A 55,076-nucleotide genomic window follows, 5' to 3' on the forward strand; every position below is an offset into this window, starting at 1 on the left:
ATCCAAAACCAGGCAAGCCGCATCCCGTTTGAAATCTGTCGAAAAATATCTTCTGGTCAAATCACACCTCTTCGTTGGGCGTAGATTAACGCCCTTTAGGGGTGTCCAGAATCATTAAGCCAGATCAGAGTTCGACTCAGGACTTTCAGGTCGGCGTACCTCCAACATCCAGCTCGGTCAGTCCCCTCTCCCCCCGGGAGAGGGTTAGGGTGAGGGCAGCTTTTACGGCGGCTACCCCATCAACCCGCGCATCGCCAAAAACAACAGCGAAGGCCCAAGCAAACACCCAAGCGCGGTATAAAACGCCGCTGTCAGACACCCATAAGGCACCAGCTTCGGATCCGTCGCCGCCAACCCGCCGGCCACACCACTGGACGTGCCCATCAGCCCGCCAAAAATCACCGCGCTGCGTGGATTGTTCAGGCCAATCATCGGCGCCACGAACGGCGTCATCACCATCACCAGAATCGCCTTGATCAGCCCCGCCGCAATCGACAGCGCCATGACCTCGGAACTGGCACCAATCGCCGCGCCGGTCACCGGGCCGACAATGTAAGTCACCGCGCCGGCACCAATAGTGGTCAGGCTAACGGCATCGGTATAACCGAACGCCATCGCCACACCAACACCCGCCACGAACGACGTGCCTACGCCGACAAACAGCGCCAGTACCCCGACGAACCCTGCCCGTTTCAGCTCATCGACACTCACGCCAAACGCCGTGGCGACAATCGCGAAATCGCGCAGCATCGCACCGCCGAGCAAACCGATGCCCGACAACAACGGAATATCCACCACGCCTTTCTGCCCACCGGTTAGTGCACCGCCGACATACGACAGCACCAGCCCCAGCAGAATGGCGATTGCCGAGCCGTGCAAACGGCCCTTGGTGAAGGTGTTGGACATCCAGTAGGAGACCCACATGGTCAGCCCGACAATCAGAAACCCGCTGATCAAACCGTAGCCGGTGATGACTTTCATCATTGATTCGTACATGGCGCTTACCCCGCAGTCTTGGCTGGAGCGATCGGGGTCTGCTCCTTGTTGCCCATGCGCGTCAGCACGGGTACCAGGGCAAAAGCGATCACCACGGCAAGCGTCCCGGCGAGGATCGCCATTGGCCCGCCCTTGAGCGCGCCATACACGTTCTGCTGCGCTGCCATCGCCACGACGATCGGAATGTAGATAGCGCTCCAGAACTCGACGCCCTGCTCGGTCTTGCCCTTGAGCCAGCCGCTTTTGTTCAGATAACTGCCCAGGCCAATCAACAGCAGCATCGCAATGCCGACGCCGCCGACGTTGGCCGGCACGCCGATCAGCTTGCCGAGCAGTTCACCGACCCAGATACCCACCAACGTACAAAAGGCGAGAAACGCCACACCGTAAATAATCATTGTTGTAGTCCTCAAAGTGCATCGTCGAATGTTGTTTTTGTTGTTCGAAGCTTGAGTCGGCGGTTTTAGAGTTGGTGGCCACCCTCCTCACGCAACAGCGCCTGCAAGGTGTCGAGACGCGCACTGTCGAAGGCAGTGACCGTGCCCTGTTCGAACACCCGGTGCGCCAGCCCGGTCAGCACCGCACCGGGCGGCAGTTCGATCTGTAAACGCACGCCGCGCTCGTAGGCGCTTTGCACGGTGCCGCGCCAGTCCACCACGCGACACATGTTGAAGGCGAGGTCGTCGCGCAGGGCGTCAGGCTTGATCACCGGACGCGCGCGGCTGCCGCTCAGGTAAGCGATTTTCGGAGTTTTCAGTTCAACTTTGGCGAAGGCCTCGGCGAGGGTCTGCGCCGGTTCGTCCAGCAGCGGACAGTGCGACGGCACACTCACCGCCAGGCGTTTCGCCAGACCGGCGCCACGACTGCGCGCCAGTTCGGCCAAGGCTTGCATGGCCTTGTCGCTACCTGCAATCACCACTTGGTTATCGGCATTGATATTGGCCAGATACACCGGCGAATCTTCACTGTGCACCTGCGCCAGCAGCGTTTCGACTGTGGATAATTGCAGACCGATAACCGCGGTCATGCCGTAGCCTTGAGGATAAGCCTGCTGCATCAACTCACCGCGCAGGCTGACCAGATGCAACGCGTCGCTGAAGCTCAGCGCCCCCGCAACCACCGCTGCCGGGTAGGCGCCGATGGACAAGCCAGCAACGTAATCCGCCATGAGCCCGTCCTGCAACAACTGCCGTGAAGCAGCGACGCCGGCGATCAGCAGGCATAGCTGAACTGCCCTTGTCGTGCGCAACGCTTCGCTGGAGTCGAGTAGCGATACGTCTTCACCGAGCACATCGCTGGCCTCGGTCAACGTTTCCCGAGGCAAGCGCTGAAGCATGCCCGCCTGCTGCGCGCCCTGGCCGGGGAACACCAGCAGACTGCTCACGCTGCCTGCTCCTGCGGGTTCCATGGATCAATCACCAGGCAAGCCTGATGAGCATTTTTCAGCAGCACGCGCGCCGAACCGCTGGCCCATTCACGCAACGCCACCGCACCGAAAGGTGTCTGCAATTGCAGGTCGACCCGGCACACAGCTTGATCAAAAACCGCGACAAGTTTGCGTGCCTGATTACGCGTGATCAGTTGCGGTGTGCGCAGAATCAAATCGAGATCACTGGCCGCGTGCATCGCGGTAAAACCGCTGGCCAATTCAAAGCCGACACTGCCGCTGACACCCCAGACCCAACCGCAATCGTCGAGCATCGGCCGCAGCTGTTGGAGCGCGTGCATGACCGGCAGATCGCGCTCGCAGTCGACGTGACACAGCGCCTCCGGACTGACCCGACAGGCAATCGAATCGACGGCCATAAATGCAGCCCAGCGCTGCTCGCGCAACACACCGCGCACGCCGACCGCGACAAAACCCTCAGCACTCAACGCCCGTCGCACTACCACCGGTTGCCCGGCACTGAGCGACTCGACGACCCACAGCGGCGCATCCGCCGGCAACTGCGCCGGGGTCATGCCCCAGAGCAGATCGTGGGCCAGAGGCGTGCTCACCACTGCGCCCTCAACAGTTCGCGAACCTTGCTGGAGGCCGCACGATTTTTCGCGCCGAGACGATTGCTCAAGTCAGTGCTGGAGATATCGCTGATGGCCTGTTTCAGGCATTCGTTCACCCGTGCCAGATCCTCAGCGGTCGGTTGTTCAATCTGCTCCACCGACAGGGTTTCCCAGAGCAATCCGAGGCTGGCATAGCTGTCGATGTCATAAGCCATCGGCGGCACACTCGCGGCCAGCGCTTCCAGCTCTTCAACACTGCGCAAGGTCACCCGCGCCGCCGATGCCTTGCCCATCGCATGCACCATCACGCCCGGATCGCGCAACGCGATCAAACGATTGGCCTGATAACCATGAGCGAGAAACGCCCCGGACATTGCCTTGCCGACCAGTAATGCAATCACCGGATGCCCGGCCAAACGCGCGCGGGCATAACTGTCCGCCGCACCGGCCAGCGCCTGATGAATGCCGAGGGCTTCTTCGCGACGACCATAAGCCTGGCTCGGCACATCGACGATGGCGATGATCGGGCGTTTCTGCGCTTTGTCACGGTCAGCCGTGATCGCGTCATCCACAGCCTTGGCCAGACCCCAGCCTTCGAGCAAGCCGACTTCGCCGTTGCGCGCACGCGGAAAACGATTGTCCGGATCAGCGACCACGGCGATATAACGCCCAAGTTCACCATCGGCAACCCGCAGCGATGGCGGCAAACCCTCAACGGCTTTCGCCCCGGCGCTCAAGGCGTCGAACCAGTTCAAACCGCGCAGCGAATAACCGCTCATGAGCGCTCTCCTTGATACAGGTCACGAACCACCGACGGTTCGATTTGCGGGTCAGTGTTCAGACTGCTCAGGCGTTGCAGGAACCATTCGGCGCGTTGGCTGCGCGGTTGCTTTGGCAAACCTTGCTGGAGCAATTCACCGACCTGCTGACGAATCTTCGCCACATCATCGGCGACATAACGATCCACCAGACCAGTGTCGAAACGCTGCTCGCCACCGGTCAGGCTCCAAATGAACGGCCGGTCGCGGGAGTCGTATTCCTCGATCCCGGCTTCTTGCTCGATCACTTGCGGGCCGTTCAAACCGAGGCGTGCTTCCTGAGTCACCAGCAAATAGCTGCACAGCGCCGCTGCAATCGACATACCACCAAAACAACCAACGCTACCGGCGACCACGCCAACCACCGGTTGGTACTGCTGCAGATCGACAATCGCTGCGTGAATATCGGCAATCGCCGCCAGCCCGAGATTGGCTTCCTGCAAGCGCACGCCACCGGTTTCCAGCAGCAATACCGCGCGAGTCGGAATACCTTTGCGGTTGTCTTCAGCCGCCAGTTCCAGCGCGCCGGCAATCTTCGCCCCGCCGACTTCGCCAAGGCTGCCGCCCTGAAACGCGCCCTCAATCGCAGCGATGACCACCGGTAAACCGTCGAGGCTGCCCTTGGCGATCACCACGCCGTCATCGGCCTGCGGCACCACGCCCTGGCGTTCGAGCCACGGCGACATCAGCCGTTGAAACGGGTCGAGCAATTCGCGAAAACTGCCGGCATCGAGCAAGGCTTTCGCCCGTTGCCGCGCGCCGAGTTCGACGAAGCTATGTTTATTAAGAAGCGCTGCGCTGTCAGTCATGGCCGATCTCCTCGAAACCTTGTTCCAGACGCAAGCGCACCACCCCCGGCGTCGCGCCGAAATCGTGGATATCGATGGCCATTGCCGGCGGCGTGGTGCCGTCGAACATCCGCGCAAACAGGTGCTGCCAACGCAGCTGCGCACCGTTGACCGAGGTCTGCACATTGATCGTCAGCTTGCCAGCCAGGCCCGGTTCGATCAGCACTTCCAGATCACCCGAGCCGACACAACCGACCAGCGCACGACCGCGTGGCGGCTGCCCAGCGGGGAATTCAAACGATAGGGTTTCCATCAAAACGCTCCCTGAAGGATGCCGTTGCGCTCGATGCGGTCGAGCAGCAGCGTGGCGGCGAGCAAGTCGGCGGCGCCACCGGGCGAGGCATTCAATGCGATGAGTTGTTGATCGAGTTCGTGCAAGCGACGGCGACCGCTGAGGCTGGCGCTGCCACCGGCATCGAGCACCGCTTGCGCGCCGTGTTGCATGGCCTGCAAACCCTCTTCGCCAGCGCGGTAGAGCACGCAGGTGTCGGCCAGATTCGTCATGATCGCGAGCAAGGCATCGAGCCGGGCGTTCTGTTCGCCGTGGCCGTTGGCGCGACTGCGTTTGAGTTGTGGCAGCCCGCGTTGCAGCACCGAAGGGAAGCCGAGCTGTGCTTCTCCGCGAGCGCCACGGGCGCCGTAACGCAGGGCGACTTGGGCGCCGTGGCTCAGTGGTTTGGGTGCGTAGCGGTCATCCAGCAGGGCGAGACGTGCGGCGCGCAGGGTCACGGCGTTAGCGCTGGAGGATTGCGGTTCCAGCGCAGCGGCCGTCACCAACAATCCCAACGCCCAAATGGCGCCGCGATGGGTGTTCACGCCGTTGGTGGTCGTGAGCATCGCTTGCTCGCCTTCACGGCCGATCCGGCCAATCGCTTCGCGTAACGTTGAATCGACTTCGCCGATTGCAACCGCCGCTTCCGCCATTTCCTTGAACGCCGGCCACAACGACAGCGCCGAAGCGTGCATCAGGCCCAGGTGCAAATCGGTGTGCGCGCCATTGCCGCGACGGTCGACCAGCGCCGGTTTCGGCGACAGATCCGCTTCGTCGATCAAGGCGTCCACCGCCAGATCGGCCAATCGATCCGCCAGAGAAAGCGGTTTCGCTTGCAGATTAAATGCGTGCATTACCAGCTCCTGAATTTTGCGGGCGGGTTGTACAGGCCGCCGGACCACTCGACCAGATCGGCCACGCTCTTCGCTGCGAGCAGTTCGCGGGTGGCGTCGGTGCGGCGGATGCCGAGGTCTTCGGGCAAGGCGATCAGGCCTTCGCGGCGCATGCGTTCGGTGTCTTTCGGGTTGTGGCGCAGGCCGATGGCGGTGACGCCGGCGACCGCAGCGATCATCGCCTGGCGCTCTTCCAGCGAGCGCGCCTTGTACAGGTAGGCGATGCCTTCTTCGGTGAGCAGGTGGGTGACGTCGTCGCCGTAGATCATGATCGGCGCCAGCGGCATGCCGCTTTTCTTCGCCACTTCTACCGCGTCGAGGGTTTCGACGAAGGTCGGTTTGCCGCCCTCCTGGAACGTCTCGACCATTTGCACCACGAGTTTTTTGCCGCGTTCGAGCATCGGTTGCTGCGAGTCGTCGTGGCGCATGTCCAGCCACGCCGGGGTGCCGTGACGGCGACCGCGCGGGTCGTGGCCCATGTTCGGCGCGCCACCGAAACCGGCGAGGCGGCCACGGGTGACGGTTGAGGAATGGCCATCGCCATCGACCTGCAACGTCGCGCCGATAAACAGATCCACCGCGTATTGTCCGGCGAGTTGGCAGAACATCCGGTTGGAACGTAGCGAGCCGTCGCGGCCGGTGAAGAACACGTCCGGGCGGGCGGCGATGTAGTTTTCCATGCCGAGTTCGGTGCCGAAGCAATGCACGCTTTCGACCCAGCCGCTCTCGATCGCCGGGATCAACGTCGGGTGCGGGTTGAGCGTCCAGTTGCGGCAGATCTTGCCTTTGAGGCCGAGGGATTCGCCGTAGGTCGGCAGGATCAATTCGATGGCGGCGGTGTTGAAACCAATGCCGTGGTTGAGCGACTGCACGTTGTGTTTTTCGTAGATGCCACGGATCGCCATCATCGCCATCAACACGTGCACAGGCTTGATATGGCGTGGGTCGCGGGTGAACAGCGGTTCGATGTAGAACGGCTTGTCGGCCACCACCACGAAGTCGACCCATGAGGCGGGGATGTCCACGCGCGGCAGTTCGCTGACGTCGTCGACCAATTGGTTGACCTGGACGATGACGATGCCGTCGCTGAACGCGGCGGGTTCGATCAATGCCGGGGTGTCTTCGGTGCTCGGGCCGGTGTAGATGTTGCCGGCGCGGTCGGCCATGAAACCGGCCGAGAGCACGACGTTGGGGATCAGGTCCACCACCAGCCTGGCGTAGAGTTCGATGTAGGTGTGAATCGCGCCGATTTCCAGCAGGCCGTCTTCCAGCAGCTGGCTGATGCGCAGGCTCTGGGTTCCGGCGAAGGAGAAATCAAGCTTGCGGGCGATGCCGCGTTCGAACAGGTCGAGGTGCTCGGAGCGACCGACGCTGGGCATGATCATGTGCAGGTCGTGGAGCTTTTCCGGGTCGGCTTTGGCCAGCGAGCGCGAGAGGAAATCCGCCTGCTTCTGGTTGTTACCCTCCAGCACCACACGGTCGCCGGGGTGGATCAGCGCTTCGAGCGCGGCGACGATCTTGTCGGTGGGCAACACCACACCGTCGGCCAGCCCGCGCACCTTGTCGAGGCGGCGCTGCTTCTCATCGCGCCGCCGCGTCCAGCGCGAGTCGGGGGAAATTGTTGTTGTCATGCTCACTCCACGGGGTTCGCTGTCGTGGAGCTAAGGTAGGCGTGTGGGGTGGGGGCATCAATCAAGCGCGGTGGTGAATCGTTACGCTCAGGGTAATGATCAAGAGCCGCCCTCACCCTAGCCCTCTCCCGGAGGGAGAGGGGACAGATTGCGGGATGCTCAAGGAATACGCCGACCTGGGAATGTTGCACTGAATCCGGAATTTACTAGGTTTACCAGATCCATAATCGACTCGGTTTTTCAGGTCGATGTATGACGCCAGACACCTCGGTCGGCCCCCTCTCCCTCCGGGAGAGGGCTGGGGTGAGGGTCAGCTTTTAAGTCACTCCGTCGGCACCAACCTATCCAACAAACGGTTGACGGCCATCTCCGCCACCATCACCACCTGCGCAATACCTTGCACAGTCTTGCGGTGCGTACCTTCCACCATTGCCGCATGGTTGTTGAGCATGACCGTGGCCGAACCGAGGGTTTCACTGGCATCTGCCAGCAGGGATTCGGTGTCGGCGTTGGGGTTGGCCATGTACAGCGTGTTGGGGGTGTAAGGCGTGGCCATCAGGTCGGCGTTGGTCGGGCCGAGGTAATGGTCGAGGGCGCGCTCGGCGGCTTCGTGGAATTTCTTCGAATCGGGGGATTCGTAGGGGGATGCCGGGTCGGTGACCGGCGGGTTTGGCGTTACTTTGAACATTTACCAGATCCTCATTCGGGCTAGCCACCGCTTCTCTACTAAAAGAAGTGGAGGCAGCTGTGCGCAGGTTAGTAGACCGGGGATCTGGGAAACCGGCGCGCCCGAAGGCGCCCTGCGCACAACCACCATAAAGTGCAGGTATGGAGTACCTGACTGTCTGATGAGCTATACGCCCCAAATATGGCGGGCTACTAAACCCGATCACTGGAAATCAGTGACGGAATCAAGTTACGCAGCATGCCAAAGGCGCACAAGCCGGCGGATTCTGGTGCATGCGTAGGCAGCGGCGCAAGGATTTGTAGGCTAGGGAGCCGTAACACCGGGTGTCTTTAAACAGCAGGGCTGGAAGGTGTTTATTACGCACAAAAATTGAGGATTTTCCTGTCGGATTGAGGTGTAGCGACTGACGCTTTCGCGAGCAAGCTCGCTCCCACAGGAGATCTCCAGAGAACGCAGATTCTGTGTACGACAGAAACCCACTGTGGGAGCGAGCTTGCTCGCGAAGAGGCCAGCCGAAGCAGCGCAAGTTCTGGATCACCCCGCGGATGATCGTTCCCACGCTCTGCGTGGGAATGCCTCAACGGACGCTCTGCGTTCGGCTTTTTGGGACGCGGAGCGTCCCGGGCTGCATTCCCACGCGGAGCGTGGGAACGATCAGTGGGCTAGCCCAGCATCCACCAACAACTTCTCCAGCCCAAGCAAGTCAGGCACCTTCGCCACTTGCTCCCCGACCTGCACCGCCGCCTGCTCCAGCGAGCACAACGGCACATCGACATAACTCAACTGACTGTCGAGCTTGTACGACCGCGGAATCCCCTGCACCAACAGGGCAATGAACTTCAACTCCGGCAACCCGCCCAGCGCATTCAAAATCACGATCCGCGCGCGCTCGCCAATGACGATTTTCTGCCCGCACGCCGATTCAAAACTCAGCAACGGAATCTGCCGCTCGCGCCACTTCACGCGCCCCAGATACCACGGCGGCGTGTCCAGATCGAAGGCACTGGCCTGATAGTCAATCAACTCAGCGACAGCAACGTTAGGCAGGATCAAATTGCGATCCGCCAACGGCAGCAGCAACCCGGTCAGTTGGCTGCTGCGCTGATTATGCCGGCGCTCATGCATGTTTCTTGCTCCATTGGGCAATGCTTTCAAGCAGCACCGACTCTTGATACGGCTTGCCGAGGTAGTCGTTGACGCCAATCGCCATCGCGCGGTCGCGGTGTTTCTGCCCGGTGCGCGAGGTGATCATGATGATTGGCAGGTGTTGCAGACGTTCGTCGTTGCGCACCTGAGTGGCGACTTCGAAGCCGTCCATGCGCGGCATTTCGATGTCGAGCAGCATCAGGTCGGGCATGTGTTCTTCGAGCAGCAGCATGGCGTCGACACCGTCCTTGGCGGTCAGCACGTTCATGCCGTGGCGTTCGAGCAAACGGCTGGTGACCTTGCGCACGGTGACCGAGTCGTCGACCACCATCACCAGCAGCGGTTTGTGCGGTTCGTTGTCGACCTCCGGCACGGTTGGCGTTGGCGCAATGCGTGCCTGCATGGCGCGGATCGGCGCGAGCAGATCGAGAATCAGCACCACTCGACCATCGCCAAGAATCGTCGCGCCGGACACGCCCTGTACCGTCGCGAATTGCGCGCCGAGACTCTTCACCACGATCTCGCGGGTGCCGGCCATGGTATCGACCTGCACCGCGATGCGTCGGTCGTTGTAATGCACCAGCAGCACCGGTAACGGCAGGTTCTGGCCGAGCAGTTTCGGCCGTGGCGCGGTTTTCAGCAGTTCGCCGAGGTAGCACAGTTCATAGGTCTGGCCGCCGTAGTGGTAGCGCGGTGGATCCTGGCGGAAGTGCCCTTCCAGATCATTCGGCAGCACACGGACGATGCCTTCGATGGTGTTCAGCGGAATCGCGTATTGATCCTCGCCGCACTGCACCATCAACGCACGGTTGACCGACACGGTGAACGGCAAGCGAATGCGGAAATGCACGCCCTGCCCCGGCACCGAGTCGATGCTCATGCTACCGCCGAGCTGCCGCACCTCTTCGTGCACCACATCCATACCGACGCCACGCCCGGAAATCTGGGTGATCTTTTCCGCTGTGGAAAACCCCGGCTGAAGGATGAACTGCAACACGTCGCGGTCGCTGATCTCGGCATCCGGCGCGAGCATGCCGCGCTTGATCGCCTTGCGCCGCACCGCTTCCAGTGGCACCCCGGCGCCGTCATCGCGAATGTCGAAAACGATGTCGCCGCCCTCGCGGGACAGGTCCAGGCTTATCGTGCCCTGCGCCGGTTTGCCCGCCGCCAGCCGCACCTCGGCGGACTCCAGACCATGATCGACGGCATTGCGCAGCATGTGTTCCAGCGGCGCAGCCATGCGCTCCAGCACATTGCGATCCATCTCGCCTTCGGCGTTGCCGACGACAAACGCGACGTCTTTGTTCAGCTCTTCAGCGACCTGGCGGACGATGCGTTTCAGGCGCGGCAACATGCGCTCGAACGGCACCATGCGCGTACGCATCAGGCCTTCCTGCAGTTCGGTGTTGATGCGGCCCTGTTGCTGCAACAGGTTCTCGGCGTCGTGATTACGGCGGTCGAGGGTTTCCTTGAGGTCGAGCAAGTCAGAGGCGGATTCGAACAGCGCCCGCGACAGTTGCTGCAACTGCGAATGGCGGTCCATTTCCAGCGGATCGAATTCTTCATAGCCGAGACGTTCGGCATCGACTTGCTGGCGGCTGAGAATCCGCCCCTGAGTTTCAGTGTCGAGGCGGCGCAACTGATCGCGCATCCGTTCGATGGTGGTTTCCATCTCGTTCAGCGCGATCTGCGCGTCGTTGACCTGCTGTTCGATACGGCCACGGAAGATCGAGGTTTCCCCGGCCAGATTGACCAACTCATCGAGCAGTTCGGCGGAGACTTTGACCATGTCCGCGCCAGCGTCGGCAGCTGGCGGCGCAACGTCAGTCTTGACCGGCACAGGTAGCACTGGCGGCGTTTCTACCGTCACCGGATGGCTGAAATTCTGGATCGCATTGATCAGCCGATCAGCCGGCGGACACGGTTGCCCGGCGCGCACGCCATCGAGCATTTGCGCCAAGCGATCATGCCCGCGCTGCACCAGCGCAAACAGCTCCGCCGACGGCTGCAAAGCGCCGCTGGAAAGACTTTCGTAAAGGTATTCCAGCTCATGCGCGAGGTCGCCGATCGGGCCGATCTCGACCATCCGCGCGCCACCCTTGAGGGTGTGCAGATCGCGCAGCAGGGTTTCCACTTCCTGACGATTGCCCGGCTCGGCCTGCCAGCGCAGCAGCGCGGCGCCGGAGTTTTCGATGATGTCGAAACCTTCTTCGAGGAAGATTTCCAGCAACTCGGGATCGTGGCCAGCGCTGTCGTGCCCGGCTGTTGCTGGCGGAGTTTCGGCAACATTCTGGCCTTGGCGGACCTGACGGATAACGTCGATCAGATCCTGTGCCGGGGTCAGTGGCTGATGCTGTTGCAGTTGTTCAAGCAGCAGCGCCAAACGCTCATGACTCTTGAGCAACAAGCGCCCCAAGCTTTCGCTGTAGTTGTAGCGACGATCCACCAAGCCTTCGTAAAAGCTTTCCAGCTCCTGAGCCAGATCGCCAATGGCCTCGACTTCAGCCATCCGCGCGCCGCCCTTGAGGGTGTGCAAATCGCGCTGCAACGAGGACAGCGGCGCGGCATTGTCCGGGTCGCTCAACCAGCGCTGCAAGGCCTGGCCTGAGCTGTCGAGAATGTCGACCGCTTCTTCAAGGAAGATCTCGACAATCTCGTCATCGGGTTCAAGCGCCGTTGCCTTTTGCTGCAACTCGGCGGTGGCGCTGCCCAGTTCACGGATGCTCAGGGTACGGCTGCCATCGCTGCGAATCAGGCCCATGGACGATGGGTCGAGGCTCTGATCGAGCAGATCATGCAACGCCCGGATCCGCGCCGGTTGCGGCGTGACTTCCTGCCCGGCGGCCAGTTCGTCGAGCATGTTGATCAGCGCTTCGTGGGCGTTCTGCGCTTCGCGGAAAAACTGTTCACTGACCGCCAGGCTGCTTTCTTCCACCGCGCCATACAGGTCGAGCAAGGCTTCGCACAACACGTCCACCGGCAGCAGATCCGCCAAATGCGCGCCTTCGCCAAGGGTGGTCAGTTCATCCAGCAAGGCGCTGAGTTCCTGACGCTCGCCGGGGTGTTGTTGCCAGCGCTGCAACAGGCTTTCGGCGTCGAGCAGGATGTCCATGCCCTGAGCGAGGAAGTTGTTGATCAGTTGCGGATCACGCTTGATCCGCAGGCCGGTGTGCGGCGCATCGAGGATCGATTCCAGACGCTCGGCGAGCAGGGTTTCCGAGCGTTTGATCAGCGACTGTGCACCGACAATCGGCGCCAGCGGATCATGCTTGAGTTGACGCAGGCCGACACGGAACAGGCCCTCGGCTTCCAGCAGCAACTCCACTTCGTCGAGGTCCAGCGGCAACTGGTGCGCCTTGAACTCGCGGGCCAGTTGATCGAGCGGTGCAGCGAGTTCGGCAATCGGCAATACGCCGGCCATCGAGGCGCTGCCCTTGAGCGTGTGCAAAGCGCGCTGCAGTTCGTCGCTGGCCTGCAGTGGCACATGCTCGGCGGCCTGATCGAGAAAGCGGTTGAGGCTGGCGAGGTGGGTCTCGGCTTCTTTGCGGAAGATTTCCAGCAACAGCGGATCGAGCGCCGCGACATCGTCGACGTCTTCGGCGGCCAGCGGCTCGTCGCCCTTGGCCAAAGCGTGAGCACGGGCAGCGAGTTGATCGACATCACTGCGCTGACGCTGACTATTGATGGCGAACTCGTTGATCAACTCGGGCAGCAACAGCACGGTGTCGGTCAGCACTTGCTGCACCACCGAGCCCGGTTCGACACTTTGTTCGAGCACGCGGTTGAGCAGGTTTTCCACCGACCATGCCAGCTCACCGAGAATCAGCGCGCGGACCATGCGCCCGCTGCCCTTGAGCGTGTGGAAGGCGCGACGCAGTTCGGTCAGCGCATCGCGGTCCTGCGGATTGGCAATCCAGCGCGGCAGGTATTCGTGGAGGACTTCGAGGACCTCGTCGGTCTCTTCGAGGAACACTTCGCGCAGCTCATCGTCGACCGGTTCTTCATCGGCCGGCGGCGGCATCAGGCTGCCGGGGGTGATCAGCGCTGGCGGGTTGAGCGCTGAAACCGGGCTGGCCAGAACATCGGCCAGCGACTGCACGGTTTCCGGGTCATCAAGCGCTTGCATGTCCTGCATCACCAGCGCTTCGCTGGGGCTGAGCACGTCGTCGAGCACGGGCACATGCGGCTCATTTGGAAAGAACCCCAGACTCGCAAGGGACTTCTGCGCGACATCCAGCAACTGCTCGCTCGGCGCCTGCGGATCGTCGCTCAGACGTTCGAGGTAATACTCGAGGCTGCTGATGACATCGGCCAGATGATCCAGCTCTTCCCAACCCGGCTCGTGCGGATCAAGCAACAGATGTTCGCGGATAAACCCGTTGCACGCCTCGACCAGACTTGCCGCGCGGTTCAACGGAATCATCGCCAGTGCCCCGCGCACCTGAGTCAGCAGCGCCGGCAACGGTTGCAGGTGCTGGCGATCCCAATCGGCGTCGATATAGTCGACGATCATGTCCTTGGCCTGTTGCAGGCAGATGCGCGCTTCCTTGATGACAATCTGATGGATCTGCGTCAGGTCGGTGGTCGGCAGGCGCGTATCTTCCGGGCTTTCCGGCTCGACGGTACCGACCATTCCGGCCAGCGTCGCTTCGACGTAGAGCAGCGCGCCGGCAACGTCCATCAGGATCGCGTCGTTCGGTTCGCGCTGGCCCTGGGCGAGGCTGAGCACCACGGCCAATTGATCAATGATCACTTTGCGCGGCTGGCCGAAACCGAGCACCGCGAGGGTGTCGGCGATCTGCCGCAGGGGTGCGAGCAGGTTTTCCAGATCCGAGGTGTGCTGGCGGTCGCTGCGCACGAACAGGTCGAGGCGCTCCTTGACCCGCACCAGTTCTTCACACAACGCCGCCAGCACCGAGCGCATCGCATCGCGATCGGGGCCGGCCAGGCGCGCGCGTTCTTCGTCGACCATCGCGCTGTCGGGCAACGCGTCGTCCAGGGAGTAGCGATCTTTCATGGTCAGCATCTGCCCGGTGGGATGTTCGGCTTTGGCAATATAGAACAACAGGCTCTTCAGCAGCTCAGCCGGAGGCGGCTGATTGAGGCCGGACATACCTTGCTCGAGCAGACGCTTGAGTTCTTTGTCGGCATCCTTGAACAGGCTGCGCAGCGCCGGGCTGTTGGCGATGACGCCTGTGCGCATGCCCTCGACCAGCGCCGAGGCGACTTGCCACAGCGGACTCAGCGGCGAATCACCGCTCAGCGCTTCGAGGCGAGTGAATACTTTGGCCAGATAACCGAGGTGGGTCTGGTCATCCTGCTCGCGCAGCAAACCGACCAAAGCCATTTGCAGCATCTGGCGCAATTTGCGCAGTACGTTCGGCAGTTCTGCCGGCTCCAGCAGTGCCAACGCTTCTGCGTTTAGCGGCGCCAGTTCGGGCAGTTGCGGGCTGAACAGGCTGGTTTCAGACAACAGGCTTTCGCCACGGGCGCTGCGCAGATCGTTGATCAGCGGCAGCACCACCAACGGCAAATCTCTCCGGGCGCTCTGCACGCGGTCGAGGTAGATCGGCAATTGCCCAAGGGCTTGCAGCAACAGGTGCAGGGCTTCGTCGCGATGGCTGACGCGCTCGTGTCGCAAGGCTTCGACCAGATGTTCCATTTCTTCAGCGAGCAAGGCTGCGCCGTAGAACTCGACCATCTGCAGACTGCCGTGGACCTGATGGATGTGATCCAGGCACTCCTCCAGTCCGGGAAAGGCCTGCGGATCATCGAGCACGGCTTCTATCGCCTGATGCGCCTGTTTCAGCGTTTCGGCAATTTCACCTTTGACCCATTCGAGGGCCACGTAGTCGTGCCGATCACCCATAACCACTCCACTCACGCTTTATCTGTCGCCGCCGGCAAGGTGAAGCCGGACACCGAACGTCGTAGCTGACTGGCCATTTTCGTCAGGTTGCCGATGCTCTCGGCGGTGGCCGTGGAGCCGGACGAGGTCTGCGAGGTGATCTGCTGGATCACGTTCATCGTCAGCGAGATCTGCCCGGCCGAAGTCGTCTGCTGCTGCGCTGCGTTGGAGATGCTTTGAATCAGCGCCGCAAGGGTCTTCGACACGCCTTCGATTTCTTCCAGGGCCACACCGGCATCCTGCGCCAGTCGTGCGCCGCGCACCACTTCGGTGGTGGTCTGCTCCATCGAAATGACCGCTTCGTTGGTGTCGGTCTGAATCGCCCGCACCAGGGTTTCGATCTGCCGTGTGGCGGCGGACGAGCGTTCAGCCAGTCGCTGCACTTCATCGGCGACCACGGCAAACCCGCGCCCGGCATCACCAGCCATCGACGCCTGAATCGCCGCGTTGAGGGCGAGGATGTTGGTCTGGTCGGCAATGTCGTCGATCAGGCTGACGATGTCGCCGATTTCCTGCGACGACTCGCCCAGACGCTTGATGCGTTTGGCGGTGTCCTGAATCTGTTCGCGAATGTTGTCCATGCCGTGGATGGTGTTGTGCACCACCTCGTTGCCCTTGTTGGCGATCTCCACGGACCGCTCGGCTACCGCTGAAGACTCAGCGGCGTTGGCCGAAACCTGGTCGATGGATTCGGCCATGTCGCTGATCGCCGTCGAGGCTTCGGAAATCTGCTGGGCCTGATGTTCCGAGGCCTGGGCCAGGTGCATGGCGGTGGCCTGGGTTTCCTGCACGGCGGCGGCAACCTGGCCGGCGGTGAGGTTGATGGTCGCGACGAGATCACGCAATTGGTCGACGGAATAGTTGATCGAGTCGGCGATGGTGCCGGTGAAGTCTTCGGTCACCGAGGCGGTCACGGTGAGGTCGCCGTCGGCGAGGTCTTCGATTTCATCGAGCAGACGCATGATCGCGTTCTGGTTGCGCTCGTTCTTCTCGGCGGTTTCGCGCAACTGGCGATTTGTTTCACGGACCATCACCAGACCGATAAGGATGATTGAGGCCAGCGCCAGCAAACCGAGGACGTAGCCGCCGATGGTGTCAGTGTTGCGCCCACCGGCAAGGTTCTCGAAACCGGTGGCCAGGTGTGAGGCTTCGTCGAGCAGGGTTTGCGAGAGGCTGAAGATGTTGCTCGCCGATTCGCGGACTTTGAACAGCTCCGGCGAGGTTTCGAGGATTTCATCGACGGAGCCGGAGACAAACTGGAACAGCTCGGAGATTTCGCTCAAACGAGCACGGGCGTCGCGATCTTCGACCTGGCTGATTTTCAGCGTCGGGTTGCCTTGCAGCATGCCGTTGAGCACTTGGCCGAAACGCGTGGCGTCACGGCCAAAGGCGTCGGCGGCTTGCTGCGAGTTTTCGTCGCCGGCGAGCACCGTATTGACCGCGCCGAGGATGCGTTCGGCGAGCAGCGATTGACGCTGGGCCATCGCCACCTGCGCCGCCGGGGCGCCGCGCTGGAGGAGGATTTCGACGACTTTTTCGTATTCGATCTGCAACTGCGGCACGGTTTCGGCCAGCGTTGCGGCGACCTGATGCAGCGACAGCACGGTCTGTTCGCTGGAAAGAATCGCGTCAGTGTTTTTCAGCAGGCGCTCCCAGTCGAGCTGCACGGCGCGCATTTCCGGGCGCACAGTAGCCGGGGCGGGAGGCAGGCCGGTGGCCAGATCACCCTTCTTCAAGTAACCCCAGCGCTGGGCGAAATCGTTGCGCGCGTCGCTGAGCAATTTGAACGCGGCAGCCTTGCCGGCGGCGGCTTCGGTGGCGTTCTTGGCGATGCGTTGCGAGAGCACGCGCAGCTCACCGGCGTGGCCGATGTACTGTTTGTCGTAGTTCGCCTGGGTGTTGAGGTAAGCGAAGTTGGCGAACAGCAGCATGATGAACACGATCAGTGCGATAAACAGCACGATGATCTGCGAGCGACTGCGCGAGCCTTCTGCCGGCTTGCCTGTTTTTGCTTTTGTCATCGGTCCTCGCCCTTAACCCACACCTTTGAGGCCTGCTGCAATCCCTGTGGGAGCGAGCTTGCTCGCGAAAGCGCTGGGTCAGCCAATATTTATCTTGCCTGACACGCCCTCTTCGCGAGCAGGCTCGCTCCCACAGAGGACAGTGTTGAATCTGTTATATCGCGACACTCATGAACACCGGGGATTTGGCCAGCGCAAACAAACTGAACACCCGCCAGTTCTGCTCGCGGCGGAAATAGCCTTTGACGAACTCGGCCTTCGAGCCCTGGCGTTTGCTGATCGACAGCGGTTCAAAACTGTTCTGCTCAAAGTGCTGCAGGCCGATGACTTCATCGACCATCAGCCCGGCAAACACATCGCCATGCTCGACCACCAACACCCGCCGCTGTTTACGCAACGGCGACAGTTCATGGCCGAAGAAACCGCACAGATCCATGATCGGCAGCAGCCGCCCGCGCAGGTTAGCCACGCCTTTGACCCATGGTTTGACCCCGGGCAACTGGGTGAATCGCGGTTCATGCAGCACTTCGCTGACTTCGCCCATCGGCGCCACATACCAATGCTCGCCAAGGCGAAAGCCGATGCCGCTCCAGCGATCCTGGCGCGCCGCTTGCGACGGCAGGTCCGCTGCCAGCAAGCGGCAGCGCTGGTCGATCTGCCAGAGCAGTTCGAACGCGGTCAGCGATTCGCTCATGGTTGCGCGATCAGCCTTTGAGCACGTTGTTCAGGGTCTTGATCAGGGTGTCTTCGTCGACCGGTTTGGTCAGGTAATCCTTGGCGCCCTGACGGGTGCCCCAGACCTTGTCGGTTTCCTGATCCTTGGTGGTGATGATGATCACCGGGATATGTCCGGTTTCCGGGTCTTTGGTCAACTGACGGGTTGCCTGAAAACCATTGAGGCCGGGCATGACGATGTCCATCAATACCGCGTCAGGTTTTTCCTGACGGGCAAGGGCCACGCCGTCGGCGCCGTTTTCGGCCTTCAGCACTTCATGGCCGTGCTTTTCGAGCATGCCGGTGAGTTTGTACATTTCAGTCGGCGAATCATCAACGATCAGGATGCGTGCCATGGTTTTCCCCATTTTTCTTGTCGACGCGCGGCCCGCTGGCCGCGTGTCTCTGTACGTGTCTTACTGCGGCAAAACGGCGGCGAAGCCCGGAACATGGGCCTGAATCGCGTTGAGCAGTTCTTCCTTGCTGAAAGGTTTGGTCAAAAATTGATCAGAGCCGACAATCCGCCCCTTGGCCTTGTCGAACAGCCCGTCGCGCGATGACAGCATGATCACCGGCGTCGCCTTGAACGCGCTGTTGTTCTTGATTAAAGCGCAGGTCTGATAACCATCCAGACGCGGCATCATGATGTCGACAAAAATGATCCCGGGATGGTTGTCGGCGATCTTCGCCAGGGCGTCGAAACCGTCGATCGCCGTGATCACTTCGCAACCGACATTCTTCAACAATGTTTCGGCGGTGCGACGAATCGTTTTCGAGTCGTCGATCACCATGACCTTCAAGGCGCTGGACTGCTGTTCCATAAGAGGGCTCTACCGTCGCCTTTGCGAATCAAATTGTCCGTTTTGCGATGAGTAATGGCTGGAAACCCTTGATGTTCAAGGGCCAGCACCGCTTGGCAGCCTTTTTAGCACAGTCTCCAGATGCAATCTATCGACGGGTTTTTCCTTGACCGAAAACCCGCCCGGCGCCACTCTGGCGGCACTTTTTCAATACCGATCCGGTAGCCAATTTTCGAGGAAAACCCAATGAGCGTTCGCGTCGGGATTGTCATGGACCCTATCGCCAGCATCTCCTATAAAAAGGATAGCTCGCTGGCCATGCTGCTGGCCGCGCAGAAGCGCGGCTGGGAACTGTTCTATATGGAACAGCGCGACCTGTATCAGGGCGAAGGTCAGGCACGGGCGCGCATGAAGCCGCTGAAAGTCTTCGCCAACCCGGAAAAATGGTTCGAACTGGACGCCGAGCAGGACAACCTGCTGAGCGATCTCGACGTGATACTGATGCGCAAGGATCCGCCGTTCGACATGGAGTTCGTTTACTCCACCTACCTGCTCGAACAGGCCGAAACCGCTGGCGTTCTGGTGGTGAACAAGCCGCAGAGCCTGCGCGACTGCAATGAAAAACTGTTCGCCACGCTGTTCCCGCAGTGCACGCCGCCAACCGTGGTCAGCCGTCGCGCTGACGTGCTGCGTGAATTTGCCGCGAAACACGGCGACGTGATCCTCAAGCCGCTGGACGGCATGGGCGGTACTTCGATTTTCCGTCACCGTGCCGGTGATCCAAATCTGTCGGTGATTCTGGAAACCCTGACCGCCCTCGGTGGCCAGCAGATCATGGGCCAGGCTTACCTGCCGGCGATCAAGGACGGCGACAAACGCATTCTGATGATCGACGGCGAGCCAGTGGATTACTGCCTGGCGCGGATTCCGGCGCAGGGCGAAACCCGTGGCAACCTGGCTGCCGGTGGCCGTGGTGAAGCGCGCCCGCTGACTGACAAGGATCGCTGGATCGCTGCTCAAGTCGGTCCGACCCTGCGTGAGAAAGGCCTGCTGTTCGTCGGTCTCGACGTGATCGGCGAAAGCCTCACCGAAATCAACGTCACCAGCCCGACCTGCATCCGTGAAATCGACAATGCCTTCGGCACTGACATTGGCGGCATGCTCATGGATGCGATCGCCAAGAAGCTGCAAGCCGCCGGCAAAAAGCCACAAGCTTGATGCACGTCACATGCAGTCTGTCGCTTGAAGCGTGAAGCCCAAGGCGTGAAACCAACATTGCGTTATCATGCGCAGCCTCTGAAAAACGCGATGTTGGTTTTCTTGTCATGACCCTCCCGTCCGATCTGCCCGCAGAACTCGCCCACCGTGGCGTGCGCCCGGCCGATCGCCTCGGTTTTACCCTGTTTCTCGCGGCGCTGATCCATTTGGCGCTGCTGCTCGGCGTCGGCTTCACGATGGTCGAGCCCAAGCAAATCAGCAAAACCCTGGAAATCACCCTCGCCACCTTCAAGAGCGAAAAGAAGCCGGAGAAGGCTGACTTTCTCGCTCAACAGCATCAGGAAGGCAGCGGCACGCTGGACAAGAAGGCGATTCCGAAGACCACTGAGGTGGCGCCGTTCCAGGACAATCAGGTCAAAAAAGTCACCCCGCCACCGGCCGCCAAACCGCAAGTGCAGGAAGCCGCACCCAAAGCTGCGGTGACCACCGTCGCGCCGAAACCTAAAAAAGCGCCGACCAAGAAAGAAGAAGCCAAAACCGAAGTCAAACCGACAGTCGACGCGCCAGAATTCGACAGCTCACAGCTGTCCAGCGACATCGCCAGCCTCGAAGCCGAACTGGCCAAGGAACAGCAGTTGTACGCCAAACGCCCACGCATCCACCGTTTGAGCGCGGCGTCGACCATGCGCGACAAGGGTGCCTGGTACAAAGACGACTGGCGCAAGAAGGTCGAGCGCATCGGCAACCTCAATTACCCCGAAGAAGCACGGCGCAAGCAGATCTACGGCAATTTGCGCCTGATGGTCTCGATCAACCGCGACGGCTCGCTGTATGAAGTGCTGGTGCTGGAATCGTCCGGCCAGCCGCTGCTGGATCAGGCGGCGCAGCGCATCGTCCGGTTGGCGGCACCGTTTGCGCCGTTTACCGGGGACTTGTCGGACATCGACCGTCTGGAAATCATTCGCACCTGGAAATTTGCCCGGGGCGACAAGCTCTCGAGCAACTGACACACCGCAACCCCTTGTAGGAGTGAGCCTGCTCGCGATAGCGGTGTATCAGTCAACAATTCCGATTCTGGCACACCGCTATCGCGAGCAGGCTCACTCCTACAATGGATCTGTGCTGTTGTCAGCATCTCCAGCTTGTCAGTTTGCCCCCCGAACGCCACACTAGCGCACATGAAAAACGTCAGCCCCAGCTACCTCAAGCATCAATTCCTGATCGCCATGCCACACATGGCCGACCCGAACTTTGCCCACACCTTGACCTACATCGTCGAGCACACGGCCAATGGCGCTATGGGGATTGTGGTCAACCGGCCGCAAGAGCTGAATCTGGCCGACATCCTTGAGCAATTACGTCCGGACATCGACCCGCCAGCACTCTGCCAGCATGTGCCGATCTTCATTGGTGGCCCGGTGCAGACCGATCGCGGTTTCGTGTTGCACCCGGCGGGCAAGACCTTCCAGGCCACCGCACAGCTGGATGGTGATCTGGCCCTGTCGACTTCGCAGGATGTGCTGTTCGCCATCGCTGACGGCGTCGGCCCGGCAAAAAGCCTGATTGCCCTCGGTTACGCCGGTTGGGAAGCCGGGCAGCTGGAAGCGGAACTCGCCGACAACGCCTGGCTGAACTGCCCGTACGACGCCGACATCCTGTTCAACACCAGCAGCGAACTGCGCCTGGAAGCGGCGGCCCGGCACCTGGGGATCAACCTCAGCCTGCTGACCAGCCAGGCAGGTCACGCCTGATGGCCCTGCGCCTGATTCTCGGCTTCGACTACGGCACCAAACAGATCGGCGTCGCGGTCGGCCAGGTGATTACCGGCCAGGCCCGTGAGCTGTGCACCTTGAAGGCACAGAACGGCGTGCCGGACTGGAACCAGGTCGAAGCCCTTATAAAAGAATGGAAACCCGATGCCGTTGTTGTCGGACTGCCGCTGAACATGGACGGCACCCCGAGCGACATGTGCGTACGCGCGGAAAAGTTTGCCCGCCGCCTCAATGGCCGCTTCAACGTGCCCTTCTATACCCACGACGAACGCCTGACCACGTTTGAAGCCAAAGGCGAGCGACTGGCCCGTGGCGGTCAAAAAGGCAGTTACCGCGACAACCCGGTGGACGCCATCGCCGCCGCTCTGCTGTTGCAGGGCTGGCTCGATGAAAACACTGCATTGTTTGAATCCTGACAAGCGCTTCGGCGCTTTTCTTTTGAGTGAAAAACCGAGTCGCGTCCGAGGACCCGACTCGCCCCAACAAGGAGCAACCATGAGCCTGCCAAATCCCGCCGATCTGATCAGCCAGATGGCGACCCGCCTCAAGGCGCACCTTGCCCAGCGTGAAATCACTGAACCGCGTTACATCGGCATCCGCACCGGCGGCATCTGGGTCGCGCAGGCCTTGCTCAAGGAACTGGGCAGCGATGCGCCACTGGGCACGCTGGATGTGTCCTTTTACCGCGACGACTTCAGCCAGAACGGCCTGCACCCGCAAGTGCGCCCGTCCGCCCTGCCCTTTGAGATCGAAGGCCAGCATCTGGTGCTGATCGACGACGTACTGATGAGCGGCCGTACCATCCGTGCCGCCATGAACGAATTGTTCGACTACGGCCGCCCGGCCAGCGTGACCCTGGTCTGCCTGCTGGACCTCGACGCCGGTGAGCTGCCGATCCGCCCGAACGTGGTTGGCGCGACGCTGTCGCTGGCCGCACATGAACGGGTGAAGCTGTCCGACCCCGAGCCGCTGACGCTCGAACTGCAAGACTTCAACCTTTAATCCGCCCTATTGAGAGTCCCCTTCGCGATGACGCCTCTAGATACCAAGCGCCCGCTGCAGCTCAATGATCAGGGCCAGCTGCGCCACTTCCTCTCGCTCGACGGCCTGCGCCGCGAGTTGCTGACGGAAATCCTCGACACTGCCGACTCGTTCCTCGAAGTCGGTGCCCGGGCGGTGAAGAAAGTCCCGTTGCTGCGCGGCAAAACCGTGTGCAACGTGTTCTTCGAAAACTCCACGCGCACCCGCACCACCTTCGAACTGGCGGCCCAGCGGCTGTCGGCAGACGTAATTACCCTGAACGTGTCGACCTCGTCGGCGAGTAAAGGTGAAACCCTACTCGACACCCTGCGCAACCTCGAAGCCATGGCCGCCGATATGTTTGTCGTGCGCCACGGTGATTCCGGCGCCGCGCACTTCATCGCCGAACATGTCTGCCCGCAAGTGGCAATCATCAACGGCGGCGATGGCCGTCACGCCCACCCGACGCAGGGCATGCTCGACATGCTCACCATCCGTCGGCACAAGGGCGGTTTCGAAAACCTCTCGGTGGCCATCGTCGGCGACATCCTGCACTCGCGGGTTGCGCGCTCTAACATGCTCGCGCTGAAAACCCTCGGTTGCCCGGACATCCGCGTGATCGCGCCGAAAACCCTGCTGCCGATCGGCATCGAGCAATACGGCGTGAAGGTTTACACCGACATGACCGAAGGCCTGAAAGACGTCGACGTGGTGATCATGCTGCGCCTGCAGCGTGAACGCATGACCGGCGGCCTGCTGCCGAGCGAAGGCGAGTTCTACCGCCTGTTCGGCCTGACCACCGCGCGTCTGGCCGGGGCCAAACCCGATTGCATCGTCATGCACCCGGGACCGATCAACCGGGGGGTGGAAATCGAGTCCGCAGTGGCCGACGGCCCGCACTCGGTGATCCTCAATCAGGTGACCTACGGCATCGCAATTCGTATGGCTGTCTTGTCCATGGCCATGAGCGGGCAAACCGCGCAGCGTCAATTCGAGCAGGAGAACGCCCAGTGAAGCTCAGCATTCTCGGCGCACGCGTCATCGATCCAAGCAGCGGCCTGGATCAAATCACCGATATTCACGTTGAAGCCTGCAAGATCGTCGCCCTCGGCGCCGCCCCGGCCGGTTTCAGCGCAGTAGAAACCATCGATGCCCAAGGCCTTGTCGCCGCTCCGGGCCTCGTCGATCTGAACGTTGCCCTGCGCGAGCCGGGCTACAGCCGCAAAGGCTCGATTATCAGCGAAACCCGCGCCGCCGCTGCCGGCGGTGTGACCAGCCTGTGCTGCCCGCCAAAAACCAAACCGGTGCTCGACACCTCCGCCGTGGCCGAGCTGATCCTCGATCGTGCCCGCGAGGCCGGCAACACCAAAGTCTTCCCGATTGGCGCCTTGAGCAAAGGTCTGGACGGCGAGCAACTGGCCGAACTGGTGGCGCTGCGCGACGCCGGTTGCGTGGCGTTCGGCAACGGCCTGGAGAGTTTCCGCAACACCCGCACCTTGTGCCGGGCGCTGGAATACGCGGCGACCTTCGACCTGACGGTGATCTTCAACTCGCAGGATCACGACTTGGCTGAAGGTGGCTTGGCTCACGAAGGCGCGGTGGCCAGTTTCCTTGGCCTGCCGGGAATTCCGGAAACCGCTGAAACCGTGGCCTTGGCCCGTGATCTGTTGCTGGTCGAGCAGACCGGCGTGCGTGCGCACTTCAGCCAGTTGACCAGCGCTCGCGGCGTAGCCCTGATCGCTCAGGCGCAGGCCCGTGGCTTGAAGGTGACGGCGGATGTCGCGCTGTATCAACTGATTCTGACTGATGAGGCGCTGATCGACTTCAGCAGCCTGTACCACGTGCAACCGCCGCTGCGCACCCGTGCTGACCGTGATGGCCTGCGTGAAGCGGTGAAGTCCGGTGTGGTCACGGCGATTTCCAGCCATCACCAGCCGCACGAACGCGACGCCAAACTGGCACCGTTCGGCGCGACCGAGCCGGGCATCAGCAGTGTTGAACTGTTGCTGCCGCTGGCGATGACGCTGGTTGAGGATGGGTTGCTGGATCTGCCGACCTTGCTGGCGCGTTTGAGCGCTGGCCCGGCTGAAGCGCTGCGTCTGCCGGCGGGCAAACTGGCAGTGGGTGGTGCGGCGGATATCGTGCTGTTCGATCCACAGGCTTCGACGGTGGCCGGTGAAGGCTGGTTGTCGAAGGGTGAGAACTGCCCGTTCATTGGGCACACTTTGCCAGGTGTGGTTCGCTATACGCTGGTGGATGGGCGGATCAGTCACCAGGCTTGATACCGCGTCGCCCCATTCGCGAGCAGGCTCGCTCCCACATTGGATCTGTGAACGACACAAATCCCCTGTGGGAGCGAGCCTGCTCGCGAAGACTTACTGGAAAGCGCCTCTGCCTTCAGCGTTACGCACCGAGACCTGATCATTCAGCGTCCAGAAGTCATACAGCACCCCCAGAAAGAACAACCCGCCCGTCAGCAGATAGATCAGCCCACTGATCCACTTGCCTTGGTACATCCGGTGCACGCCGAGTGCGCCAAGGAACGTCAGCAGAATCCACGCCACGTTGTACTCGATCGGCCCTGCGGTAAAACGCAGATCCGCCTCGCGATCCATCGCCGGGATCAGAAACAGGTCGATCAGCCAGCCAATACCCAGCAAACCGAAGGTGAAGAACCAGATCGTCCCGGTCACCGGCTTGCCGTAATAGAAGCGGTGAGCACCGGTAAAACCGAAAATCCACAGCAGATAACCGATGATTTTGCTGTGCGTATCTTGCTGCTGAACAAATTGTTGATAGGGGTTCATGAAGACCTCGATTCACACGATAGATAAATATTCTTGAATTCTTTGTGACTTTTTTACAGGTAGCCGACGTACGGCAAATGTTACCGTTGCTACCGTCAAAGCCTTATAGCACCTGACTTCTGTCCGACAATTGCGTCCATTTGCCGCTTATTTGGTTCCGTTGGCCTCCAACTGAATCGACCAACGGACTCGGAATGAAAAAAAACTCTGTTATAAAGTTGCGCGCTATCACTAAAGAGCCACGCCTAATGCGACCATTTTTCAAGACATGGCTAACCATCTGCCTATTAATGCCACTGGCCGCCCACGCCACCAATCGTGAGCAACGTCTTCCCAACGTTAACGGCTTTACCCCTAAATCCCATGCTTCGGCTCCATCGAGCAAAAGCAGCAAAAGCAAAACCACCACGCTGAGCAGCAAGAGCCACAGCAAGCTGGTGCCACCGATGGCGAGCAAGGAAAGCAGCAACGTGCTGAGCCGTGCGGTGAACGTCCTCGGTACCCCTTATCGTTGGGGCGGCAGCAGCCCAAGTAAAGGCTTCGATTGCAGCGGTCTGGTGAAATACGCGTTCAACGACGCTACGTTCGACCTGCCACGCACCTCCAACGCCATGGCCAGCGGTCACGGCGAGAAAGTCGAGCGCAAGGATCTGAAGCCGGGCGACCTGATTTTCTTCAACATCAAGAGCCGTCGGGTCAACCATGTTGCCATCTACCTGGGCAACGATCGCTTCATCCACGCTCCGCGTCGTGGCAAAGCGGTGAGCATCGATACGTTGAACAAGCCGTACTGGCAGCAGCATTACGTGGTTGCCAAGCGTGTGTTGCCGAAAGAGCAAAACCAGATGCGCGTGGTTCAGCGCTAACACCATACCGATCGTTCCCATGCTCCGCGTGGGAATGCCTCAATGGACGCTCCGCGTCCGCTTCGGCAGGGACGCAGAGCGTCCCGGGCTGCATTCCCACGCAGAGCGTGGGAACGATCACTCCCTCAGAAATTATCCGGCGTCCGCGCCTTCTCCCGCGCATGTTCGCGGCTGATCAAGCCCTTGGTCACCAGTTCCTTCAGGCACATGTCCAGTGTCTGCATGCCCAACGACCCACCCGTCTGAATCGCCGAATACATCTGCGCGACCTTGTCCTCGCGGATCAGGTTACGGATCGCCGACGTCCCCAGCATGATCTCGTGCGCCGCCACCCGCCCGCCGCCGATCTTCTTGATCAACGTCTGCGAGACCACCGCCAGCAACGACTCGGACAGCATCGAACGCACCATCGACTTCTCGTCACCGGGGAACACGTCGACCACGCGGTCGATGGTTTTCGCCGCCGAGGTGGTGTGCAGCGTGCCGAATACCAAGTGCCCGGTTTCGGCAGCGGTCAGCGCCAGGCGAATGGTTTCCAGGTCACGCATCTCGCCGACCAGAATCACGTCCGGGTCTTCACGCAGTGCCGAGCGCAACGCAGTGGCGAAACTGCGGGTATCACGGTGGACTTCACGCTGATTGATCAGGCATTTGCGCGATTCGTGAACAAACTCGATCGGATCTTCGATAGTCAGGATGTGGTGATGCCGGTGGGTATTGAGGTAATCGATCATCGCCGCCAGCGTGGTTGATTTGCCGGAACCGGTCGGCCCGGTGACCAACACCAGACCGCGCGGGGCATCGGTGATCTTGCGGAAGACGTCGCCCATGGCCAAGTCTTCCATGCTCAGCACTTTCGATGGAATCGTACGGAATACGGCGCCGGCGCCACGGTTCTGGTTGAAAGCGTTGACGCGGAAACGCGCCACACCCGGCACTTCGAAAGAAAAGTCGGTTTCCAGATGCTTCTCGAAGTCGACCCGCTGGGTGTCGTTCATGATGTCGTAGATCAGTTCGTGCACTTGCTTGTGATCCAGCGCCGGCAGATTGATCCGCCGCACGTCGCCATCGACGCGGATCATCGGCGGCAGACCGGCCGACAGGTGCAGGTCGGAAGCTCCCTGTTTGGCGCTGAAGGCCAGCAGTTCAGTGATATCCATAGCGCTCCTCAATTCCAGTAGAATGCCGCGAACCTTCCGACCGCTGGCGCCTCTTGATGTCCACGATAGCAGACAACATCCAACTGGTTAGTTCGCGCATCCAGGCAGCGGTAACAGCTGCAAACCGCGCTGAAAACAGCGTCCAGCTGCTCGCGGTCAGCAAGACCAAACCCGCCCAGGCCCTGCGCGAAGCATACGCCGCCGGCCTGCGCGACTTTGGCGAGAACTACCTGCAGGAAGCCCTGGGCAAACAGCTCGAACTGGCCGACCTGCCCTTGATCTGGCACTTCATCGGCCCCATTCAATCGAACAAGACTCGTGCGATTGCCGAGCATTTCGACTGGGTGCATTCCGTGGATCGCCTGAAAATCGCTCAACGCTTGTCCGAACAGCGCCCGGCTGAACTGCCGCCGCTGAACATCTGCGTTCAGGTCAATGTCAGCGGCGAAGCCAGTAAATCCGGCTGCACTCCGGCTGACCTGCCGGCATTGGCCGCCGCGATCAGCGCACTGCCGCGCCTGAAACTGCGCGGCCTGATGGCGATTCCCGAGCCGACCGACGACCGCGCCGAGCAAGACGCGGCCTTCGCCGCCGTGCAGAAATTGCAGGCGAGCCTTGATCTGCCGCTCGACACACTTTCCATGGGCATGAGCCACGACCTTGAGTCGGCCATCGCCCAAGGCGCCACCTGGGTTCGTATCGGTACGGCCCTGTTTGGCGCCCGCGACTATTCCCAATCTTGAACGTTTCCAGATAAGGACCACACATGAGCAACACACGTATTGCGTTTATCGGTGCGGGCAACATGGCGGCCAGTTTGATCGGCGGCCTGCGCGCCAAAGGTCTGGAAGCTGCACACATCCGTGCCAGCGATCCGGGCGAAGAAACTCGCGCCAAGGTCAGCGCTGAGCACGGCATCGAAACGTTTGCCGACAACGCCCAAGCCATCGACGGCGTCGATGTGATCGTGCTGGCGGTCAAGCCGCAAGCCATGAAGGCTGTGTGCGAGGCGATTCGCCCGAGCCTGAAACCCAATCAACTGGTGGTGTCGATTGCCGCTGGCATCACTTGCGCAAGCATGACTGCGTGGCTCGGCGAGCAGCCGATCGTGCGCTGCATGCCCAACACCCCGGCGCTGCTGCGTCAGGGCGTCAGCGGCTTGTACGCGACCAGCGAAGTGACCGCCGAGCAACGTCAGCAAGCTGAAGAGCTGCTGTCCGCCGTCGGTATCGCCCTGTGGCTGAAAGAAGAACAACAACTCGACGCCGTGACCGCTGTGTCCGGCTCCGGCCCGGCGTACTTCTTCCTGCTGATCGAAGCCATGACCGCCGCCGGCGTCAAACTCGGCCTGCCGAAGGACGTTGCTGAACAACTGACTCTGCAAACTGCCTTGGGCGCCGCACACATGGCGGTTTCCAGCGATGTCGACGCCGCCGAACTGCGCCGCCGTGTGACCTCGCCAAACGGCACCACGGAAGCTGCAATCAAATCATTCCAGGCCAATGGCTTTGAAGCACTGGTCGAAACCGCACTCGGCGCCGCCGCGCACCGCTCGGCCGAAATGGCCGAACAACTGGGCAAATAAGGAGCCTTACATGATTGGATTGAACACCGCAGCGGTTTACGTGCTGCAAACCCTCGGCAGTCTGTACCTGCTGATCGTGCTGCTGCGTTTCGTACTGCAACTGGTGCGGGCGAACTTCTACAACCCGCTGTGCCAGTTCATCGTCAAAGCGACCCAGCCACTGCTCAAACCACTGCGCCGGATCATTCCGAGCCTGTTTGGTCTGGACATGTCGTCGCTGGTGCTGGCGATTCTGGTGCAACTGGCGCTGATGGCGTTGACCCTGCTGCTGACCTACGGCACCACCGGCAACCCGCTGCAACTGTTTATCTGGTCGATCATCGGCGTGACCGCACTGTTCCTGAAGATCTTCTTCTTCGCCCTGATCATCAGCGTGATTCTGTCGTGGGTTGCGCCGGGCAGCCACAATCCCGGCGCTGAACTGGTCAACCAGATCTGCGAGCCGGCGCTGGCGCCGTTCCGCAAGTTCCTGCCGAATCTTGGCGGTCTGGACCTGTCGCCGATCTTCGCCTTCCTCGCGCTGAAACTGATCGACATGCTGGTGATCAATAATCTGGCGGCGATGACGATGATGCCGGAAATCCTGCGCCTGCTGATGTGAGCTGGTTTCGCTGGGACGGTGACGACTTGATTCTGGAGTGTCACCTGCAACCTGCGGCCCGCAGCGATGACTTCGCCGGGCTGCATGGGGATCGCCTGAAGATTCGTCTGACTGCACCGCCGGTTGAGGGCAAGGCCAATGCTTATCTGATGGGCTTTCTGGCCAAGGCGTTTGGCGTTTCCAAAAGCCAGGTCAGTTTGCTCAGTGGCGAGTTGAACCGGCAGAAGCGAGTGAAGATCTGCTCGCCGAAGAAGTTGCCGGATTTGCCGGGATTGGTTGGGCGCTTGTCTTGAGTTTGGCGGCGTCTGTACCCCTCACCCCAGCCCTCTCCCCCTGGAGAGGGAGCCGATCTATGGTGTTTTCAAAACTTGAGTTCAACTCGATAGATCAGGTCGGTGTAGCTCAAAAGAACACCTCGGTCGGTCCCCTCTACCTCTGGGAGAGGGAGCCGATTTTGGTGGTTTTCAAGGCCTGAGTTCAACTCGACAGATCAGGTCGGCGTAGCTCAAAAGAACACCTCGGTCAGTCCCTTCTCCCTCTGGGAGAGGGTTAGGGTGAGGGCTGCTTGCCGCTAACCCCCCCGGTCTTTAGACTTACGCCTCATTTCAACGAGAGCAGGGTCGATGCCAACTGCCTTTCCCCCCGATTCTGTTGGTCTGGTGACGCCGCAAACCGCGCACTTCAGCGATCCGCTGGCGCTGGCCTGTGGCCGCTCGTTGGCCGCCTATGACCTGATCTACGAAACCTACGGCACGCTGAACGCGCAGGCGAGCAACGCCGTGCTGATTTGTCATGCCTTGTCCGGCCATCACCACGCTGCCGGCTATCACAGCGTCGACGACCGCAAACCCGGTTGGTGGGACAGCTGCATCGGCCCGGGCAAACCGATCGACACCAACAAGTTCTTCGTGGTCAGCCTGAATAATCTGGGCGGCTGCAACGGCTCCACCGGCCCCAGCAGCATTAACCCGGAGACCGGCAAGCCATTCGGTGCCGACTTCCCGGTGCTCACCGTGGAGGACTGGGTACACAGCCAGGCGCGCCTGGCCGACCTGCTCGGCATCGGCCAGTGGGCGGCGGTGATCGGCGGCAGCCTCGGCGGCATGCAGGCGCTGCAATGGACCATCACTTACCCGGATCGTGTGCGTCACTGCCTGGCCATCGCCTCGGCACCGAAGCTGTCGGCACAGAACATCGCCTTCAACGAAGTGGCGCGTCAGGCGATCCTCACCGACCCGGAATTCCACGGCGGTTCGTTCCAGGAAGCCGGCGTGATTCCAAAGCGCGGGCTGATGCTGGCGCGGATGGTTGGACACATCACCTACCTGTCCGACGATTCGATGGGCGAGAAATTCGGCCGTGGCCTGAAGAGCGAGAAGCTCAACTACGACTTCCACAGCGTCGAATTCCAGGTCGAAAGCTACCTGCGTTATCAGGGCGAAGAGTTCTCCGGACGCTTCGACGCCAACACCTATCTGTTGATGACCAAGGCACTGGATTACTTCGATCCGGCGGCGAACTTCGACGATAACCTGGCGAAAACCTTTCAAAACGCCACGGCCAAGTTCTGCGTAATGTCGTTCACCACCGACTGGCGCTTCTCTCCGGCCCGTTCGCGGGAACTGGTGGATGCACTGATGGCGGCGCGCAAAGACGTCAGCTATCTGGAAATCGACGCACCGCAGGGCCACGACGCCTTCCTGATTCCGATCCCTCGCTACTTGCAGGCGTTCGGCAATTACATGAACCGCATCACGTTGTGAGAAAGCCATGAGAGCTGATCTGGAAATCATCCAGGAATGGATCCCCGCCGGCAGCCGCGTCCTCGACCTCGGTTGCGGTGACGGCGAGCTGCTGACCTGGCTGCGCGACAACAAGAACGTCACCGGTTATGGCCTGGAAAACGACGCTGACAACATTGCCCAGTGCGTGGCCAAAGGCGTCAACGTTATCGAGCAGGATCTGGACAAGGGGCTGGGCAACTTCGCCAGCAACAGTTTCGACATCGTCGTCATGACCCAGGCCCTGCAAGCCGTGCACTACCCGGACAAGATCCTCGACGAAATGCTCCGGGTCGGCCGCCAGTGCATCATCACTTTCCCGAACTTCGGCCACTGGCGCTGCCGCTGGTATCTGGCGAGCAAGGGGCGCATGCCGGTGTCGGAATTTCTGCCGTACACCTGGTACAACACACCGAACATTCACTTCTGCACCTTCGAAGACTTTGAAGAACTTTGCCGCGAACGTGATGCGAAGGTCATTGATCGGCTTGCCGTGGATCAACAGCACCGCCACGGGTGGGCCAGTAAGCTATGGCCTAATCTGTTAGGTGAGATCGGTATCTACCGCGTCAGCAGCCCGCAGCTTGCAGACCACAAAGTCGCGGTCTGAATCCCGTCATTTCGAGGAGCACGATCATGGGTCGTTTAGCGTTGTTGTTATTGACTGCCTGCCTGAGCGCCAGCGCCATAGCGGCCGACGTCATCAAGGGCGAGCGCAAGGAAACCTTCGGCGATGTCACGGTGCACTACAACACTTTCAACTCGACGTTTCTGACGCCGGACATCGCCAAGGCGGCTGAACTGATTCGCAGCAAAAATCAGGGCGTGATCAATGTCTCGGTGATCAAGGACGGCAAACCACTGATCGCCAACGTCACCGGCACTGTCAAAGACCTGACCAGCCAGAGCGTGCCGCTGAATTTCCGCCAGATCACCGAACAGGGCGCGATCTATTACATCGCCCAGTACCCGGTGCCTCAGCAGGAAACCCGCACCTTTGAAATCAAGGTGCAGAACGGCGACAAGATCAACACCATCAATTTCAACCAAGAACTCTTTCCCGGCGAATGATGAACATCAAGCAGCTCGTACTGGCCAGCCATAACGCCGGCAAACTCAAAGAACTCCAGGCCATGCTCGGCGATTCGGTGCAACTGCGCTCGATTGGCGAGTGGAGCAAGGTCGAGCCGGAAGAAACCGGTCTGTCGTTCGTCGAGAATGCGATCCTCAAGGCACGCAACGCCGCACGCATTTCCGGGTTGCCGGCACTGGCCGACGATTCCGGTCTGGCGGTGGATTTCCTTGGCGGTGCGCCAGGCATCTATTCGGCGCGTTATGCCGACGGCCAGGGCGATGCGGCGAACAATGCCAAATTGCTCGATGCACTGAAAGATGTGCCGGAAGCCGAGCGCGGTGCGCAGTTCGTTTGCGTGCTGGCGCTGGTGCGTCACGCTGACGATCCGTTGCCGATTCTCTGCGAAGGCCTGTGGCACGGGCGCATCCTCACCGCTGCCAGCGGCGAACACGGTTTCGGTTATGACCCGCTGTTCTGGGTGCCGGAGCGGGATGTGTCCAGCGCCGAACTGAGTCCGGCCGACAAGAACCAGATCAGCCACCGCGCCCGTGCAATGGATTTGTTGCGCCAGCGTCTGGGCCTGAAATGACCGACAGCCCCTCCGCGTCGTCGCTGATCATCGGCGGTGCCGCTTCTTCGCCTCGGGCGCCGCTGCCAACGCTGCCGCCCCTGGCGCTGTACATCCACATCCCGTGGTGTGTGCGCAAATGCCCGTATTGTGATTTCAACTCGCACACTGCCAGCCCGGTGTTGCCGGAGCAGGAATACGTTGATGCGCTGCTGGCCGATCTCGATCAGGATCTGCACGCCGTGTACGGTCGTGAAATCAGTTCGATCTTCTTTGGTGGCGGCACGCCGAGCCTGTTCAGCGCCGAAGCCCTCGGGCGGCTGCTGGAAGGCGTCGAACAGCGGATTCCGTTTGCCCACGACATCGAAATCACTCTGGAAGCCAACCCTGGGACCTTCGAGCAAGAGAAGTTCGTCGCGTACCGCAAGCTGGGGATCAATCGCCTGTCGATCGGCATCCAGAGCTTCCAGCAGGAAAAGCTCAAGGCGCTGGGGCGGATTCACAACGGTGACGAAGCGGTACGCGCGGCCGGTATGGCGCGGCAGGCCGGGTTCGATAACTTCAACCTCGACTTGATGCACGGTTTGCCCGATCAGTCGCTGGACGATGCCCTCAGCGATCTGCGCCAGGCCATCGCGCTGAATCCAACGCACATTTCCTGGTATCAGCTGACGCTGGAGCCGAACACCGTGTTCTGGAACCAGCCGCCGGTGCTGCCGGAAGATGACACGCTGTGGGACATTCAAGAGGCCGGGCAAGCGCTGCTGGCGGAACACGGTTATGCGCAATACGAAGTGTCGGCTTATGCCCAGGCGGGCCGGCCAGCGCGGCACAACCTCAATTACTGGAGTTTTGGCGACTTCATCGGCATTGGCGCGGGCGCGCATGGCAAGCTCAGCCACCCGGACGGACGCATCGTTCGCACCTGGAAAACCCGTTTGCCGAAGGACTATCTCAACCCGGCAAAAAGCTTTCAGGCCGGCGAGAAAGCGCTGACCAACGACGAGATGCCGTTCGAGTTTCTGATGAACGCTTTGCGCCTGACCGCAGGCGTCGAATCGCGCCTGTATCCTGAGCGCACCGGGCTGTCGCTGGAAAGCCTCGCTGAAGGCCGGGCCGCGGCAGAACAAAGCGGTCTGTTGCAGGTCGAACCGTCACGTCTGGCGGCCACCGAGCGCGGACAGCTGTTTCTCAACGACTTGCTGCAACAATTTCTGACCTGACTTCAGTCCCAAGGGAAAACGCATGGATTTGATACTCGACCTGCTCGCCACCGTCTCCCGCTGGAGCCGCAGCAACCTCTCGGAAATCGCTCTGGCCCTGGTGGGCTGCCTGCTGGTGCTGTTCGGCGCCGACTTCAAAGGCTGGGTCGAGCAACGCTTGGGCAGCATCGCCGGCGCCCTGCGTGTGCCACTGATGGCCCTACTGTGCGTGATCGGTAGCGGCGCCGCGCTGATCTACGCCACGCCGTGGGTGATCAAGGGTTTGAGCCAGTTCAATAACTACAGCCTGGCGCCTGTGTTGCTGGTAGTCCTCGTCCTCATCGGCGTCGTCGCCGACCGCCGCTGATTCCGCAAACACCCCAAAACAACTGTGGGAGCGAGCCTGCTCGCGAAGGCGTCTTAACATTCAACATCATCGTTGACTGTCAGACCGCTTTCGCGAGCAGGCTCGCTCCCACAGTTTTTATTGCGTGATGCTTAAGCGAGTTTTTCGAACTTCAGGTCCCACACGCCGTGGCCAAGACGTTCGCCGCGGCGTTCGAACTTGGTGATCGGGCGTTCGGCCGGGCGTGGTACGCACTTGCCGTCTTCGGCGAGGTTGCGATAGCCCGGGGCGACGTTCATCACTTCCAGCATGTACTCGGCGTACGGTTCCCAGTCGGTGGCCATGTGCAGGATGCCGCCAACCTTCAACTTGCTGCGCACCAGTTCAGCGAACGAGGCCTGAACGATACGACGCTTGTGGTGACGGCTCTTGTGCCATGGGTCCGGGAAGAACAGCATCAGGCGATCGAGGCTGTTGTCGGCGATGCAGCGGTTGAGCACTTCGATCGCGTCGCAATCGTAGACGCGCAGGTTGGTCAGGCCTTGCGTCAGCACGCCATTGAGCAGCGCGCCGACACCCGGACGGTGCACTTCAACGCCGATGAAATCCTGATCTGGTGCGGCCGCTGCCATTTCCAGCAGCGAGTGGCCCATGCCGAAACCGATCTCCAGCGAGCGCGGTGCCGAACGGCCGAACACTTGATCGTAATCCACCGGGGCGTCGGCCAGCGGCAGCACGTAAAGCGGCGCGCCCTGATCCAGACCGCGTTGCTGGCCTTCGGTCATGCGCCCGGCGCGCATCACGAAACTCTTGATGCGGCGGTGTTGGCGCTCGTCGCCTTCTTCCGTCTGGATAGGCGTGTCGTTCGATTCAGTCATCAATGGCTCTTACTTGATCAGACCATCCAGCGGCGAAGAGGCGCTGGCATAGAGTTTTTTCGGCATACGGCCAGCGAGGTAGGCCAGACGGCCTGCAACGATGGCGTGTTTCATGGCTTCAGCCATCATCACCGGCTGCTGGGCGTGGGCGATGGCCGAGTTCATCAGCACCGCATCGCAACCCAGTTCCATGGCGATGGTCGCATCGGACGCAGTGCCGACACCGGCATCGACCAGCACAGGGATTTTGGCTTCTTCGAGGATGATCTGCAGGTTGTACGGGTTGCAGATCCCCAGACCGGAACCGATCAGGCCGGCCAGCGGCATGACCGCGATACAGCCGATTTCCGCCAGTTGCCGGGCGATAATCGGGTCATCGCTGGTGTACACCATCACGTCGAAGCCTTCCTTGACCAGCGTTTCTGCGGCCTTAAGGGTTTCGATGACGTTAGGGAACAGGGTCTTCTGGTCGGCCAGCACTTCCAGCTTCACCAGATTGTGACCATCGAGCAGCTCACGGGCCAGGCGGCAGGTGCGCACGGCTTCGATGGCGTCGTAGCAACCGGCGGTGTTCGGCAGGAAGGTGTAACGCTCCGGCGACAGCACGTCGAGCAGGTTCGGCTCGCCTTCGATCTGGCCCAGGTTGGTGCGGCGCACGGCGAATGTGACGATCTCGGCACCCGAGGCTTCGATGGCCTGACGGGTTTCTTCCATGTCACGGTACTTGCCGGTACCGACCAGCAAACGCGACTGGTAAGTACGACCGGCCAGCACAAAAGGCTTGTCGCTACGAACGATGCTCATGGGGAATCCTCTTTAGGAGTGAGGGTCTTGCAGAATTCTGTGCCCTTGCGGGGCGGGCGATCAGCCGCCGCCGATGGCGTGCACCACTTCAACGTTGTCGCCGTCGTTGAGCATGGTGTCGGCATGCTGGCTGCGCGGGACGATATCCAGATTGAGTTCGACTGCCACTCGACGTCCGGTCAGTTCCAGACGAGTGATCAGGGCCGCAACGGTCTCGCCGTCGGGCAGTTCAAGGGATTCGCCGTTCAACTGAATGCGCATGCGCAACGCCGCCATCATTTTTAGGGGCTGGCATTCTAGCCCGATCATGACCTAAAGGTCAGCACCAAGCGTCAAGCGGTTGGTTGCAGGCGCCAGGCGGCGAGGCCTAGGCAAACCCAACCGGCCAGAAATGCCAGACCGCCGAACGGAGTGATGATGCCGAGTTTGCTGATGCCGGTGGTGGTCAGCACGTACAGGCTGCCGGAGAACAGCAGGATGCCGACGGTGAAGGAAACGCCAGCCCAAGTGACCAGTCGACCCTGAATCTGCGTGGCCAACAGCGCCACACCAAACAGCGCCAAGGTGTGCACCAATTGATAGGTGACGCCGGTATGGAAGATCGCCAGATACTCGGGTGTCAGGCGGTTTTTCAGGCCATGGGCGGCGAATGCGCCCAACGCAACACCGGTGAAACCGAAAAAAGCGGCCAGCATCAAAAAGCCACGCAGCATTGGGAACTCCAGTCAGACGCGATCGGCAGGGTCTGTATAATGGCCCGCTCCACCGGTTCGGCCAAGCCATCTCTATGCTGCGTACTATTTTCCGTCGTCTCACGAAGGCCCTGCTCTGGTTCGCCGGCGGCAGCGTCTTGCTGGTGCTGGTGTTTCGCTTCGTGCCGCCGCCGGGTACGGCGTTGATGGTCGAACGCAAGATCGAGTCCTGGGTCGACGGTGAGCCAATTGACCTGCAACGCACGTGGAAGCCGTGGGACGAGATCTCCGACGACCTCAAAGTCGCGGTCATGGCCGGTGAGGATCAGAAGTTTCCCGAGCATTGGGGCTTTGATTTCAGTGCGATCCAGGCAGCGTTGGCTCACAACGAGCTTGGCGGGTCGATTCGCGGCGCCAGCACCTTGAGCCAGCAGGTGTCGAAAAACCTGTTTCTGTGGGCCGGCCGCAGCTATCTGCGTAAAGGCCTGGAGGCGTGGTTTACCGCGCTGATCGAGGTGTTCTGGCCCAAGCAGCGGATTCTTGAGGTGTATCTCAACAGCGTCGAGTGGGATGACGGGGTGTTTGGCGCCGAAGCCGCAGCCCGCCATCACTTTGGTGTGAGCGCGAAGTCGTTGTCGCGGCAGCAGGCGAGTTATCTGGCGGCTGTTCTGCCCAATCCGCGTGTCTGGAGTGCTAGCCATCCGACCGCTTATGTCTCGCGCCGGGCCGGGTGGATTCGTCAGCAGATGAGTCAGCTGGGTGGGGATAGTTATCTGTTGGGGCTCAACGATTCGCGCCGCGCACCTTGGTCTGAATAACGCTGAAGATCCCCTGTGGGAGCGAGCTTGCTCGCGAATGCGGTGGATCATTCAGCAGTGGCGGTGACTGACTCTCCGCTTTCGCGAGCAAGCTCGCTCCCACATGGATTTTGTGTGAAGCCTGAAATGAAAACGCCCCGATCATCGCTGATCGGGGCGTTTTTTATTGCCTGCTCGCCGGTTATGCGGCGATCGACAACTTGAGCTTGTTCATCGCGCTCTTCTCGAGCTGACGGATCCGCTCGGCCGACACGTTGTACTTCTGCGCCAGGTCGTGCAGCGTGGCTTTCTCTTCTGCCAGCCAGCGCTGGTAGAGGATGTCGCGGCTACGTTCGTCCAGCACTTCCAGCGCTTCGTGCAGGTTGTGATTGGAGTTGTCGCTCCAGTCGGCATCTTCCAGTTGACGCGCCGGGTCGTACCGGTGGTCTTCCAGGTAGTTGGCCGGCGACTGGAAAGCGCTGTCGTCGTCGGCTTCAGCAGCCGGGTCGAAGGCCATGTCGTGGCCGGTCAGGCGACTTTCCATTTCGCGCACTTCACGCGGCTCTACGCCGAGGCTTTCCGCCACACGGTGGACTTCCTCGTTGTTCAGCCACGCCAGACGTTTTTTCTGGCTGCGCAGGTTGAAGAACAGCTTGCGCTGGGCCTTGGTGGTCGCGACTTTCACAATGCGCCAGTTGCGCAGGATGAACTCGTGAATTTCCGCCTTGATCCAGTGCACGGCGAACGACACCAGACGCACACCCATTTCCGGGTTGAAGCGCTTCACGGCCTTCATCAGGCCGACGTTACCTTCCTGGATCAGGTCAGCCTGAGCCAGACCGTAGCCGGAATAGCTACGGGCAATGTGTACGACAAAACGCAGGTGGGCGAGCACCATCTGCCGAGCCGCCCCCAAATCCTGCTCATAGTAGAGACTCTCGGCCAGTTCACGCTCCTGCTCCGGCGTCAGCAATGGAATGCTGTTGACGGTGTGCACGTAGGCTTCCAGGTTCGCACCCGGAACCAACGCATACGCAGGTTGCAAAGAATTGGTCATACGAAAAAACCTCCCACTTACATACTCGTGCTTCTCAGCACTGCGAAAAATTGACCGGGAACTCAAATACAAGTTCCCAAAAAACCGCGAGGTCAATCACGCGCAAAAAAGATTCTACTTCGGCGCCAGCTCCCTGAGATGGCGTGCGACTGCAATCCATGCACCGATATAACCCAACAGCACCGCGCCAAGCAAGAGCGACAGACCGTCGGCAACTGGCACTCCGGCCAGAGCGAAATCGCTGCCGTACAAACCGGCCAGCCCAACCACCGCATCGTTCAGCCAGTTCAGGCCGAACGCCAATACACCCCAGGACAGTAGCCCCGCACCGAAGCCATACAACGCGCCCATATAAAGGAAAGGGCGACGCACATAACTGTCAGTGCCGCCGACGAGTTTAATCACTTCTATCTCGGTGCGGCGGTTTTCAATATGAAGACGAATGGTATTGCCTATCACCAAAAGTAATGCAGAAACCAGCAGCACCGTCAGACCGAAGACAAAACGATCGCCAAGCTTGAGGATCGCGGCCAAACGCTCGACCCAGACTAGATCAAGTTGCGCCTGTTGTACCTTGGGCAATTCGGAAAGTTTTTGTCTTAATGCTTCCAGCGTCGGCTTGTCGACCTCATTCGGGGTGACCAGCACCACGCCCGGCAACGGGTTCTCCGGCAGCTCGCGCAGGGCTTCGCCCAACCCGGATTGCTGCTGAAACTCTTCCAGCGCCTGATCGCGGCCGACATATTCAGCATCCGCTACGCCGGGCATGCCTTTGATCTGCTCGCGCAACGACTCGCCCTGCTCCGGGCTGGCGTCGAGTTGCAGATACAGCGAAATCTGCGCCGCACGCTGCCACGAACCGCCAAGACGCTCGACGTTGTTGAGCAACAGGGACAAGCCCATTGGCAGACTCAGCGCGACCGCCATCACCATGCAGGTGAAGAAGCTGCCGATCGGCTGCTTGCCGAGACGACGCAGGCTGTCGAGCAGACTGGCGCGATGGCTTTCGACCCAGGCACGGAACAGCGTTGCGAAGTCCGGGCCATCGTCTTCGTCGTGTTTTTTCTTCTTCGGTGGTTGCGGATCGGCGGCTTTCGGCGCCACGCGCTCGGAAACCTTCGGACTGCGTGTCGCACTCATTCTCCGGCCTCCCCGTCGCCAATCAATCGGCCGCGTTGCAGGGTCAGCATGCGGTGACGCATGCGCGCGATCAGTGCCAGGTCGTGACTGGCGATCAGCACGCTGGTGCCCAGACGGTTGATGTCTTCGAACACGCCCATGATTTCCGCCGCCAGACGCGGGTCGAGGTTACCGGTCGGTTCGTCCGCCAGCAGCAAGGCCGGGCGGTGCACGATGGCGCGGGCGATGCCGACGCGCTGTTGCTGACCGGTGGACAGGTCGCCCGGGTACAGATCGGTTTTATCCGACAGCGCCACGCGCTCCAGCGCCGAATCGACACGCTTGGCGATTTCGGCCTTGGACAGCCCGAGAATCTGCAGCGGCAAGGCGACGTTGTTGAACACCGTGCGATCGAACAGCAGTTGGTGATTCTGGAACACCACGCCGATCTGCCGACGCAGGAACGGAATCTGCGCGTTACTGATGGTGCTCAGGTCTTGCCCGGCCAGCAGCAGTTTGCCGCTGGTCGGACGTTCCATCGCCAGCAAAAGGCGTAACAAGGTGGATTTACCGGCGCCGGAGTGGCCGGTGACAAACAAGAACTCGCCACGACGGACTCGAAAGCTCAGCTCATGCAAGCCGACGTGACCATTCGGGTAGCGTTTACCGACCTGTTCGAAACGAATCATGAACGCTCCCGCTCGGCAAACAGTGCCTGGACAAAGGGTTCGGCTTCAAAGGTACGCAAATCGTCGATGCCTTCACCGACGCCGATGTAGCGGATCGGCAGGCCGAACTGCTTGGCGAGGGCGAAAATCACGCCGCCCTTGGCGGTACCGTCGAGCTTGGTCAGCGCCAGGCCGGTCAGTTCGACGGTCTGGTTGAATTGTTTGGCCTGGTTGATGGCGTTCTGACCAGTACCGGCGTCGAGCACCAGCAGCACTTCGTGCGGCGCGTCGGCGTCGAGCTTGCCGATCACCCGGCGAACTTTTTTCAGTTCTTCCATCAGGTTGTCTTTGGTGTGCAGGCGACCGGCAGTGTCAGCGATCAATACATCGATACCACGGGCCTTGGCGGCCTGCACGGCGTCGAAGATCACTGAAGCCGAGTCGGCGCCGGTGTGCTGGGCGATGACCGGGATCTTGTTGCGCTCGCCCCAGACTTGCAGCTGTTCCACGGCAGCGGCGCGGAAAGTGTCACCGGCGGCGAGCATGACTTTCTTGCCTTCCAGTTGCAGCTTCTTCGCCAGTTTGCCAATGGTGGTGGTTTTGCCGGCGCCGTTGACGCCAACCACCAGAATCACGAACGGTTTGTTCTGCGAAACGATTTTCAGCGGTTGTTCGACCGGCTTGAGCATCGCCGCCAGCTCGGCCTGCAGGGATTTGTACAGCGCGTCGGCGTCGGCCAGCTCTTTGCGGGCGACCTTCTGGGTCAGGCGCTGGATGATCTGCGTGGTGGCTTCGACACCGACGTCGGCGGTGAGCAGACGGGTTTCGAGGTCATCGAGCAGATCGTCATCGATGGTTTTGCGGCCGAGGAACAGGCTGGCCATGCCCTCGCCGATGCTGGCGCTGGTTTTCGACAGGCCTTGCTTGAGGCGGGCGAAGAAACCGGCTTTGGTTTCTTCGGTGCGCGGGGCTTCGACTGGGGCCTCGGTAACCACTTCAACCGGCACAACTGGCGCAGCGACGACCGGTGCAGGTGCAGGTGCAGGCTCGGGCTGTTGAACGACCGGAGCGACAAACGCCGGCGCAACAGGCTCAGCAACAACCGGCGCAGGCTCGACAACCGGCTCAACCACAGGCGCCCGAGTCACTTCGGGCACCATCGCAGCAGGCGCTGGAATTTCCGGGGTGATGTGTGGCGTAGCGTCTTCAACCAACGCCACCGGCTCTTCCGCCACCGGCAAGGTGAGCCACGGTTCAGCCGCAGGAGTCAGTGGTAGCTCAGCCGCCACAGGCGCTTCAGGCTCTGGCTCAACCGGTTGCAACACCGGCTCGGCAATCGGCAGCACAATCGGTGCCGGCTCTTCTTCTATGACTGGAGCCGGCGCTGGCGCTGGCTCAGGAATCACCGGCGGCTGTTCGACGACGGGTTCCTGCGGTTTCTTACGCAGCCATCCGAACAGGCTTTTCTTCTCGCCAGCCGCAGCTGGGGTCTTCTTGTCGTCGTTGGAACCAAACATGGAGGACGGCTATCTCACGGTAGCGACGCGCCATAAGGGCGCCCCGGCAAATAAATATTCGATGCAGAACAGACTGTGTTTCATCCAGCTTGTTCACGCGCAACATTTTGTCGAGGCGCCAGCGGCACCTCAAAGAATCGTATAAACGAAGGACTAAACCGGCAAATTCGGCGAAAAAGCGAAGTTTAGTCGATAAACCGTAGCTTTCTGCCGCAAACCCATTCAGCCAGATCAGGTCTGAAAACCTGATAGGCGTGGTCGCCGGTAAAACGGATCAGTATCCTAGCACCCTCTCGCCCGCCGACGCTAAGACCAAGCGGGCAGCCCAACAGGTTAAAAAACGAATGAATGCTCTAGCCCGCCGCGCCGCAGGCCTGCTGCTCAGCACAGTCTGCCTGCCCCTTTCGGCCTTGGCGGCCGACCCGCAACCGACTCATGAATTCACCCTCGACAACGGCCTCAAGGTCGTCGTGCGCGAAGACCATCGCGCACCGGTGGTGGTCTCGCAGGTCTGGTACAAGGTCGGTTCCAGCTACGAAACCCCGGGCCAGACCGGTCTGTCCCACGCGCTTGAGCACATGATGTTCAAGGGCAGTGAAAAAGTCGGTCCCGGCGAAGCCTCGCTGATCCTGCGTGACCTCGGCGCCGAAGAGAACGCCTTCACCAGCGACGATTTCACCGCTTATTACCAGGTGCTGGCCCGCGACCGTCTGGGCGTCGCCTTCGAACTGGAAGCCGACCGCATGGCCAATCTGCGCCTGCCGGCCGACGAGTTCACCAAGGAAATCGAAGTCATCAAGGAAGAGCGCCGTTTGCGCACCGATGACAAGCCGATGTCCAAGGCCTACGAGCGCTACAAGGCCATGGCTTACCCGGCCAGCGGTTACCATACGCCGACCATCGGCTGGATGGCCGACCTCGACCGGATGAAAGTCGAGGAGCTGCGCCACTGGTACCAATCCTGGTACGTGCCGAACAACGCCACGCTGGTGGTGGTCGGCGACGTGACCCCGGACGAGGTGAAAACCCTCGCTCAACGCTATTTCGGCCCGATCGCCAAGCGCGACGTGCCACCGGCGAAAAAGCCGCTGGAACTCGCCGAACCCGGCGAACGCCAGATCACCCTGCACGTGCAGACTCAGTTGCCTAGCTTGATGCTCGGTTTCAACGTGCCAAGCATTGCCACGGCTGAAGACAAGCGCTCGGTCAACGCCCTGCGCCTGATCTCGGCCCTGCTCGACGGCGGTTACAGCGGGCGCATCCCGACGCAACTGGAGCGCGGCGAAGAACTGGTCTCCGGCGGTTCGTCGAGCTACGACGCCTATACCCGTGGCGACAGCCTGTTCACCCTGTCGGCAACCCCGAACACCCAGAAGAAAAAGACCATCGCGCAAGCCGAGGCAGGTCTGTGGAAGCTGTTGGAACAGCTGAAAACCACCGCGCCGTCCGCTGAAGAACTGGAGCGCGTGCGAGCACAAGTGATTGCCGGTCTGGTCTTCGAACGTGATTCGATCACCAGCCAGGCCACCGCCATCGGTCAACTTGAGACCGTAGGTCTGTCGTGGAAACTGATGGACACCGAACTGGCCGATCTGGAAAGCGTGACCCCGCAAGACATCCAGAACGCCGCCAAACTGTATTTCACCCGCGAACGTCTCAGCGTCGCCCACGTCCTGCCACTGGAGACGACTCATGAGTAAGCGCAAATCCCCACGCCTGCTGCTCGGCCTGATCGCCGTGGCGGTGATCGGCTCTGCCGCGCTCTACCTGTCGCCTGGCGCTGACAGCAATGCCAGCGAAGCCCTCGACAACGCCAAGACCAGCCAGAAGCTGCAATCACTGACCGAACTCGACGGCAAGGCCCCGGCCAGCCGCAAACTCGACGTGCAAACCTGGAACACCGCCGAGGGTGCCAAAGTATTGCTCGTCGAAGCCCATGAACTGCCGATGTTCGACATGCGCCTGATCTTCGCCGCCGGCAGCAGCCAGGACGGCAGCGCGTCGGGTCTGGCGGTGCTGACCAACGCAATGCTCAACGAAGGTGTCGCCGGTAAAGACGTCGGCGCCATCGCGCAAGGCTTCGAAGGCCTCGGTGCGGATTTCGGCAACGGTGCTTTCAAGGACATGGCGCTGGCTTCGCTACGCAGCTTGAGTGCCGCCGACAAGCGTGAACCGGCGCTGAAGCTGTTTTCGGAAGTGGTTGGCAAACCGACCTTCCCGGCCGATTCGTTCGAACGCATCAAGAACCAGCTGCTCGCCGGTTTCGAATACCAGAAACAGAACCCCGGCAAACTCGCCAGCCTTGAGCTGATGAAGCGCTTGTACGGCGATCACCCGTACGCGCATTCGAGTGACGGTAACCCGCAGAGCGTGCCGAAGATCACCCTCGCGCAGTTGCGTGAGTTCCACGCCAAGGCCTACGCAGCTGGCAACGTGGTGATCGCGCTGGTCGGCGACCTGTCGCGGGCGGACGCCGAAGCAATTGCCAATCAGGTCTCTTCTGCCCTGCCGAAAGGCCCGGCGCTGGCGAAGATCGCTCAGCCACAGGAACCGAAGGCCAGCACAGGCCATATCGAGTTCCCGTCGAAGCAGACCAATCTGATGATCGCGCAACTGGGTATCGACCGTGACGATCCGGATTACGCCGCGCTGTCGATGGGCAACCAGATCCTCGGTGGCGGCGGTTTCGGCACGCGCCTGATGAGTGAAGTGCGCGAGAAGCGCGGCCTGACCTACGGCGTGTACTCGGCGTTCAGCCCGATGCAGGTACGTGGCCCGTTCATGATCAACCTGCAGACCCGCGCGGAAATGAGCGAAGGCACCCTGAAACTGGTGCAGGACGTGCTTGCCGATTACCTGAAAACCGGGCCGACGCAGAAGGAACTCGACGACGCCAAACGCGAACTGGCCGGCAGTTTCCCGCTGTCCACCGCGAGCAATGCCGATATCGTCGGCCAACTCGGCGCGATGGGCTTCTATAATCTGCCGCTGAGCTATCTGGACGACTTCATGCGTCAGTCGCAAAGCCTGACCGTGGAACAAGTCCGCGACGCTCTGAACAAACACCTGAGCACGGACAAAATGGTCATCGTCACCGCTGGCCCGACCGTGCCGCAAAAGCCGTTACCGGCCCCATCTGATAAACCTGCCGAGCAACCGCTCGGGGTTCCGGAGCACTAATGGCTACCCGATCGCCTAAAAAACCTGCGCAAAACGTCCACAACGGTGTGAACCAGTTGCGCATCATTGGCGGCCAATGGCGCAGCCGCAAGCTGAGCTTCCCCGACGCACCGGGCCTGCGCCCGACGCCGGATCGCGTGCGTGAAACCTTGTTCAACTGGCTCGCACCGTACGTTGAAGGGGCCAAGGTGCTTGATCCGTTCGCCGGCAGTGGCGCGCTGTTTCTCGAAGCGCTGTCCCGTGGCGCAGCCATGGGTCAGGCGCTGGATGCCAGCAACATTGCGGTGTCCAGCCTGAAAGAACACCTCGGCACCCTGCGCTGCACCAACGGCCAGGTGCAGACCGCCGACGCCCTGCGTTATCTGGAAACCCAGACCGCAACACCGTTCGACCTGGTATTCCTCGACCCGCCGTTCAACCAGAACCTGCTGCCTGCCGTCTGCACCTTGCTCGAAGAGCGCCAGTGGCTGGCGCCGGACTCGTGGATCTACACTGAAAGCGAAACGGCGCCATCGACGCTGGGCCTGCCGGGCAACTGGCGCCTGCATCGCGAACAGAAATCCGGCCGGGTTTATTACGCGTTGTGGCAACGTACGGCAGAGATCGCCGGTTAACCGACCGGTCTGAATAAGCGGCGCCCCTTCCAACAGGGTCGCCGCTCTGCATCGAGAACCATCGTGTCCGCCTCTTCAGAACGCTTCAAACCCGCCTTCGGCCTCGGCAATCCGCACCTGCAAACATTGTGGGGGCCGCTGTGGCGCAAAACCGTACATATCGAGCGTGAACGCGAACGCCTGTGGCTTGAGGATGGCGACTTTCTCGATCTCGACTGGCACGGCCCGCACACCGCCGATGCACCACTGGTGCTGGTATTGCACGGCCTGACCGGTTCCTCCAATTCACCTTATGTAGCGGGCATCCAGAAGTCACTGGCTGATCAAGGCTGGGCCAGTGTTGCGTTGAACTGGCGCGGCTGCTCTGGCGAACCGAATTTGCTGCCGCGCAGCTATCACTCCGGCGCCAGCGAAGACCTCGCCGAAACCATCAGACATCTGCGCGCCAAACGACCGCTGGCACCGCTGTATGCCGTCGGCTACTCCCTGGGCGGCAACGTGCTGCTCAAACACCTAGGGGAAACCGGCAGCGCCAGCGGCGTGCTCGGCGCCGTAGCGGTATCAGTGCCGTTTCGCCTCGACCAATGCGCCGACCGCATCGGCCAGGGGTTTTCCAAGGTCTATCAGGCGCACTTCATGCGCGAGATGGTCGCCTACATCAAGAACAAGCAGCGGCAGTTTCAACACGACGGGCGTAAAGAAGGACTCGCCGCGCTGGCCGCCCTAGGCTCGCTGGAAAACATGCGCACCTTCTGGGATTTCGATGGCCGGGTAACCGCGCCGTTGCACGGGTTCGAGGATGCCGAGGATTACTATCGCCGCGCTTCTAGCCGCTATTTCCTCGGCGAGATCCGCACGCCGACCCTGATCATTCAGGCGGCGGACGATCCGTTCGTGTTCCCGCACAGTTTGCCGCAGGCCAATGAGCTATCGGCGTCAACCGTCTTCGAATTGCAGGCACGCGGTGGGCATGTCGGCTTTGTCGAAGGCTCGCTGCGTCAGCCCGGTTACTACCTGGAACGACGCATCCCGCAGTGGCTGGCTCGCGTGTCCGCATGAGCGATCAGGACGAGTCGATCCGCTTCTGGCAAACCGCGCCGCTGGCCGGGGTCGAGTTGCTGTCGGCGCGCTACATCGAGCATCGCTTCGCCCCGCATGTGCATGACGGCTATGTGATCGGCATGATCATGGCCGGCGCCCAGCGTTATCGCTATCGCGGCGCCGAGCATCTGGCGGGCAGCGGCACGCTGGTATTGATCAATCCGGACGAGCTGCACACCGGGCACAAGGGCACCGAGGACGGCTGGCTGTACCGGGCGTTTTATCCCGATACCGCGCAAATCGTTTCGCTGCTGGATGAGCTGGAGCTGTCCACCAGCAACCTGCCGGCGTTCGGCGCCACGTTGTATCGCGATGCGGATCTGGTCAACGGCTTTGCGCAGTTGCACCGCTTGCTCGAAAGCCCGACCACCGCGCTGCAACAGCAGACGGTGTGGCGCGAAATGATGTTGCTGCTGTTGCAGCGCCATGCGGCAGTACCGGTGCCCGGTCGAGCGGGTAAAGAACACCGCGCGGTGCTGTTGGGCAAAGAACTGCTGCACGCGCAACTGGCGGCGCCGCCATCGCTGGAAGAGCTCGCAGCGGCGGTGAATCTGTCGCCCTTCCATTTCGCCCGGGTGTTCCGTCGCGCCACCGGCATGCCGCCGCACACCTGGCTGATGCAGCAGCGCATCGCCCAGGCGCGCGCACTTCTGCAACACGGCTGCCTGCCCGTGGAGGTCGCCACGCAACTGGGTTTTGCCGATCAGAGCCATTTGAGCCGGCAGTTCAAGCAGGCTTATGGTGTTGGGCCCGCCGCTTACCGCAGCGCCCGGATGGAAAGCTAAAAGATCGCAGCCTTCGGCAGCTCCTACAGGGAAATGCATTCCAATGTAGGAGCTGCCGAAGGCTGCGATCTTTTGATCTTATTCGCCGGTGGCGATGCCGCGAGCCGGCTCGTTGATCCACTCACTCCACGACCCGGCGTACAACGCCGCCAACGGATAACCCGCCAGACACAACGCAAACAGGTTGTGACACGCCGTCACGCCGGATCCGCAATACGCAACCAGATCCGCTGGCGAACGCTCACCCAGCTTCGCGGCAAAACGCTGCTTGAGTTGATCCGCCGGCAGGAATCGTCCATCGCTGCCGAGGTTGTCGGTGAACGCCGCGCATTGCGCACCGGGAATATGCCCGGCAACCGGATCAATCGGCTCGACCTCACCTTTGAAACGCGGCAAAGCCCGGGCATCGATCAACGTCAGCGCCGGTTGACCAAGCCGCTGTTGCAGTTGCTCGGCGCTGAGCAGCAGGCGGGTGTCCGGCTGGCCACTGAAATTGCCACGGGTATCCGTCGGCGCATCCAGGCTCAGCGGCAGCCCCGCCGCATGCCACGCCTTGAGCCCACCATCGAGAATGAACACGCCATCGCGCTTACCCAGCCACGCCAGCAACCACCACGCCCGCGCCGCGTAGGCACCGGGACCGTCGTCGTACAAAACCACGTCGCTGTCGTTGTTGATGCCCCAAGCCTGCAGCCGCTCGATAAACGCCGCCGGCTCGGGCAACGGGTGACGGCCAGTCACGCCTTTGACCACTTTACCGCTGAGGTCACGCTCAAGATCGGCAAAGCTCGCCCCGGCAATGTGCCCCTCGGCATAGCTGCGCTGACCGTAGACCGAGTCTTCGAGGGCAAAACGACAATCGAGAATCACCAGCCCTGGCTGCCCCTTGCGGGCATCCAGGGCTTCGGGGCTGATCAGTTGCGCAATCGGCATAACAGGCTCCTGGGGGATTTCAACAGAACGGTTTATTTCACGTCTTCGAGGGCCTGGGCCAGCGGCACGTAGAACTCCTCGAACAACGCATTGACCTCGTCACGCGCCTGCTCGGTGACAAACCCGGCTTCCAGCACCAGCACCTGATACACGCCACGTTTAATAGCTTGTTCACTGAGGTGGTTGGAGTTTTCGCGCGTGGTGCACAGGAAGCGCACCCAGGACGTCAGGATGATCCAGGCATTGAGGGTCAGGGATTCGATCTGCACGCGATCCATATCAAGGATCCCGGCGGCAACAAAACCTTCGTAAATCGCCGCGCCTTGAATCACGCAGCGCTGGGAAAAGCGCCGATAGCGGGCGGCCAGTTCCGGATCGCTGTCGAGCAGATGCTCCAGATCGCGGTGCAGAAAGCGGTAGCGCCACATCGCCGAGAGCAATTCCTTGAGATAGAAACGCTTGTCCTCGACCGTCGCCGCGCGCCCCTGCGGCGGACGCAGAAAGCTGTCCACGAGGCTTTCGTACTCACTGAACAACACGGCGATGATCGCCTGCTTGTTGGGGAAGTGGTAGTACAGGTTGCCCGGAGAAATCTCCATGTGGGCGGCAATATGATTGGTGCTGATGCTGCGCTCGCCCTGCTGATTGAACAGTTCAAGGCTGTTCAGCACGATACGCTCGCTGGTTTTTATTCGTGGGGCCATGGCTTGAGCTTTAATTCAGAGTGCGTTGGGGAGCATCTTACGACCTAACCGGAAATGGATAAAACACTGCCGTGCAAGGAAGTCATTTGACTTTCTAGAGCATAGACTCTAAAAAGTTCATCACTACAATAAATCCGGAGCAGACCATGACTGCCGACGTTGCTTACCTGCAAACGCTGCAACAACCGCTGGCCGAACTGGACCGGTTGTTCGAGGCGCAGCGGGCTGCGTATGCCGCCAATCCGATGCCGCCCGCCGCCCAGCGCCAGCAATGGCTCAAGGCCCTGAGTGATTTGCTCAGCAACGAGCGTCAGGCCTTGATCGAGGCGATCAGCTCCGATTTCAGCCATCGCAGTGGCGACGAAACCTTGCTCGCCGAACTGATGCCGAGCCTGCACGGCATTCATTACGCCAGCCGCCATCTCAAAGGCTGGATGAAAGCCTCGCGGCGCAAGGTCGGCATCGCGTTTCAGCCCGCTTCGGCAAAAGTGGTGTATCAGCCTCTCGGCGTAGTCGGCGTCATTGTGCCGTGGAATTACCCGTTGTATCTGGCGGTTGGCCCGCTGGTTGGCGCCTTGGCGGCGGGCAACCGGGTGATGCTCAAACTGAGCGAATCGACCCCGGCCACCGGCTTGTTGATGAAAGAACTGCTGGCGCGAATTTTCCCCGAAGACCTGGTCTGCGTGGTACTCGGTGAAGCCGACATCGGCGTGGCGTTCTCGCGCTTGCGCTTCGACCACTTGCTGTTCACCGGCGCCACCAGCATCGGCAAACACGTGATGCGCGCCGCCGCCGAAAACCTCACCCCGGTCACCCTGGAACTGGGCGGCAAGTCGCCGGCCATCGTCTCCCGCGATGTGCCGCTCAAAGATGCCGCCGAGCGCATAGCCTTCGGTAAAACCCTCAACGCCGGCCAGACCTGCGTGGCCCCGGATTACGTGCTGGTGCCGGAAACCCGGGTCGGTGCTTTTGTCGAAGCCTATCGCCAGGCGGTGCAGGGTTTTTACCCGACACTCACCGACAATCCGGACTACACGGCGATCATCAACGAACGCCAACTAGCGCGGCTCAACGGTTATGTAAGCGACGCCACCAGCAAGGGAGCGCTGTTGATTCCGCTGTTCGAGCAGGGCCAGGGCCGACGCATGCCGCACAGTGTGCTGCTGAATGTCAGCGATGAGATGACGGTGATGCAGGACGAAATCTTCGGCCCGCTGCTGCCGATCGTGCCGTATCAGGACCTGGAGCAGGCATTTGCTTACATCAATCAGCGGCCACGTCCTCTGGCTCTTTACTACTTTGGCTACGACAAACGCGAACAGAACCGGGTGCTACACGAAACTCATTCCGGCGGTGTGTGCCTGAACGACACCTTGCTGCATGTGGCTCAGGACGATATGCCGTTCGGTGGCATCGGCGCTTCGGGCATGGGCCACTACCACGGTCACGAAGGCTTCCTGACCTTCAGCAAGGCCAAGGGCGTGCTGATTAAACAGCGCTTCAACGCAGCCCGACTGATTTACCCGCCCTACGGCACATCGATTCAGAAACTGATCCAGAAGCTGTTCATTCGCTAAACCTTTGTCATCGCCGGGTAATAAAAACAATGCACCCAAGCCTGACCGAAACACCTGCACTGTCGCGCCGTGGCCTGCTGAAATTCAGCCTCGGCGCCACGGTGTTTCTCGCCACCGCCGGACTCGGCGCCAGCCTCAGCGGCTGTTCGTCGAGCGTCGCGGCCAACGGTTTTGTCTCGTTGCGTGACGGCGACCTGCTGTTTCTGCGCACGCTGATTCCGGTGATGCTCGACGGCGCCGTGGCAGCCGAGAAGATGCCGAGCGCGGTTGATGGCACGCTCAAGTCGCTGGACTACAGCCTCGACCACCTGTCGCCGGAAATGCTCAAGCTCACACGACAACTGTTCGATGTACTCGGCATGGCCGTGACGCGCGGACCACTCACCGGGATCTGGGGCAGTTGGGAGAACGCCAGTGCCGAGGCCATGCGGCATTTCCTTGATCGCTGGGAAAACAGTTCGCTGAACCTACTGCGCATGGGGCATAGCTCGTTGCAGCAGATGGTAATGATGGCCTGGTATACCCGCGCGGAGTCGTGGGCGCATTGCGGTTATCCAGGGCCGCCTAGCGTCTGAAACCGTGTCGCTCCCTTCGCGAGCAAGCTCGCTCCCACATTTGAAATGCATTTCCCTGTAGGAGTGAGCCTGCTCGCGATGAGGCCCGCCAGAACAACAAAAACAAGAGAACCCGATCGATGCCCGTACCCGACCCGTTCCGCGAAGGCCTCGCCCGAGGCTGGAAAACCTACAACGGCGCACAACTGAGCGACGATCTCAGCCTTGAAGCCGACGTGGCCATCATCGGCAGCGGCGCCGGTGGCGGCACCACGGCAGAAATCCTCAGCGCTGCCGGCTACAAAGTGCTGCTGATCGAAGAAGGCCCGCTGAAAACCAGCTCCGACTTCAAAATGCTCGAAGACAAGGCCTACAGCAGCCTTTATCAGGAAGGCATCGGGCGCATGAGCAAGGACGGCGCGATCACCATTCTTCAGGGCCGCGCTGTCGGCGGCACAACGCTGATCAACTGGACCTCGAGCTTTCGCACCCCAGAGCCGACCCTCGAGCACTGGGCCAAGGAACACAACGTCAAAGGTCACAGCCCTGCCGAGATGGCGCCGTGGTTCGAGAAAATGGAGCAGCGCCTCGGCGTCGCCCCGTGGATGGTGCCACCCAACGCCAACAACGACGTGATCCGTAAAGGCTGCGAGCAACTGGGCTATAGCTGGCACGTGATCCCACGTAACGTGCGCGGCTGCTGGAACCTCGGCTATTGCGGCATGGGCTGTCCGACCAATGCCAAACAATCGATGATGGTCACGACCATTCCGGCGACTCTGGAAAAGGGCGGCGAACTGCTTTATCTGGCCCGCGCGGAGAAGCTGCTGATCAACGGCGACAAGGTCACTGGCCTGCAATGCGTGGCGATGGACGAACGTTGCGTCACGCCGACCGGGCGCAAGATCACGGTCAAGGCGCGGCATTACGTGCTCGCCGGCGGCGGCATCAACAGCCCGGCGCTGTTGCTGCGTTCGGATGCTGCGGACCCACATAAAACCCTGGGAAAACGTACCTTTCTGCACCCGGTGAACATGTCCGCAGCGCGCTTCGACGAAGTCATCAACCCGTTTTACGGGGCACCGCAGTCGATCTACTCCGACCATTTCCAGTGGAAGGACGGCACCAGCGGGCCGATGGCCTTCAAGCTCGAAGTGCCGCCGTTGCATCCGGCCTTGGCTGCCACCCTGCTCGGCGGCTTTGGCGCAGAGAGCGCGCAACACATGGCGGACCTGCCGCACACCCACGCCATGCTGGCCTTGCTACGTGACGGTTTTCACCCGGACAGCACGGGCGGCACCGTCGAGTTGCGTGGCGATGGTTCGCCGGTGCTCGACTATCAGGTGTCACCTTACGCCTGGGAAGGCTTGCGCCGGGCTTTTCACGTCATGGCCGAAATCCAGTTTGCCGGCGGTGCAAAAGCGGTGATGCCGATGCACGCCGACGCCCGTTACGTGAAAACCCTGGCCGAGGCCCGCACGCTGATCGATGGTTTGAGCCTTGAGCTGTACCGCACGCGTCTGGGCAGCGCGCACGTCATGGGCGGTTGCGCGATGGGCGAAGAGCCGAAAAGCGCAGTCACCGACAGTCTCGGCCGGCATCATCAACTGGCTAATCTGTCGATTCACGACGGCTCGCTGTTCCCTACCAGCATCGGCGCCAACCCGCAGCTATCGGTGTATGGCCTGACCGCGCAACTGGCGACTTCCCTCGCCGATCGGCTGAGAAACCCGTGAAAAAACCAATTAATTGCCTCGTCTATAGTGCTTTCTTACCCAACAGGCGACTTGGCCGACCGGGACGGCTGCGATACCATCCGACTCCCCAACGGACTCCCGCCAGGACGACGCGATGAACCGAGTGTTGTACCCAGGTACCTTCGACCCTATTACCAAGGGCCATGGCGATCTGGTCGAACGCGCCTCGCGCCTGTTCGACCACGTGATTATTGCAGTCGCTGCCAGCCCGAAGAAAAACCCGCTGTTCCCGCTGGAACAACGGGTAGAACTGGCTCGCGAAGTGACCAAACACCTGCCGAACGTGGAAGTGGTCGGTTTCTCGACACTGCTGGCGCATTTCGCCAAAGAGCAGAACGCTAACGTGTTCCTGCGCGGTCTGCGTGCGGTGTCGGACTTCGAATACGAATTCCAGCTGGCCAACATGAACCGTCAGTTGGCCCCGGATGTGGAGAGCCTGTTTCTCACGCCGTCCGAGCGTTATTCGTTCATTTCCTCGACGCTGGTGCGGGAAATTGCCGCGCTGGGCGGCGATATCAGCAAGTTCGTCCACCCGGCCGTGGCTGATGCGTTGACCCTGCGCTTCAAGAAGTAGGAGCTGCCGAAGGCTGTGATCTTTTGCTTTTAAAAGATTGCAGTCTCGTGCCCTTGATCGCAGCCGCGTGCACTGCGCTCGCCAATGCGGCACAATTGCGCGCATTGATTTATAGCGCCCGGGCCTGCCGCCCCGGCTGGAGTTAGCATGTCCCTGATCATCACCGACGATTGCATCAACTGCGACGTCTGCGAACCCGAGTGCCCGAACGCCGCCATCTCCCAAGGCGAAGAGATCTACGTGATCGACCCGAACCTGTGCACCCAGTGCGTCGGCCACTACGACGAACCACAATGCCAACAGGTCTGCCCGGTGGATTGCATTCCGCTGGACGAAGCGCATCCGGAGACTGAAGAACAGTTGATGGAGAAATACCGCAAGATCACTGGCAAGGCTTGATTCGCCGGATTTGTAGCGCTCTTTCGGGCCTCTTCGCGAGCAAGCTCGCTCCCACATTTAAAATGCGTTCCAATGTGGGAGCGAGCTTGCTCGCGAAAGGGCCGTCAGCCACACAGCAAATCCCTGATCAGCTTACTCGCGCTGCTCAAACCCCTCCCCGATACACCCCAGGCACCGCACAAAAGCGGCTTTCGCCGGATCCACCACCAACGCCTGCCCCGCATCGCCAATCCCGCCGCCCAGCGCGGTAAACGGCAACGACACGACGAACGCCCCCGCACCGATGACCGTCGCCACCACCAATAAAGGTCGGGCAATCAGCAAGTCGCCGATCATCGCGTAGGCCGGTGGATTCTGGATGGTGTAGCGCGGGTCACCGCTGCCGTTTTCCGTGGCCTGAACCGCCAGACTGGAACACAGCAGCAGCGTAATAACGAGGGTTTGCAAGGATTTCATGGCACGATCCTTCGGGCTGAACAGTGAGACCACTCACTATAGACCGTAGGACTTTTTCAGCCTGTTGCCTCAGGTCTGGCAGCGCGGGCAGAACACACTGGCACGCTGGCCGAGCTTCACTTCACGCAAACCGGTACCGCAGACCTTGCAGTGTTCACCGCCACGGCCATAGAC

Annotated in this window: 59 protein-coding genes (1 of these 59 running past the window's edge); 29 read left to right on the plus strand and 30 right to left on the minus strand. The window is 60.9% G+C overall.

What is annotated here, in order from left to right; all coding sequences use genetic code 11:
- Positions 1–231: 231 nt before the first annotated feature.
- From madM to pilG, 16 genes are all read right to left on the minus strand, one after another.
- Positions 232–996 (minus strand): malonate transporter subunit MadM, encoded by a 765-nt coding sequence (madM, locus tag AC0ZWN_RS23905; protein ID WP_038861195.1) that lies wholly within the window; start codon positions 994–996, stop codon positions 232–234.
- 5 nt (positions 997–1,001) lie between these two features.
- Entirely contained in the window at positions 1,002–1,394 is a 393-nt protein-coding gene (gene madL, locus AC0ZWN_RS23910) for a malonate transporter subunit MadL (RefSeq protein WP_016984760.1), read from the minus strand.
- 65 nt (positions 1,395–1,459) lie between these two features.
- Complete coding sequence (gene mdcH, locus AC0ZWN_RS23915) at positions 1,460–2,380, minus strand: malonate decarboxylase subunit epsilon (RefSeq protein ID WP_476336811.1); 921 nt, start codon at positions 2,378–2,380, stop codon at positions 1,460–1,462.
- Complete coding sequence (locus AC0ZWN_RS23920) at positions 2,377–2,997, minus strand: malonate decarboxylase holo-ACP synthase (RefSeq protein ID WP_476336813.1); 621 nt, start codon at positions 2,995–2,997, stop codon at positions 2,377–2,379. The genes mdcH and AC0ZWN_RS23920 overlap by 4 nt, the downstream gene beginning before the upstream one ends.
- Complete coding sequence (gene mdcE, locus AC0ZWN_RS23925) at positions 2,991–3,776, minus strand: biotin-independent malonate decarboxylase subunit gamma (RefSeq protein WP_476336815.1); 786 nt, start codon at positions 3,774–3,776, stop codon at positions 2,991–2,993. The genes AC0ZWN_RS23920 and mdcE overlap by 7 nt, the downstream gene beginning before the upstream one ends.
- Positions 3,773–4,624: a biotin-independent malonate decarboxylase subunit beta gene (locus AC0ZWN_RS23930; RefSeq protein WP_320336202.1), complete on the minus strand. Its 852-nt coding sequence runs from the start codon at positions 4,622–4,624 to the stop codon at positions 3,773–3,775. The genes mdcE and AC0ZWN_RS23930 overlap by 4 nt, the downstream gene beginning before the upstream one ends.
- The gene (locus tag AC0ZWN_RS23935; RefSeq protein ID WP_007913697.1) at positions 4,617–4,916 is read right to left on the minus strand and encodes a malonate decarboxylase subunit delta; all 300 of its coding nucleotides are present in this window, start codon (positions 4,914–4,916) and stop codon (positions 4,617–4,619) included. The genes AC0ZWN_RS23930 and AC0ZWN_RS23935 overlap by 8 nt, the downstream gene beginning before the upstream one ends.
- Complete coding sequence (locus tag AC0ZWN_RS23940; protein WP_476336817.1) at positions 4,916–5,788, minus strand: triphosphoribosyl-dephospho-CoA synthase; 873 nt, start codon at positions 5,786–5,788, stop codon at positions 4,916–4,918. The genes AC0ZWN_RS23935 and AC0ZWN_RS23940 overlap by 1 nt, the downstream gene beginning before the upstream one ends.
- Positions 5,788–7,458: a malonate decarboxylase subunit alpha gene (gene mdcA / locus AC0ZWN_RS23945; protein WP_093429846.1), complete on the minus strand. Its 1,671-nt coding sequence runs from the start codon at positions 7,456–7,458 to the stop codon at positions 5,788–5,790. Before mdcA ends, AC0ZWN_RS23940 begins: the two co-directional genes overlap by 1 nt.
- Before the next feature lie 322 nt (positions 7,459–7,780).
- Positions 7,781–8,146: a DUF6124 family protein gene (locus AC0ZWN_RS23950; RefSeq protein ID WP_093429845.1), complete on the minus strand. Its 366-nt coding sequence runs from the start codon at positions 8,144–8,146 to the stop codon at positions 7,781–7,783.
- 654 nt (positions 8,147–8,800) lie between these two features.
- Complete coding sequence (locus AC0ZWN_RS23955) at positions 8,801–9,271, minus strand: chemotaxis protein CheW (RefSeq protein ID WP_476336820.1); 471 nt, start codon at positions 9,269–9,271, stop codon at positions 8,801–8,803.
- Positions 9,264–15,161 carry a hybrid sensor histidine kinase/response regulator gene (locus AC0ZWN_RS23960; RefSeq protein ID WP_476336822.1) on the minus strand — a complete coding sequence of 1,966 codons (5,898 nt, stop codon included), beginning with the start codon at positions 15,159–15,161 and terminating at the stop codon, positions 9,264–9,266. The genes AC0ZWN_RS23955 and AC0ZWN_RS23960 overlap by 8 nt, the downstream gene beginning before the upstream one ends.
- An 11-nt stretch (positions 15,162–15,172) precedes the next feature.
- Positions 15,173–17,221 (minus strand): methyl-accepting chemotaxis protein, encoded by a 2,049-nt coding sequence (locus AC0ZWN_RS23965; protein ID WP_476336824.1) that lies wholly within the window; start codon positions 17,219–17,221, stop codon positions 15,173–15,175.
- A gap of 154 nt (positions 17,222–17,375) precedes the next feature.
- Positions 17,376–17,915, minus strand: a complete 540-nt coding sequence (locus AC0ZWN_RS23970; protein ID WP_186620027.1) for a chemotaxis protein CheW — start codon at positions 17,913–17,915, stop codon at positions 17,376–17,378.
- A 10-nt stretch (positions 17,916–17,925) separates the two neighbouring features.
- The gene (pilH, locus tag AC0ZWN_RS23975; protein ID WP_026000666.1) at positions 17,926–18,291 is read right to left on the minus strand and encodes a twitching motility response regulator PilH; all 366 of its coding nucleotides are present in this window, start codon (positions 18,289–18,291) and stop codon (positions 17,926–17,928) included.
- A gap of 60 nt (positions 18,292–18,351) precedes the next feature.
- Positions 18,352–18,756 carry a twitching motility response regulator PilG gene (gene pilG / locus AC0ZWN_RS23980; RefSeq protein WP_007913673.1) on the minus strand — a complete coding sequence of 135 codons (405 nt, stop codon included), beginning with the start codon at positions 18,754–18,756 and terminating at the stop codon, positions 18,352–18,354.
- A gap of 225 nt (positions 18,757–18,981) precedes the next feature.
- Here pilG and gshB point away from each other — a divergent pair, with 225 nt between their 5' ends.
- The 7 genes from gshB to AC0ZWN_RS24015 all read left to right on the plus strand — a co-directional run bounded on the left by gshB (position 18,982) and on the right by AC0ZWN_RS24015 (position 25,027).
- The gene (gene gshB / locus AC0ZWN_RS23985) at positions 18,982–19,953 is read left to right on the plus strand and encodes a glutathione synthase (protein ID WP_242207793.1); all 972 of its coding nucleotides are present in this window, start codon (positions 18,982–18,984) and stop codon (positions 19,951–19,953) included.
- A gap of 107 nt (positions 19,954–20,060) precedes the next feature.
- Positions 20,061–20,960 carry an energy transducer TonB gene (locus AC0ZWN_RS23990; protein ID WP_093429840.1) on the plus strand — a complete coding sequence of 300 codons (900 nt, stop codon included), beginning with the start codon at positions 20,061–20,063 and terminating at the stop codon, positions 20,958–20,960.
- Between the two features lie 171 nt (positions 20,961–21,131).
- Positions 21,132–21,704, plus strand: coding sequence for a YqgE/AlgH family protein (locus AC0ZWN_RS23995; protein WP_016985971.1), 573 nt, complete (start codon positions 21,132–21,134; stop codon positions 21,702–21,704).
- A complete protein-coding gene (gene ruvX, locus AC0ZWN_RS24000) occupies positions 21,704–22,141 on the plus strand; it encodes a Holliday junction resolvase RuvX (RefSeq protein ID WP_034153652.1) in 438 nt (145 codons plus the stop codon). The genes AC0ZWN_RS23995 and ruvX overlap by 1 nt, the downstream gene beginning before the upstream one ends.
- 79 nt (positions 22,142–22,220) lie before the next feature.
- The gene (pyrR, locus tag AC0ZWN_RS24005) at positions 22,221–22,727 is read left to right on the plus strand and encodes a bifunctional pyr operon transcriptional regulator/uracil phosphoribosyltransferase PyrR (RefSeq protein WP_476336829.1); all 507 of its coding nucleotides are present in this window, start codon (positions 22,221–22,223) and stop codon (positions 22,725–22,727) included.
- Between the two features lie 27 nt (positions 22,728–22,754).
- A complete protein-coding gene (locus AC0ZWN_RS24010; RefSeq protein WP_007913665.1) occupies positions 22,755–23,759 on the plus strand; it encodes an aspartate carbamoyltransferase catalytic subunit in 1,005 nt (334 codons plus the stop codon).
- A complete protein-coding gene (locus AC0ZWN_RS24015; protein WP_476336831.1) occupies positions 23,756–25,027 on the plus strand; it encodes a dihydroorotase in 1,272 nt (423 codons plus the stop codon). The genes AC0ZWN_RS24010 and AC0ZWN_RS24015 overlap by 4 nt, the downstream gene beginning before the upstream one ends.
- A 93-nt stretch (positions 25,028–25,120) precedes the next feature.
- Here the strand turns inward: AC0ZWN_RS24015 and AC0ZWN_RS24020 are convergent, their stop codons facing one another.
- Positions 25,121–25,552 carry an NINE protein gene (locus AC0ZWN_RS24020; RefSeq protein WP_007913651.1) on the minus strand — a complete coding sequence of 144 codons (432 nt, stop codon included), beginning with the start codon at positions 25,550–25,552 and terminating at the stop codon, positions 25,121–25,123.
- 248 nt (positions 25,553–25,800) lie between these two features.
- On the opposite strand from AC0ZWN_RS24020, the gene AC0ZWN_RS24025 reads away from it, so the two are divergent.
- Entirely contained in the window at positions 25,801–26,418 is a 618-nt protein-coding gene (locus tag AC0ZWN_RS24025) for a C40 family peptidase (protein WP_095049466.1), read from the plus strand.
- 125 nt (positions 26,419–26,543) lie between these two features.
- On the opposite strand, the gene AC0ZWN_RS24030 is transcribed toward AC0ZWN_RS24025, so the two are convergent.
- Entirely contained in the window at positions 26,544–27,578 is a 1,035-nt protein-coding gene (locus AC0ZWN_RS24030) for a type IV pilus twitching motility protein PilT (RefSeq protein WP_041063525.1), read from the minus strand.
- Between the two features lie 56 nt (positions 27,579–27,634).
- On the opposite strand from AC0ZWN_RS24030, the gene AC0ZWN_RS24035 reads away from it, so the two are divergent.
- The 10 genes from AC0ZWN_RS24035 (at position 27,635) to AC0ZWN_RS24080 (ending at position 34,757) form a co-directional block, all read left to right on the plus strand.
- Positions 27,635–28,321: a YggS family pyridoxal phosphate-dependent enzyme gene (locus AC0ZWN_RS24035; RefSeq protein ID WP_095125843.1), complete on the plus strand. Its 687-nt coding sequence runs from the start codon at positions 27,635–27,637 to the stop codon at positions 28,319–28,321.
- 23 nt (positions 28,322–28,344) lie between these two features.
- On the plus strand, positions 28,345–29,163 hold the full coding sequence (gene proC / locus AC0ZWN_RS24040; RefSeq protein WP_311996958.1) for a pyrroline-5-carboxylate reductase: 819 nt from the start codon (positions 28,345–28,347) through the stop codon (positions 29,161–29,163).
- Between the two features lie 10 nt (positions 29,164–29,173).
- A complete protein-coding gene (locus AC0ZWN_RS24045; RefSeq protein WP_250605812.1) occupies positions 29,174–29,764 on the plus strand; it encodes a YggT family protein in 591 nt (196 codons plus the stop codon).
- Positions 29,761–30,057: a DUF167 domain-containing protein gene (locus AC0ZWN_RS24050; protein WP_007913642.1), complete on the plus strand. Its 297-nt coding sequence runs from the start codon at positions 29,761–29,763 to the stop codon at positions 30,055–30,057. The genes AC0ZWN_RS24045 and AC0ZWN_RS24050 overlap by 4 nt, the downstream gene beginning before the upstream one ends.
- Before the next feature lie 330 nt (positions 30,058–30,387).
- Positions 30,388–31,527 (plus strand): homoserine O-succinyltransferase MetX, encoded by a 1,140-nt coding sequence (gene metX / locus AC0ZWN_RS24055; RefSeq protein WP_186620033.1) that lies wholly within the window; start codon positions 30,388–30,390, stop codon positions 31,525–31,527.
- 7 nt (positions 31,528–31,534) lie between these two features.
- On the plus strand, positions 31,535–32,155 hold the full coding sequence (gene metW / locus AC0ZWN_RS24060; protein ID WP_007913638.1) for a methionine biosynthesis protein MetW: 621 nt from the start codon (positions 31,535–31,537) through the stop codon (positions 32,153–32,155).
- A 26-nt stretch (positions 32,156–32,181) separates the two neighbouring features.
- Positions 32,182–32,616 carry a DUF4426 domain-containing protein gene (locus AC0ZWN_RS24065; protein ID WP_476336836.1) on the plus strand — a complete coding sequence of 145 codons (435 nt, stop codon included), beginning with the start codon at positions 32,182–32,184 and terminating at the stop codon, positions 32,614–32,616.
- Positions 32,613–33,209, plus strand: a complete 597-nt coding sequence (gene rdgB / locus AC0ZWN_RS24070) for an RdgB/HAM1 family non-canonical purine NTP pyrophosphatase (protein WP_476336838.1) — start codon at positions 32,613–32,615, stop codon at positions 33,207–33,209. The genes AC0ZWN_RS24065 and rdgB overlap by 4 nt, the downstream gene beginning before the upstream one ends.
- Entirely contained in the window at positions 33,206–34,411 is a 1,206-nt protein-coding gene (gene hemW / locus AC0ZWN_RS24075) for a radical SAM family heme chaperone HemW (RefSeq protein ID WP_476336840.1), read from the plus strand. Before rdgB ends, hemW begins: the two co-directional genes overlap by 4 nt.
- Before the next feature lie 22 nt (positions 34,412–34,433).
- Positions 34,434–34,757, plus strand: coding sequence for a DUF3392 domain-containing protein (locus tag AC0ZWN_RS24080; protein ID WP_007913629.1), 324 nt, complete (start codon positions 34,434–34,436; stop codon positions 34,755–34,757).
- A 131-nt stretch (positions 34,758–34,888) separates the two neighbouring features.
- Here AC0ZWN_RS24080 and trmB read toward each other — a convergent pair whose 3' ends face one another.
- The 4 genes from trmB to AC0ZWN_RS24100 form a co-directional block, all read right to left on the minus strand.
- A complete protein-coding gene (trmB, locus tag AC0ZWN_RS24085) occupies positions 34,889–35,614 on the minus strand; it encodes a tRNA (guanosine(46)-N7)-methyltransferase TrmB (protein ID WP_110718034.1) in 726 nt (241 codons plus the stop codon).
- Between the two features lie 9 nt (positions 35,615–35,623).
- Entirely contained in the window at positions 35,624–36,418 is a 795-nt protein-coding gene (locus AC0ZWN_RS24090) for a thiazole synthase (protein WP_007913621.1), read from the minus strand.
- A gap of 60 nt (positions 36,419–36,478) precedes the next feature.
- Positions 36,479–36,679, minus strand: coding sequence for a sulfur carrier protein ThiS (gene thiS / locus AC0ZWN_RS24095; protein ID WP_191622628.1), 201 nt, complete (start codon positions 36,677–36,679; stop codon positions 36,479–36,481).
- 71 nt (positions 36,680–36,750) lie between these two features.
- Positions 36,751–37,131, minus strand: a complete 381-nt coding sequence (locus tag AC0ZWN_RS24100; protein ID WP_476336843.1) for a DUF423 domain-containing protein — start codon at positions 37,129–37,131, stop codon at positions 36,751–36,753.
- A gap of 74 nt (positions 37,132–37,205) precedes the next feature.
- On the opposite strand from AC0ZWN_RS24100, the gene mtgA reads away from it, so the two are divergent.
- Positions 37,206–37,928 (plus strand): monofunctional biosynthetic peptidoglycan transglycosylase, encoded by a 723-nt coding sequence (mtgA, locus tag AC0ZWN_RS24105; protein ID WP_476336844.1) that lies wholly within the window; start codon positions 37,206–37,208, stop codon positions 37,926–37,928.
- A gap of 181 nt (positions 37,929–38,109) precedes the next feature.
- Here the strand turns inward: mtgA and rpoH are convergent, their stop codons facing one another.
- From rpoH to ftsY, 4 genes are all read right to left on the minus strand, one after another.
- Positions 38,110–38,964 carry an RNA polymerase sigma factor RpoH gene (gene rpoH / locus AC0ZWN_RS24110; protein ID WP_003229146.1) on the minus strand — a complete coding sequence of 285 codons (855 nt, stop codon included), beginning with the start codon at positions 38,962–38,964 and terminating at the stop codon, positions 38,110–38,112.
- 114 nt (positions 38,965–39,078) lie between these two features.
- On the minus strand, positions 39,079–40,104 hold the full coding sequence (gene ftsX / locus AC0ZWN_RS24115) for a permease-like cell division protein FtsX (protein WP_077574909.1): 1,026 nt from the start codon (positions 40,102–40,104) through the stop codon (positions 39,079–39,081).
- Positions 40,101–40,772: a cell division ATP-binding protein FtsE gene (ftsE, locus tag AC0ZWN_RS24120; RefSeq protein ID WP_008065082.1), complete on the minus strand. Its 672-nt coding sequence runs from the start codon at positions 40,770–40,772 to the stop codon at positions 40,101–40,103. Before ftsE ends, ftsX begins: the two co-directional genes overlap by 4 nt.
- On the minus strand, positions 40,769–42,268 hold the full coding sequence (gene ftsY, locus AC0ZWN_RS24125) for a signal recognition particle-docking protein FtsY (protein WP_476336847.1): 1,500 nt from the start codon (positions 42,266–42,268) through the stop codon (positions 40,769–40,771). The genes ftsE and ftsY overlap by 4 nt, the downstream gene beginning before the upstream one ends.
- 344 nt (positions 42,269–42,612) lie before the next feature.
- Between ftsY and AC0ZWN_RS24130 the strand changes: the two genes are divergently transcribed.
- The 5 genes from AC0ZWN_RS24130 to AC0ZWN_RS24150 all read left to right on the plus strand — a co-directional run bounded on the left by AC0ZWN_RS24130 (position 42,613) and on the right by AC0ZWN_RS24150 (position 47,948).
- Entirely contained in the window at positions 42,613–43,968 is a 1,356-nt protein-coding gene (locus AC0ZWN_RS24130) for a M16 family metallopeptidase (RefSeq protein ID WP_476336849.1), read from the plus strand.
- Positions 43,961–45,448, plus strand: coding sequence for a M16 family metallopeptidase (locus AC0ZWN_RS24135; protein WP_476336850.1), 1,488 nt, complete (start codon positions 43,961–43,963; stop codon positions 45,446–45,448). Before AC0ZWN_RS24130 ends, AC0ZWN_RS24135 begins: the two co-directional genes overlap by 8 nt.
- Positions 45,448–46,062 (plus strand): 16S rRNA (guanine(966)-N(2))-methyltransferase RsmD, encoded by a 615-nt coding sequence (rsmD, locus tag AC0ZWN_RS24140; protein WP_038358861.1) that lies wholly within the window; start codon positions 45,448–45,450, stop codon positions 46,060–46,062. Before AC0ZWN_RS24135 ends, rsmD begins: the two co-directional genes overlap by 1 nt.
- Positions 46,063–46,125: 63 nt before the next feature.
- Positions 46,126–47,121 (plus strand): hydrolase, encoded by a 996-nt coding sequence (locus AC0ZWN_RS24145; protein ID WP_476336851.1) that lies wholly within the window; start codon positions 46,126–46,128, stop codon positions 47,119–47,121.
- Entirely contained in the window at positions 47,118–47,948 is an 831-nt protein-coding gene (locus AC0ZWN_RS24150) for an AraC family transcriptional regulator (RefSeq protein WP_476336853.1), read from the plus strand. Before AC0ZWN_RS24145 ends, AC0ZWN_RS24150 begins: the two co-directional genes overlap by 4 nt.
- Positions 47,949–48,026: 78 nt before the next feature.
- Here the strand turns inward: AC0ZWN_RS24150 and AC0ZWN_RS24155 are convergent, their stop codons facing one another.
- A complete protein-coding gene (locus AC0ZWN_RS24155) occupies positions 48,027–48,881 on the minus strand; it encodes a sulfurtransferase (RefSeq protein WP_476336854.1) in 855 nt (284 codons plus the stop codon).
- Positions 48,882–48,913: 32 nt separating this feature from the next.
- Positions 48,914–49,585: a TetR/AcrR family transcriptional regulator gene (locus AC0ZWN_RS24160; protein WP_007913599.1), complete on the minus strand. Its 672-nt coding sequence runs from the start codon at positions 49,583–49,585 to the stop codon at positions 48,914–48,916.
- A gap of 128 nt (positions 49,586–49,713) precedes the next feature.
- Here AC0ZWN_RS24160 and AC0ZWN_RS24165 point away from each other — a divergent pair, with 128 nt between their 5' ends.
- The 5 genes from AC0ZWN_RS24165 to AC0ZWN_RS24185 all read left to right on the plus strand — a co-directional run bounded on the left by AC0ZWN_RS24165 (position 49,714) and on the right by AC0ZWN_RS24185 (position 54,446).
- The gene (locus AC0ZWN_RS24165; protein WP_476336866.1) at positions 49,714–51,162 is read left to right on the plus strand and encodes a coniferyl aldehyde dehydrogenase; all 1,449 of its coding nucleotides are present in this window, start codon (positions 49,714–49,716) and stop codon (positions 51,160–51,162) included.
- Positions 51,163–51,191: 29 nt separating this feature from the next.
- Complete coding sequence (locus tag AC0ZWN_RS24170; protein WP_476336855.1) at positions 51,192–51,737, plus strand: twin-arginine translocation pathway signal protein; 546 nt, start codon at positions 51,192–51,194, stop codon at positions 51,735–51,737.
- A gap of 119 nt (positions 51,738–51,856) precedes the next feature.
- Positions 51,857–53,452, plus strand: coding sequence for a GMC family oxidoreductase (locus tag AC0ZWN_RS24175; protein ID WP_476336857.1), 1,596 nt, complete (start codon positions 51,857–51,859; stop codon positions 53,450–53,452).
- Between the two features lie 115 nt (positions 53,453–53,567).
- The gene (coaD, locus tag AC0ZWN_RS24180; RefSeq protein WP_003229157.1) at positions 53,568–54,047 is read left to right on the plus strand and encodes a pantetheine-phosphate adenylyltransferase; all 480 of its coding nucleotides are present in this window, start codon (positions 53,568–53,570) and stop codon (positions 54,045–54,047) included.
- Between the two features lie 147 nt (positions 54,048–54,194).
- Entirely contained in the window at positions 54,195–54,446 is a 252-nt protein-coding gene (locus AC0ZWN_RS24185; RefSeq protein WP_003195146.1) for a YfhL family 4Fe-4S dicluster ferredoxin, read from the plus strand.
- Between the two features lie 132 nt (positions 54,447–54,578).
- On the opposite strand, the gene AC0ZWN_RS24190 is transcribed toward AC0ZWN_RS24185, so the two are convergent.
- Together AC0ZWN_RS24190 and mutM are read right to left on the minus strand one after the other, a co-directional pair.
- Positions 54,579–54,902 carry a multidrug transporter gene (locus AC0ZWN_RS24190; protein WP_460409979.1) on the minus strand — a complete coding sequence of 108 codons (324 nt, stop codon included), beginning with the start codon at positions 54,900–54,902 and terminating at the stop codon, positions 54,579–54,581.
- A 69-nt stretch (positions 54,903–54,971) separates the two neighbouring features.
- Positions 54,972–55,076 carry the 3' portion of a bifunctional DNA-formamidopyrimidine glycosylase/DNA-(apurinic or apyrimidinic site) lyase gene (gene mutM, locus AC0ZWN_RS24195; protein ID WP_095125836.1) on the minus strand. The gene runs 708 nt beyond the window's last position, so the window shows 105 of its 813 coding nt (coding positions 709–813); its start codon lies beyond the right edge, outside the window; the stop codon is at positions 54,972–54,974.

It is taken from the genome of Pseudomonas sp. 3B-A001-10F, assembly GCF_056313565.1.

Excerpts from the sequence above, each read along its gene's own strand:
- madM (WP_038861195.1), bottom strand. The coding sequence starts at position 996 with ATGTACGAATCAATGATGAAAGTCATCACCGGCTACGGTTTGATCAGC.
- madL (WP_016984760.1), bottom strand. The coding sequence starts at position 1,394 with ATGATTATTTACGGTGTGGCGTTTCTCGCCTTTTGTACGTTGGTGGGT.
- mdcE (WP_476336815.1), bottom strand. The coding sequence starts at position 3,776 with ATGAGCGGTTATTCGCTGCGCGGTTTGAACTGGTTCGACGCCTTGAGC.
- AC0ZWN_RS23930 (WP_320336202.1), bottom strand. The coding sequence starts at position 4,624 with ATGACTGACAGCGCAGCGCTTCTTAATAAACATAGCTTCGTCGAACTC.
- AC0ZWN_RS23935 (WP_007913697.1), bottom strand. The coding sequence starts at position 4,916 with ATGGAAACCCTATCGTTTGAATTCCCCGCTGGGCAGCCGCCACGCGGT.
- AC0ZWN_RS23940 (WP_476336817.1), bottom strand. The coding sequence starts at position 5,788 with ATGCACGCATTTAATCTGCAAGCGAAACCGCTTTCTCTGGCGGATCGA.
- mdcA (WP_093429846.1), bottom strand. The coding sequence starts at position 7,458 with ATGACAACAACAATTTCCCCCGACTCGCGCTGGACGCGGCGGCGCGAT.
- AC0ZWN_RS23950 (WP_093429845.1), bottom strand. The coding sequence starts at position 8,146 with ATGTTCAAAGTAACGCCAAACCCGCCGGTCACCGACCCGGCATCCCCC.
- AC0ZWN_RS23955 (WP_476336820.1), bottom strand. The coding sequence starts at position 9,271 with ATGCATGAGCGCCGGCATAATCAGCGCAGCAGCCAACTGACCGGGTTG.
- AC0ZWN_RS23960 (WP_476336822.1), bottom strand. The coding sequence starts at position 15,161 with ATGGGTGATCGGCACGACTACGTGGCCCTCGAATGGGTCAAAGGTGAA.
- AC0ZWN_RS23965 (WP_476336824.1), bottom strand. The coding sequence starts at position 17,221 with ATGACAAAAGCAAAAACAGGCAAGCCGGCAGAAGGCTCGCGCAGTCGC.
- AC0ZWN_RS23970 (WP_186620027.1), bottom strand. The coding sequence starts at position 17,915 with ATGAGCGAATCGCTGACCGCGTTCGAACTGCTCTGGCAGATCGACCAG.
- pilH (WP_026000666.1), bottom strand. The coding sequence starts at position 18,291 with ATGGCACGCATCCTGATCGTTGATGATTCGCCGACTGAAATGTACAAA.
- pilG (WP_007913673.1), bottom strand. The coding sequence starts at position 18,756 with ATGGAACAGCAGTCCAGCGCCTTGAAGGTCATGGTGATCGACGACTCG.
- gshB (WP_242207793.1), top strand. The coding sequence starts at position 18,982 with ATGAGCGTTCGCGTCGGGATTGTCATGGACCCTATCGCCAGCATCTCC.
- AC0ZWN_RS23990 (WP_093429840.1), top strand. The coding sequence starts at position 20,061 with ATGACCCTCCCGTCCGATCTGCCCGCAGAACTCGCCCACCGTGGCGTG.
- AC0ZWN_RS23995 (WP_016985971.1), top strand. The coding sequence starts at position 21,132 with ATGAAAAACGTCAGCCCCAGCTACCTCAAGCATCAATTCCTGATCGCC.
- ruvX (WP_034153652.1), top strand. The coding sequence starts at position 21,704 with ATGGCCCTGCGCCTGATTCTCGGCTTCGACTACGGCACCAAACAGATC.
- pyrR (WP_476336829.1), top strand. The coding sequence starts at position 22,221 with ATGAGCCTGCCAAATCCCGCCGATCTGATCAGCCAGATGGCGACCCGC.
- AC0ZWN_RS24010 (WP_007913665.1), top strand. The coding sequence starts at position 22,755 with ATGACGCCTCTAGATACCAAGCGCCCGCTGCAGCTCAATGATCAGGGC.
- AC0ZWN_RS24020 (WP_007913651.1), bottom strand. The coding sequence starts at position 25,552 with ATGAACCCCTATCAACAATTTGTTCAGCAGCAAGATACGCACAGCAAA.
- AC0ZWN_RS24025 (WP_095049466.1), top strand. The coding sequence starts at position 25,801 with ATGCGACCATTTTTCAAGACATGGCTAACCATCTGCCTATTAATGCCA.
- AC0ZWN_RS24030 (WP_041063525.1), bottom strand. The coding sequence starts at position 27,578 with ATGGATATCACTGAACTGCTGGCCTTCAGCGCCAAACAGGGAGCTTCC.
- AC0ZWN_RS24035 (WP_095125843.1), top strand. The coding sequence starts at position 27,635 with ATGTCCACGATAGCAGACAACATCCAACTGGTTAGTTCGCGCATCCAG.
- proC (WP_311996958.1), top strand. The coding sequence starts at position 28,345 with ATGAGCAACACACGTATTGCGTTTATCGGTGCGGGCAACATGGCGGCC.
- AC0ZWN_RS24045 (WP_250605812.1), top strand. The coding sequence starts at position 29,174 with ATGATTGGATTGAACACCGCAGCGGTTTACGTGCTGCAAACCCTCGGC.
- metX (WP_186620033.1), top strand. The coding sequence starts at position 30,388 with ATGCCAACTGCCTTTCCCCCCGATTCTGTTGGTCTGGTGACGCCGCAA.
- metW (WP_007913638.1), top strand. The coding sequence starts at position 31,535 with ATGAGAGCTGATCTGGAAATCATCCAGGAATGGATCCCCGCCGGCAGC.
- AC0ZWN_RS24065 (WP_476336836.1), top strand. The coding sequence starts at position 32,182 with ATGGGTCGTTTAGCGTTGTTGTTATTGACTGCCTGCCTGAGCGCCAGC.
- rdgB (WP_476336838.1), top strand. The coding sequence starts at position 32,613 with ATGATGAACATCAAGCAGCTCGTACTGGCCAGCCATAACGCCGGCAAA.
- hemW (WP_476336840.1), top strand. The coding sequence starts at position 33,206 with ATGACCGACAGCCCCTCCGCGTCGTCGCTGATCATCGGCGGTGCCGCT.
- AC0ZWN_RS24080 (WP_007913629.1), top strand. The coding sequence starts at position 34,434 with ATGGATTTGATACTCGACCTGCTCGCCACCGTCTCCCGCTGGAGCCGC.
- trmB (WP_110718034.1), bottom strand. The coding sequence starts at position 35,614 with ATGACTGAATCGAACGACACGCCTATCCAGACGGAAGAAGGCGACGAG.
- AC0ZWN_RS24090 (WP_007913621.1), bottom strand. The coding sequence starts at position 36,418 with ATGAGCATCGTTCGTAGCGACAAGCCTTTTGTGCTGGCCGGTCGTACT.
- thiS (WP_191622628.1), bottom strand. The coding sequence starts at position 36,679 with ATGCGCATTCAGTTGAACGGCGAATCCCTTGAACTGCCCGACGGCGAG.
- AC0ZWN_RS24100 (WP_476336843.1), bottom strand. The coding sequence starts at position 37,131 with ATGCTGCGTGGCTTTTTGATGCTGGCCGCTTTTTTCGGTTTCACCGGT.
- mtgA (WP_476336844.1), top strand. The coding sequence starts at position 37,206 with ATGCTGCGTACTATTTTCCGTCGTCTCACGAAGGCCCTGCTCTGGTTC.
- rpoH (WP_003229146.1), bottom strand. The coding sequence starts at position 38,964 with ATGACCAATTCTTTGCAACCTGCGTATGCGTTGGTTCCGGGTGCGAAC.
- ftsX (WP_077574909.1), bottom strand. The coding sequence starts at position 40,104 with ATGAGTGCGACACGCAGTCCGAAGGTTTCCGAGCGCGTGGCGCCGAAA.
- ftsE (WP_008065082.1), bottom strand. The coding sequence starts at position 40,772 with ATGATTCGTTTCGAACAGGTCGGTAAACGCTACCCGAATGGTCACGTC.
- ftsY (WP_476336847.1), bottom strand. The coding sequence starts at position 42,268 with ATGTTTGGTTCCAACGACGACAAGAAGACCCCAGCTGCGGCTGGCGAG.
- AC0ZWN_RS24130 (WP_476336849.1), top strand. The coding sequence starts at position 42,613 with ATGAATGCTCTAGCCCGCCGCGCCGCAGGCCTGCTGCTCAGCACAGTC.
- AC0ZWN_RS24135 (WP_476336850.1), top strand. The coding sequence starts at position 43,961 with ATGAGTAAGCGCAAATCCCCACGCCTGCTGCTCGGCCTGATCGCCGTG.
- rsmD (WP_038358861.1), top strand. The coding sequence starts at position 45,448 with ATGGCTACCCGATCGCCTAAAAAACCTGCGCAAAACGTCCACAACGGT.
- AC0ZWN_RS24150 (WP_476336853.1), top strand. The coding sequence starts at position 47,118 with ATGAGCGATCAGGACGAGTCGATCCGCTTCTGGCAAACCGCGCCGCTG.
- AC0ZWN_RS24155 (WP_476336854.1), bottom strand. The coding sequence starts at position 48,881 with ATGCCGATTGCGCAACTGATCAGCCCCGAAGCCCTGGATGCCCGCAAG.
- AC0ZWN_RS24160 (WP_007913599.1), bottom strand. The coding sequence starts at position 49,585 with ATGGCCCCACGAATAAAAACCAGCGAGCGTATCGTGCTGAACAGCCTT.
- AC0ZWN_RS24170 (WP_476336855.1), top strand. The coding sequence starts at position 51,192 with ATGCACCCAAGCCTGACCGAAACACCTGCACTGTCGCGCCGTGGCCTG.
- AC0ZWN_RS24175 (WP_476336857.1), top strand. The coding sequence starts at position 51,857 with ATGCCCGTACCCGACCCGTTCCGCGAAGGCCTCGCCCGAGGCTGGAAA.
- coaD (WP_003229157.1), top strand. The coding sequence starts at position 53,568 with ATGAACCGAGTGTTGTACCCAGGTACCTTCGACCCTATTACCAAGGGC.
- AC0ZWN_RS24185 (WP_003195146.1), top strand. The coding sequence starts at position 54,195 with ATGTCCCTGATCATCACCGACGATTGCATCAACTGCGACGTCTGCGAA.
- AC0ZWN_RS24190 (WP_460409979.1), bottom strand. The coding sequence starts at position 54,902 with ATGAAATCCTTGCAAACCCTCGTTATTACGCTGCTGCTGTGTTCCAGT.